General features: G+C 72.5%; 47 protein-coding genes and 3 pseudogenes (1 of these 50 cut by a window edge). 22 read left to right on the top strand and 28 right to left on the bottom strand.

The genetic code is table 11. The features are described from left to right. On the bottom strand, positions 1 to 201 hold the 5' end (the start) of the coding sequence (gene purD / locus ACGFWJ_RS13920; protein ID WP_392948821.1) for a phosphoribosylamine--glycine ligase. 1044 nt of this gene lie to the left of the window's left edge; 201 of the gene's 1245 nt are visible here — the first part of the coding sequence; the start codon lies at positions 199 to 201; its stop codon lies off the left edge, out of view. A 429-nt stretch (positions 202 to 630) separates the two neighbouring features. Between purD and ACGFWJ_RS13915 the strand changes: the two genes are divergently transcribed. Continuing rightward, positions 631 to 1416, top strand: a complete 786-nt coding sequence (locus tag ACGFWJ_RS13915; RefSeq protein ID WP_387639709.1) for an SLATT domain-containing protein — start codon at positions 631 to 633, stop codon at positions 1414 to 1416. Positions 1417 to 1572: 156 nt separating this feature from the next. Here the strand turns inward: ACGFWJ_RS13915 and ACGFWJ_RS13910 are convergent, their stop codons facing one another. The 3 genes from ACGFWJ_RS13910 to ACGFWJ_RS13900 all read right to left on the bottom strand — a co-directional run bounded on the left by ACGFWJ_RS13910 (position 1573) and on the right by ACGFWJ_RS13900 (position 4079). Then, positions 1573 to 2223, bottom strand: a complete 651-nt coding sequence (locus ACGFWJ_RS13910; protein ID WP_387639712.1) for a hypothetical protein — start codon at positions 2221 to 2223, stop codon at positions 1573 to 1575. A gap of 43 nt (positions 2224 to 2266) precedes the next feature. Further along, a complete protein-coding gene (locus ACGFWJ_RS13905; RefSeq protein WP_392948818.1) occupies positions 2267 to 3163 on the bottom strand; it encodes a GntR family transcriptional regulator in 897 nt (298 codons plus the stop codon). 118 nt (positions 3164 to 3281) lie between these two features. Further along, positions 3282 to 4079, bottom strand: a complete 798-nt coding sequence (locus tag ACGFWJ_RS13900) for a carbon-nitrogen family hydrolase (RefSeq protein WP_392948815.1) — start codon at positions 4077 to 4079, stop codon at positions 3282 to 3284. 159 nt (positions 4080 to 4238) lie between these two features. Between ACGFWJ_RS13900 and ACGFWJ_RS13895 the strand changes: the two genes are divergently transcribed. Beyond that, on the top strand, positions 4239 to 5066 hold the full coding sequence (locus tag ACGFWJ_RS13895) for a maleylpyruvate isomerase family mycothiol-dependent enzyme (RefSeq protein ID WP_387639720.1): 828 nt from the start codon (positions 4239 to 4241) through the stop codon (positions 5064 to 5066). Between the two features lie 31 nt (positions 5067 to 5097). Here ACGFWJ_RS13895 and ACGFWJ_RS13890 read toward each other — a convergent pair whose 3' ends face one another. Both ACGFWJ_RS13890 and ACGFWJ_RS13885 read right to left on the bottom strand, forming a co-directional pair. Next, positions 5098 to 6441: a nitrate/nitrite transporter gene (locus tag ACGFWJ_RS13890; protein ID WP_392948812.1), complete on the bottom strand. Its 1344-nt coding sequence runs from the start codon at positions 6439 to 6441 to the stop codon at positions 5098 to 5100. A gap of 82 nt (positions 6442 to 6523) precedes the next feature. After that, positions 6524 to 7750 carry a M64 family metallopeptidase gene (locus tag ACGFWJ_RS13885; RefSeq protein WP_392948809.1) on the bottom strand — a complete coding sequence of 409 codons (1227 nt, stop codon included), beginning with the start codon at positions 7748 to 7750 and terminating at the stop codon, positions 6524 to 6526. Positions 7751 to 8011: 261 nt separating this feature from the next. Here ACGFWJ_RS13885 and ACGFWJ_RS13880 point away from each other — a divergent pair, with 261 nt between their 5' ends. Beyond that, on the top strand, positions 8012 to 8305 hold the full coding sequence (locus ACGFWJ_RS13880; protein WP_387639725.1) for a helix-turn-helix domain-containing protein: 294 nt from the start codon (positions 8012 to 8014) through the stop codon (positions 8303 to 8305). Between the two features lie 61 nt (positions 8306 to 8366). Here ACGFWJ_RS13880 and ACGFWJ_RS13875 read toward each other — a convergent pair whose 3' ends face one another. Genes ACGFWJ_RS13875 through pdhA form a run of 3 tightly spaced genes read right to left on the bottom strand, consistent with a single transcriptional unit; the run spans position 8367 to position 11930 of the window. Further along, on the bottom strand, positions 8367 to 9794 hold the full coding sequence (locus ACGFWJ_RS13875; protein WP_392948807.1) for a dihydrolipoamide acetyltransferase family protein: 1428 nt from the start codon (positions 9792 to 9794) through the stop codon (positions 8367 to 8369). 13 nt (positions 9795 to 9807) lie between these two features. Then, positions 9808 to 10782 (bottom strand): alpha-ketoacid dehydrogenase subunit beta, encoded by a 975-nt coding sequence (locus tag ACGFWJ_RS13870; protein WP_387639730.1) that lies wholly within the window; start codon positions 10780 to 10782, stop codon positions 9808 to 9810. Beyond that, positions 10782 to 11930 (bottom strand): pyruvate dehydrogenase (acetyl-transferring) E1 component subunit alpha, encoded by a 1149-nt coding sequence (pdhA, locus tag ACGFWJ_RS13865; protein WP_387639732.1) that lies wholly within the window; start codon positions 11928 to 11930, stop codon positions 10782 to 10784. Before pdhA ends, ACGFWJ_RS13870 begins: the two co-directional genes overlap by 1 nt. Positions 11931 to 12241: 311 nt before the next feature. On the opposite strand from pdhA, the gene ACGFWJ_RS13860 reads away from it, so the two are divergent. Together ACGFWJ_RS13860 and ACGFWJ_RS13855 are read left to right on the top strand one after the other, a co-directional pair. Continuing rightward, a complete protein-coding gene (locus tag ACGFWJ_RS13860; RefSeq protein ID WP_392948803.1) occupies positions 12242 to 12901 on the top strand; it encodes a response regulator in 660 nt (219 codons plus the stop codon). Positions 12902 to 12959: 58 nt separating this feature from the next. Beyond that, on the top strand, positions 12960 to 14048 hold the full coding sequence (locus ACGFWJ_RS13855; RefSeq protein ID WP_392948800.1) for a phosphotransferase enzyme family protein: 1089 nt from the start codon (positions 12960 to 12962) through the stop codon (positions 14046 to 14048). A 22-nt stretch (positions 14049 to 14070) separates the two neighbouring features. Here the strand turns inward: ACGFWJ_RS13855 and ACGFWJ_RS13850 are convergent, their stop codons facing one another. From ACGFWJ_RS13850 to ACGFWJ_RS13830, 5 genes and pseudogenes are all read right to left on the bottom strand, one after another. Next, entirely contained in the window at positions 14071 to 15741 is a 1671-nt protein-coding gene (locus tag ACGFWJ_RS13850) for a protein kinase (RefSeq protein ID WP_392948798.1), read from the bottom strand. A 201-nt stretch (positions 15742 to 15942) separates the two neighbouring features. Beyond that, positions 15943 to 17280: pseudogene (locus tag ACGFWJ_RS13845) on the bottom strand (protein kinase); the annotation flags it as partial. A gap of 89 nt (positions 17281 to 17369) precedes the next feature. Continuing rightward, positions 17370 to 17981, bottom strand: coding sequence for a bacterial proteasome activator family protein (locus ACGFWJ_RS13840; protein WP_387639740.1), 612 nt, complete (start codon positions 17979 to 17981; stop codon positions 17370 to 17372). A gap of 88 nt (positions 17982 to 18069) precedes the next feature. Continuing rightward, a complete protein-coding gene (locus ACGFWJ_RS13835; RefSeq protein WP_392948796.1) occupies positions 18070 to 19104 on the bottom strand; it encodes a hypothetical protein in 1035 nt (344 codons plus the stop codon). Between the two features lie 118 nt (positions 19105 to 19222). Next, a complete protein-coding gene (locus tag ACGFWJ_RS13830) occupies positions 19223 to 20191 on the bottom strand; it encodes an NAD(P)H-quinone oxidoreductase (protein WP_392948794.1) in 969 nt (322 codons plus the stop codon). A 151-nt stretch (positions 20192 to 20342) separates the two neighbouring features. Between ACGFWJ_RS13830 and ACGFWJ_RS13825 the strand changes: the two genes are divergently transcribed. Beyond that, on the top strand, positions 20343 to 21449 hold the full coding sequence (locus ACGFWJ_RS13825; protein ID WP_392948792.1) for a potassium channel family protein: 1107 nt from the start codon (positions 20343 to 20345) through the stop codon (positions 21447 to 21449). A 44-nt stretch (positions 21450 to 21493) separates the two neighbouring features. On the opposite strand, the gene ACGFWJ_RS13820 is transcribed toward ACGFWJ_RS13825, so the two are convergent. The 4 genes and pseudogenes from ACGFWJ_RS13820 to ACGFWJ_RS13805 all read right to left on the bottom strand — a co-directional run bounded on the left by ACGFWJ_RS13820 (position 21494) and on the right by ACGFWJ_RS13805 (position 24730). Further along, a complete protein-coding gene (locus ACGFWJ_RS13820; RefSeq protein WP_392949439.1) occupies positions 21494 to 22696 on the bottom strand; it encodes a molybdopterin molybdotransferase MoeA in 1203 nt (400 codons plus the stop codon). Between the two features lie 23 nt (positions 22697 to 22719). Beyond that, positions 22720 to 22977: pseudogene (locus ACGFWJ_RS13815) on the bottom strand (DUF6457 domain-containing protein); the annotation flags it as partial. 183 nt (positions 22978 to 23160) lie between these two features. Then, positions 23161 to 23790: pseudogene (locus ACGFWJ_RS13810) on the bottom strand (molybdenum cofactor guanylyltransferase); the annotation flags it as partial. Beyond that, positions 23750 to 24730, bottom strand: a complete 981-nt coding sequence (locus tag ACGFWJ_RS13805) for an MBL fold metallo-hydrolase (RefSeq protein ID WP_392948789.1) — start codon at positions 24728 to 24730, stop codon at positions 23750 to 23752. The pseudogene ACGFWJ_RS13810 and the gene ACGFWJ_RS13805, both read right to left, overlap by 41 nt. Positions 24731 to 24943: 213 nt before the next feature. On the opposite strand from ACGFWJ_RS13805, the gene manA reads away from it, so the two are divergent. Further along, a complete protein-coding gene (gene manA / locus ACGFWJ_RS13800; protein ID WP_392949436.1) occupies positions 24944 to 26137 on the top strand; it encodes a mannose-6-phosphate isomerase, class I in 1194 nt (397 codons plus the stop codon). On the opposite strand, the gene ACGFWJ_RS13795 is transcribed toward manA, so the two are convergent. Then, positions 26134 to 26694, bottom strand: coding sequence for an HD domain-containing protein (locus ACGFWJ_RS13795; RefSeq protein WP_392948786.1), 561 nt, complete (start codon positions 26692 to 26694; stop codon positions 26134 to 26136). The two genes, manA and ACGFWJ_RS13795, sit on opposite strands and share 4 nt — an antisense overlap. Positions 26695 to 26797: 103 nt before the next feature. Here ACGFWJ_RS13795 and ACGFWJ_RS13790 point away from each other — a divergent pair, with 103 nt between their 5' ends. Next, positions 26798 to 28009, top strand: a complete 1212-nt coding sequence (locus tag ACGFWJ_RS13790; protein WP_392948784.1) for a GNAT family N-acetyltransferase — start codon at positions 26798 to 26800, stop codon at positions 28007 to 28009. 34 nt (positions 28010 to 28043) lie between these two features. Here ACGFWJ_RS13790 and dnaB read toward each other — a convergent pair whose 3' ends face one another. Further along, positions 28044 to 29552, bottom strand: a complete 1509-nt coding sequence (gene dnaB / locus ACGFWJ_RS13785; protein ID WP_387861096.1) for a replicative DNA helicase — start codon at positions 29550 to 29552, stop codon at positions 28044 to 28046. A 584-nt stretch (positions 29553 to 30136) separates the two neighbouring features. On the opposite strand from dnaB, the gene ACGFWJ_RS13780 reads away from it, so the two are divergent. Continuing rightward, positions 30137 to 31483 carry an MATE family efflux transporter gene (locus ACGFWJ_RS13780; protein ID WP_392948781.1) on the top strand — a complete coding sequence of 449 codons (1347 nt, stop codon included), beginning with the start codon at positions 30137 to 30139 and terminating at the stop codon, positions 31481 to 31483. Between the two features lie 153 nt (positions 31484 to 31636). Here ACGFWJ_RS13780 and rplI read toward each other — a convergent pair whose 3' ends face one another. From rplI to rpsF, 4 genes are all read right to left on the bottom strand, one after another. Continuing rightward, positions 31637 to 32083: a 50S ribosomal protein L9 gene (rplI, locus tag ACGFWJ_RS13775; protein WP_387639760.1), complete on the bottom strand. Its 447-nt coding sequence runs from the start codon at positions 32081 to 32083 to the stop codon at positions 31637 to 31639. Between the two features lie 17 nt (positions 32084 to 32100). Next, positions 32101 to 32337 (bottom strand): 30S ribosomal protein S18, encoded by a 237-nt coding sequence (gene rpsR, locus ACGFWJ_RS13770; RefSeq protein ID WP_030457605.1) that lies wholly within the window; start codon positions 32335 to 32337, stop codon positions 32101 to 32103. Between the two features lie 67 nt (positions 32338 to 32404). Beyond that, complete coding sequence (locus ACGFWJ_RS13765; RefSeq protein ID WP_387860438.1) at positions 32405 to 33004, bottom strand: single-stranded DNA-binding protein; 600 nt, start codon at positions 33002 to 33004, stop codon at positions 32405 to 32407. 101 nt (positions 33005 to 33105) lie between these two features. Continuing rightward, positions 33106 to 33396 (bottom strand): 30S ribosomal protein S6, encoded by a 291-nt coding sequence (gene rpsF / locus ACGFWJ_RS13760; protein WP_387639765.1) that lies wholly within the window; start codon positions 33394 to 33396, stop codon positions 33106 to 33108. A gap of 234 nt (positions 33397 to 33630) precedes the next feature. On the opposite strand from rpsF, the gene ACGFWJ_RS13755 reads away from it, so the two are divergent. The 3 genes from ACGFWJ_RS13755 to ACGFWJ_RS13745 all read left to right on the top strand — a co-directional run bounded on the left by ACGFWJ_RS13755 (position 33631) and on the right by ACGFWJ_RS13745 (position 36308). After that, the gene (locus tag ACGFWJ_RS13755; protein ID WP_387639767.1) at positions 33631 to 33936 is read left to right on the top strand and encodes a hypothetical protein; all 306 of its coding nucleotides are present in this window, start codon (positions 33631 to 33633) and stop codon (positions 33934 to 33936) included. A gap of 189 nt (positions 33937 to 34125) precedes the next feature. Beyond that, entirely contained in the window at positions 34126 to 35244 is a 1119-nt protein-coding gene (locus tag ACGFWJ_RS13750; protein ID WP_392948775.1) for a lipid II:glycine glycyltransferase FemX, read from the top strand. A 32-nt stretch (positions 35245 to 35276) separates the two neighbouring features. Next, positions 35277 to 36308: an alanine racemase gene (locus tag ACGFWJ_RS13745; RefSeq protein WP_392948772.1), complete on the top strand. Its 1032-nt coding sequence runs from the start codon at positions 35277 to 35279 to the stop codon at positions 36306 to 36308. Positions 36309 to 36372: 64 nt separating this feature from the next. On the opposite strand, the gene ACGFWJ_RS13740 is transcribed toward ACGFWJ_RS13745, so the two are convergent. After that, entirely contained in the window at positions 36373 to 37911 is a 1539-nt protein-coding gene (locus ACGFWJ_RS13740) for a glycosyltransferase family 87 protein (RefSeq protein WP_392948769.1), read from the bottom strand. Between the two features lie 99 nt (positions 37912 to 38010). Then, entirely contained in the window at positions 38011 to 40629 is a 2619-nt protein-coding gene (locus ACGFWJ_RS13735) for a transglycosylase domain-containing protein (RefSeq protein WP_392948766.1), read from the bottom strand. Between the two features lie 297 nt (positions 40630 to 40926). On the opposite strand from ACGFWJ_RS13735, the gene ACGFWJ_RS13730 reads away from it, so the two are divergent. After that, positions 40927 to 41589: a helix-turn-helix transcriptional regulator gene (locus tag ACGFWJ_RS13730; RefSeq protein ID WP_387639781.1), complete on the top strand. Its 663-nt coding sequence runs from the start codon at positions 40927 to 40929 to the stop codon at positions 41587 to 41589. A 148-nt stretch (positions 41590 to 41737) separates the two neighbouring features. Further along, positions 41738 to 42820, top strand: a complete 1083-nt coding sequence (locus ACGFWJ_RS13725; RefSeq protein WP_043915344.1) for an inositol-3-phosphate synthase — start codon at positions 41738 to 41740, stop codon at positions 42818 to 42820. Between the two features lie 96 nt (positions 42821 to 42916). Here the strand turns inward: ACGFWJ_RS13725 and ACGFWJ_RS13720 are convergent, their stop codons facing one another. Further along, positions 42917 to 43675: a peptidoglycan-binding protein gene (locus ACGFWJ_RS13720; RefSeq protein ID WP_387639783.1), complete on the bottom strand. Its 759-nt coding sequence runs from the start codon at positions 43673 to 43675 to the stop codon at positions 42917 to 42919. Between the two features lie 163 nt (positions 43676 to 43838). On the opposite strand from ACGFWJ_RS13720, the gene ACGFWJ_RS13715 reads away from it, so the two are divergent. Beyond that, positions 43839 to 45131, top strand: coding sequence for an MFS transporter (locus ACGFWJ_RS13715; RefSeq protein ID WP_392948760.1), 1293 nt, complete (start codon positions 43839 to 43841; stop codon positions 45129 to 45131). 63 nt (positions 45132 to 45194) lie between these two features. Then, positions 45195 to 45911 (top strand): hypothetical protein, encoded by a 717-nt coding sequence (locus tag ACGFWJ_RS13710; RefSeq protein WP_392948757.1) that lies wholly within the window; start codon positions 45195 to 45197, stop codon positions 45909 to 45911. A gap of 7 nt (positions 45912 to 45918) precedes the next feature. Here the strand turns inward: ACGFWJ_RS13710 and ACGFWJ_RS13705 are convergent, their stop codons facing one another. Next, positions 45919 to 47361, bottom strand: coding sequence for a CCA tRNA nucleotidyltransferase (locus ACGFWJ_RS13705; RefSeq protein ID WP_392949433.1), 1443 nt, complete (start codon positions 47359 to 47361; stop codon positions 45919 to 45921). A 260-nt stretch (positions 47362 to 47621) separates the two neighbouring features. On the opposite strand from ACGFWJ_RS13705, the gene ACGFWJ_RS13700 reads away from it, so the two are divergent. From ACGFWJ_RS13700 to ACGFWJ_RS13675, 6 genes are all read left to right on the top strand, one after another. Further along, positions 47622 to 50045 (top strand): DUF6049 family protein, encoded by a 2424-nt coding sequence (locus tag ACGFWJ_RS13700; protein ID WP_392948754.1) that lies wholly within the window; start codon positions 47622 to 47624, stop codon positions 50043 to 50045. A gap of 50 nt (positions 50046 to 50095) precedes the next feature. Then, a complete protein-coding gene (murJ, locus tag ACGFWJ_RS13695) occupies positions 50096 to 52447 on the top strand; it encodes a murein biosynthesis integral membrane protein MurJ (RefSeq protein WP_392948751.1) in 2352 nt (783 codons plus the stop codon). 291 nt (positions 52448 to 52738) lie between these two features. Next, the gene (locus ACGFWJ_RS13690; RefSeq protein ID WP_392948749.1) at positions 52739 to 54802 is read left to right on the top strand and encodes a serine/threonine protein kinase; all 2064 of its coding nucleotides are present in this window, start codon (positions 52739 to 52741) and stop codon (positions 54800 to 54802) included. A 110-nt stretch (positions 54803 to 54912) separates the two neighbouring features. Then, positions 54913 to 55722, top strand: coding sequence for an RNA polymerase sigma factor SigM (sigM, locus tag ACGFWJ_RS13685; protein ID WP_392948746.1), 810 nt, complete (start codon positions 54913 to 54915; stop codon positions 55720 to 55722). Then, positions 55719 to 56624 (top strand): anti-sigma factor family protein, encoded by a 906-nt coding sequence (locus ACGFWJ_RS13680; RefSeq protein ID WP_392948743.1) that lies wholly within the window; start codon positions 55719 to 55721, stop codon positions 56622 to 56624. The genes sigM and ACGFWJ_RS13680 overlap by 4 nt, the downstream gene beginning before the upstream one ends. A 153-nt stretch (positions 56625 to 56777) precedes the next feature. Continuing rightward, the coding region (locus ACGFWJ_RS13675; RefSeq protein WP_392949430.1) for an NAD(P)-binding protein at positions 56778 to 56911 on the top strand (134 nt) is incomplete at its 3' end.

Here is a 56911-nt window from a genome sequence, read left to right as displayed (position 1 = left end):
CACCACCAGGTCGGCGCCCAGCTCACGGGCCAGCGCGGTGACCGCGGCGCCGTCCAGCTGGTCGACCGGGTGCAGGGTGGCCACCCGCGCGATCCCGGCGTTGCCCGGGGCACAGTGCAGCTCGGTGACGGCGGGATCTTGGGACAGGGAGCGGCACAGGGCGTGTTCGCGGGCGCCGCCGCCGATGACGAGGACCTTCACGAGTCGAGAGCCTAGTCGGTGGCCGGTTCCGCACCGTCGGCGGCACCGTCCGCGGCCCCGAATCCGGTGTGCCCGCCCACCAAAAGCAGCTGGCCTGTTCGAACAACCGCGCAGTCACACCGACCGCCCCCGTTCACCTCGCTCGGACGGGTGAAATCCGGCCGGGCAGCACAACCCTCCGACCTCGGCTTCCGGAGGTGAAATCACATAACGATCACTGCGGAAGCGCCCACACGGTCAGCCATTTGGCGGTAAGAAGTGCTGTTGGACAAGAACCCGGCCGCAGACCGGGCACGGCACCATGGGCGGCTCCGCCGAACTCGAGGTCCGCGCCGAAAACCCGATGTCCACGCCACTTCGATGTTCCGAACCGTCAGTCCCGGTACCCGCCGGGCCTCCGCAGTCACCCCGCCACAGGGAGCGCCACAGGTGAGCCAGCCGGAAATGCAGCCCGAGGAGAGTCCTTGGGGCAAAGAGGTCGCCGACGACGACCAGAGCGCCCCCGGCTCCGGCGGACGGATCCCCACCCGCCGCCGCACCGACCTGAGCGCCCGTCAATTCCCGCTCGGCGACTGGGGCGAACCGGCCGAACGCCTCGAAGAGCTCTACCGCTGGTCGGAAGAACGCGCCGTCGAGGCCATCGAGTGGTACCGCCGCGACCGGGTCTGGAAGCGCCGCTGGGCCAGGCTGCTCCGCAAGGCCGCCGGCCTGTTCACCGTCGCCGGCGTCACCGCCCCGATCGTCTCCCTCACCGGCGTCCTCCCGCACGCCCTCGAATGGGGCTACGTCGGCCTCGCGCTCGCCGCCGCCTCGCTGGCCGCCGACCGCGCGTTCGGACTCACCTCCGGCTGGATGCGCGACGTCTCCACCTCGCAGGCACTCCAACGCCGCCTGGAAGCCTTCCAGTTCGACTGGGCCTCGGAATGCGTCCGGGAAGTCCTCGGCCCCACCGAAGGCACCGCCGGCGAGGCCGCCGAACGCTGCCTCGGCGTGCTGCGGCGCTTCTGCGAGGACGTCTCAGAGATGGTCCGCACCGAGACCTCCGAGTGGATGCTCGAATTCCGCGCCGGCATGACCCAGCTGCCCACCCAGACCCCGGGCAGCTGGGGCGGCCGCAACGAGGTTGGCACCGGCGCACAGGTCCGCGTCCTGCCGCCGCCGGGCACCAGGCCAACCATGCCGCGACAGCGTCCCCCGGAGGGGCCCCTGCGCTGACCTTCGCGACAAGCGCGGGCCGATCCGCAAGGTCGCGAACACGTGCAAGTCATTGTCCTGCGGCGCGATCTTGCGGTCGTGTGCGTTCCCCTTCGCGCAGTTCCGCCCCCTCGCTTCGCTGGGGGTACCCCCAGCGCCCCCCGATGGCTATCCCCTTTAGGCGAAGACGATCATCGAGGACTGGGAGACGCTGCGGGCCGCCGCCGAGTACAGGCCGGCCCAGGCGTGGCGCTCTCTTGCGAAGGGGTGCTGGAAGTCGTCGATCGGGGGGCCGAAGGGCTGTTCCAGTTGGGTGGGGCCCAGGGGGCGGGTGGGGGCCGGGGGGTTGAGCGGGTCGATGCCCAGCAGGGGGGCGACGGCCTGGAGTTCGCGGAGCAGGCCGTACGAGGAGCCCAACGGGCCGCCTGCGGCGAGGAGTTCGTCGGCGACCAGCGGGACGGCGAAGTCCACCGGGACGTATGCCCCGGCGTGGTCGAAGTGCCAGACCAGGTGCGACTGTTCGGCGGTGGCCTCGAACATCTCCAGGAGCTGTTCGTAGTCGCTGCCGAGTGCGTCCACCGGCGCCACCTCGAAGCCGGTGAGCCCCAACAGGTAGGCGCGGCGCAGGAAGTGCAGCGAGTCGTAGTCGAACGCGGCTATCGTCTCGACGTCTCCGGAGAAGCCCGGTACGTAGGGGTTGACCGGGACGGGCGGCAGCCCGTGCTGGGCCAGCACTCCGTTGTAGCGGTCGAGGTCGTCCCGGAAGGGGTTTTCGGGGCTGTACGTGAGCACGTCCACGAGCGGGACGAGCCAGAGGTCGCAGGCCATGGGCCGGCTCATCCTCTCGGTGGCGGGGCAATGGGCCCCAACCCTACCGGCCCGTGGCGGGCTCGCCGCGCCCCGGGCGGAAGGACCGGGTGAACCGGCCGGGCTGGACGACCCGGGGCAGTGGGACCCGGCCCAATACGACGGCGCCGTGGGGCGATTGGGGGGCGTCCTCGCCCTTCTCGGGGGCGGCTGACGGCGCGTCGGCCGGGTCCGGTTCGCGCAGCAGTCGCATGACGGAGAAACCGTCGAGGGTCCGGTCGAGCAGCCCGGCGAGCAGTTCGATGGTGAACAGGTTGTAGTGGTTGACGAGCCGTCGGGCGCCGTCGTGGTCGCGGTCCTCGATCCGGTCGACGAGGTCGCCGTGCCGGTCCCAGCAGACGCCGGCCAGTTCGCCGGCGGCGCGCAGGTGGGGAGCGGCGAACATCCAGGACTGGACGCGCAGCCAGCCGAGGTAGTCGGCGATCCGCTCGTTGCACAGGATGGCCGCGGCCTCCTGCCAGAACCGCAGGTCGCAGCCGACCAGGACGTCGAGGTGGCCGGCCCGGGCGGCGCGGGTGGCGGCGTCGGCGCGGCGGCGCAGCGAGACGGTCCGGGTCCAGTCGTAGGGGTGTTCCCGGTTGCCGAGGTGGCGCAGCGCGTTGTCGGTGAGCAGCGCCCGGGCTTCGAGGATCTCCAGGTAGTCGTCCCAGTCGAACTCGGGGACGGTGAAGCCGCGGTTGGGTTCGCTGACCAGCAGTCCCTGGGCGGAGAGGTCGACCAGGGCTTCCCGGGCGGGGGTGGCGGAGACGCCGTAGATTTCGGCGATCTCCTTGACGGTGAAGTTGCGGCCGGCGGGCAGCCGGCCGCACATCATCTCGTCGCGCAGGGCGTCGGCGATCTGTTCGCGGAGACTGTTGCGCCGGATCAGGGCGCGGCCGCTCCCGGCTCCCGCAGCGTTCATCGCCGCTCCCCCCTATCCGGGCCGTGCCGATCGCGGCCGGGCCCAGCTCCCCAAAACGGGCACAGATTACCCCGGAATGGTCAATCCGGACCAAGGTACGGCGATGTGCGGCGAAATGTCAGCGTTGTACGGGTGCCGGAATTCCGAGCAGCCGGTCCCGGTGGACGGGGAACTCGGCGCGGCTCCTGGCGACTTCGGCGGGGTCGAATTCGACGGTGAGCACCTGCTCGTCCGGTCCGGCCTCGGCGAGCACCCGGCCCCACGGGTCGACGACCAGGCTGCGGCCGGCCTGTTCGACGCCGCCGTGGGTGCCGGCGGTGTTGCAGGCCAGCACGTAGGCCTGTTCCTCGACGGCGCGGGCGCGGGCCAGCAGGTTCCAGTGCTCGGCACGCCGGGCGGGCCAGGCGGCGGGGATCACCAGCAGTTCGGCGTCGGCGTCCAGCAGCGCCCGGAACAGTTCGGGGAAGCGCAGGTCGTAGCAGGTGGCCAGGCCCAGGGTGGCGAAGCCGGCGTCCGCGGTGACGATCTCCTGGCCGGCGCCCATCACGACGGCCTCGCCGGCGTCGAAGCCGAAGCGGTGGATCTTGCGGTAGGTGCGGACCAGTTCGCCGTCGGGGGCGAACAGCAGCGAGGTGTTGTAGATCGGCCCGTCGGGGTCGCGTTCGACGATCGAGCCGGCGTGCAGCCAGCAGCCGACCGCCCGGGCGGCGGCGGACATCGTCTCGGCGGTGGGCCCGTCGAGCGGTTCGGCGCCGTCCGACCAGGCGTCGTAGGCGAAGCCGCCGACCGGCCACAATTCGGGCAGCACGACCAGGTCGGCGCCGTCCTGGGCGCGGACCAGCGCCGCGGCCCTGGCCCGCCGCTCGGCGGCCGGCTCGGCGTCCGAGACCGCGAGTTGGATCAATGAAGCGCGCACAGTACCACCGTCCACGACAAGAGTCCTACGATCGTCACCCGAAAGCGCTGCCCTGCTCTCACCCGGCAGCGTAACGTGCCGTATGCGCGTCCGTGCGGAGGTCTCGGCAGCCCGGGCGACGTGGGACGACGCAAGCCGACGGAGGGGCCGGAGATACCCGTGACGGACAACCAGACCGTGCAGGCGTACACCGATGCGTGGACGCAGTCGATCGAGTCCATATCCGAGCTGCTCGCCCCGTTGCCGACCGACGCGTGGAACCGGGCCACCGAGTGCCCGGGCTGGTCGGTGCGCGACGTGGTGTCGCACATCATCGGCGTCGAGTCGGAGATGCTCGGCGACCCGCGGCCGATCCACGCGCTGCCGCGCGACCTGCCGCACGTCCGCAACGATTTCACCCGCTACATGGAGCTGCCGGTCGACAAGCGCCGCTGCTGGACCGCCGTGGAGATCACCAGCGAGCTGGAGTACACGGTGATCCGCCGCTCCCGGGCGCTGCGCAACTCCCGCCACGGCGCGGAGGACCTGGTGCGCTGGCCGGCCGGCCCGCTGGCCCGGGAGCTCCCGTACGCGACGGTGCTGCGGCTGCGCGCCTTCGACGTCTGGGTGCACGAGCAGGACCTGCGCCGGGCGCTGCAGGAGCCCGGCAACCTGGACTCCCCGGCGGCCCTGGTGACGCGCGACCTGCTGATCGACTCGCTGCCGAAGCAGGTGGCCAAGGAGGCGGGCGCGCCGATCGGCAGCACCGTGGTGTTCGACGTGGCGGGCGCGATGCCGTTCCAGCGCACCGTACGGGTCGGTGCGCACGGCCGGGGCACCGTGGACGAGTCGGTGGAGCCGGCCCCGGACGTGCGGCTGGCGATGGACTGGCAGACCTTCGTCCGGCTGTGCTGCGGCCGGGTCCGCGCGGAGACGGCGCTGGTGAACGTGATCGGCGACCAGGAGCTGGGCATGCGGGTGCTCGCCCATCTGACGAGCACCCCCTGACCCGTACGACCCTGCCGGGCGGACAGGCCCCTCAGGCTGCGGCCAGCTTGCGCCGCAGCCGCAGGATCATCGCCGTCCCGAGCAGCAGCGGCACCAGCTGGAAGCAGAACGCCAGCTGGTAGGCGTGCGCGCCGTAGCTGTCGCTGCCCGGGTCGGCCAGCGCGTCCAGCAGGACGCCGATGCCCAGCAGGGTGATCATCGAGCCGATGAAGCCGCCCATGTTGGCGATGCCGGACGCGGTGCCCATCCGCTCCGGCGGGTTGTGCGCGCGGGCGTAGTCGAGGCCGATCAGCGAGGCCGGGCCGTTGCTGCCCATCACCAGCACCAGCACCACCAGCAGCCAGAGCGGCGGGTGGCCGTGCGGCCAGGCGAGGGTGACGGTCCAGCAGAGCGCGGTGGCGCCCAGCACCGTGAAGGTGACGGGCAGCCGCAGCGCGGCCGAGCGGGAGAGCAGCCGGCCGAACAGCAGGCCGAACGCCATGCTGCTGAGCACCAGCAGGCTGAGCAGGCCGCCCGCGCCGGCCCGGGACATGCCCTGGCCCTCGACCAGGTAGGGCAGCCCCCACAGCAGGCCGAACGCGTTCGCCGGGAACGCCGTGGTGAAGTGCACCCACAGGCCGAGCCGGGTGCCGGGCTCGGACCAGGCGGCCCGGATCAGCCGCCCGACCGGCAGCCGGCCGCCCTCCCGCGGCACTGGGGCGGACGCCCCGGGCGGAGCCTCCCGCAGCAGGGCCAGCACGGCGACGAAGACCAGCACGCCGGTCACCGCGATGGCGCCGAAGGTGGTGCGCCAGCCGGCCGTGTGCAGGGCCTGCGCGAGCACCACGGTGGTGAACAGGTTGCCGCCCATGCCGGCCAGGCCGGTGAGCTGGGCGACGAACGGGTTGCGGGCGGCCGGGAACCAGCGGATGGCGAGCCGCAGCACGCTGATGAAGGTCATCGCGTCGCCGCAGCCGATCACCGCGCGGGAGGCCAGCGCGGGCCCGAACGCGGTGGAGAAGGCGAACGCCAACTGGCCGGCGCTCATCAGCGCCACGCCCAGCAGCAGCACCCGGCGCGGGCCGATCCGGTCGACCAGCAGGCCGACCGGGATCTGCATCCCGGCGTACACCAGGACCTGAAGGATCGAGAAGGTGGACAGGACGGAGGCGCCGATGCCGAACCGGGCGGCGGCGTCCAGGCCGGCCACGCCGAGGCTGGTGCGGTGCACCACGGCGAGGACGTAGACGCTGACGCCGACCGACCAGGCGAACCAGGCGGCGCGGCCGCCGGGCGGGTGCGGGAACGCGGACCGGGGGGCCGCTCGGGGGTCGGTGGCGGGACGGGGAGCGGGTACGGACAGGGACGGTGCGGTGGGGGCGGGGTCCACGCTCATAGTGGAACCAGGCTAGTCATCCCATCACCTGACCTTTTGGTCAGGGTACGAACCTGGCGGGAACCCGCCGCCGCGGCTCCGCTCAGTCGGTGATCGTCCAGTTCACCGTCCGGGTCATGTACTGGGCGCGGAACGCCTCGTCGCGCACCCAGTCGGTGGTGTCCTGGACGGTCGCGGTGACGGTGTGCCGGTGACCGGGCGTCAGCGCGAGCGCGCCGGTGTCCAGCCAGGTGCCGTCCGCGGTGCCGGCGTCCACCGGCTTCCCGTCCAGCGACCAGGTGATCTGCAACTGGCGCGGGCCGGTCAGGGCCAGCGGCCGCACGTGCAGTTTGGGCCGGCCGGTCACCTGCCCGGCGGCCGGTTCGGGGTCGTCGGTGGGCTTCACCCGGCGGTACAGCTGCTCGATGATCGCCTCCCGGGACGGCAGGTTGTACGTCCCGCCGAGGGTGCGCATCACCGAGTCCTCGGTCGGCCGGTACAGCCCGTTCGCGCTGCGGAAGGCGCCCACCGGGCCGCCGCCGTCCGGGGAGACCGCGCCCAGCCAGCGCCACCACTTGACCTTCTCGCGCGCCATCTCCTCGGCGTCCACCTGGGAGAGGTTCGGGTAGTCCGGGTCGCTCGGGGCGGTGTCGTACTCGTCGCCCAGCAGGCCGACGGTGTGGCCGATCTCGTGCTGGATGATCCGCCCGGCGTCCGGGCTGCCGCCGGCCAGCGTGGTCACCCCGGTGCCGCCGGCCCCGCCGTACTCGGTCGAGTTGGCCAGCGCTATCAGGTACTGCGGGCCCTCGCCCTGCCCGGCCCAGCGTGCGGTGGCGTCCTCGTCCGCGCACAGCAGGCGGGCGGTGCCCTCGCACCAGAAGTGCATGCCCAGCGGGGTGACGGGCGACTTCCCGGCGCTCTCGCTCTCGGCTATCCCCGACACCGGGGACACCACGTCCACCCGCCGTATGTTGAACAACCCCTGGTAGGTGCGGAACGGCTCGATGTCCAGCAGCGCGTGCCAGGCCCGGTCCGCCTGCTCGTGGAACAGCTGCAGCTGGGCCTCCGTGTAGCCGTCGCCCAGCAGCACCAGGGTGATCCGGTTGGCCGGATCGCCGGAGGTCCGCAGGTCCACGGCCGGCGCGCCGGGGGCCCGCAGGTCGGGACGGGCCGCGGGCGGGGCGGCCCGGTCCGGGCCCGGCAGCGGCGGGCCGATGACGGTGGACGGCGAGGGTGAGGCCAGCTCCACCACGACGGGCAGCACGGCGGCGGCGGCCAGCACCAGAGCGGCCGCGGAACGCATCACGGGGCCGGGAGCACCAGGCGGCATACGCGGGAATCCTCGCTGCGACGACACCCGGCCTGACTGCGCGGGTGGCTGGTCGCACAGACGTACCCATCGCGGTCCCCGGCCCGGCGCGGGCGGCGCGAAACTCCCTCGGGCGGCGTAATGCACGGCGCGCCCCGGGAGGGCCTCGAAAATCACCGGAGAATCACCGGAGGAGAACGATCGGGGCAGTCAATTCCATATGCCCGCAGCGGAGTTGGAAACCGCGAACGATCCGCCGCCGGGCGGGATACCCTGCCGAACGTGAACCACCTGGGGGGAAAGGCGACGGACATGGAGATCGGGCCGGACACGGACCCACGCGGGGCATTCGGACAGGCCCTGCGGACACTTCGGCAGGGGGCCCGGCTCACCCAGCAGGAGCTGGCCGTCAAGGCGGGCCTGGGCATCCGCACGCTGTCCGACCTGGAACGCGGCACCGCCGGCCCGCGCCCGGCCACCGCCGCGCTGCTGTCCGCCGCGCTCGGCCTGGACCGGCCGGGCACCGAGGCCTTCCACACCCTGGCGCACGCCGCCTGGCGGACCGCCCGAGGGTAGGGTCCCTGAAAAACCGCCGGCCCCGCTCCGCGAACGGAACGGGGCCGGCGGCCGGGGCGGATCAGCCCCAGGTGATCAGGCGCTTCGGGTACTCCAGGATCGCGGCGACGTCCGCCAGCACCTTGGAGCCGAGCTCGCCGTCCACCATCCGGTGGTCGAAGGACAGCGCCAGCGTGGTGACCTGGCGCGGCACCACCTTGCCCTTGTGCACCCACGGCAGATCCCGCACCGCGCCGAAGGCCAGGATGGCGGCCTCGCCGGGGTTGAGGATCGGGGTGCCGGTGTCGACGCCGAACACGCCGACGTTGGTGATGGTGACGCTGCCGCCGGACATGTCCGCCGGGGAGGTCTTGCCCTGCCGCGCGGTCTCCACCAGCTCGCCGAGCGAGACGGCCAGCTGGGAGAGGGTCTTGGCGCCGGCGTCCTTGATGTTCGGGACGATCAGCCCGCGCGGGGTGGCCGCGGCGATGCCGAGGTTCACCGCGCCCCTGATCACGATCTCCTGGGCGGCCTCGTCCCAGCTGGCGTTGATCTCCGGGTGCCGCTTGATCGCGGTGAGCAGCGCCTTGGCGACCAGCAGCAGCGGGCTGACCCGCACCCCGGCGCCGAGTTCGCCGCTCTCCTTGAGCTTGCGCACCAGCTTCATCGTCCGGGTCACGTCGACCTGGACGAACTCGGTGACGTGCGGCGCGGTGAACGCCGAGGCCACCATCGCCTGCGCGGTGGCCTTGCGGACGCCCTTGACCGGGACCCGGACGTCCCCGGCGGCGATCGCCACTGGGAGGGCCGCCTGCTCGGCGACCGGCTCGGTCACCGGCTCGGCGGCCGGCTCGACGACCGTCTGGGCGGCGGTGGCGGCGGCGTGCACGTCCTCGCGGGTGACCACGCCGTTCGGGCCGGTGGGCCGCACGGTGCGCAGGTCGATGCCGAGGTCCTTGGCGAGCTTGCGCACCGGCGGCTTGGCCAGCGGGCGCTCGCCCTCCGCCACGACGACCGCCGGAGCGACCGGGGCGGCCGGAGCGACGGGCGCGGGGGCCGCGACCGGAGCGGGGGCCGCGACCGGAGCCGCCGGGGCGGCGGCAGGCGCCGCGCCGTTGGTGCGGCGGGCCCGGCGCTGCACCGAACCGGTGCGCGGGCCGTAGCCGACCAGCACCTCGCGGCGCTCGGGCTCGGTCTCCGCGGCGGGCGCGGCAGCGGCGGCCGGAGCGGGAGCGGCCTCGGCCGGGGCGGCCCCGGCGACGGCCACCGCGATGATCGCGGTGCCGACGTCGACGGTGGCGCCCGCCGGGAAGTGCAGCGCCTCGACCACGCCGGTGAACGGGATCGGCAGCTCGACCGCGGCCTTGGCGGTCTCCACCTCGCAGACGACCTGCCCGTCGGTGACGGTGTCGCCCGGCTTGACGTACCAGGTGAGGATCTCGGCCTCGGTGAGTCCCTCGCCCACGTCGGGCATCTTGAACTCGCGGAGCGCGGTGGTTCCGTTGGTCATCTTCGTTCCCCGCTCAGTACGCGAGCGCGCGGTCGACGGCGTCGAGCACACGGTCGAGGTCGGGCAGGTAGGTCTCCTCGACCCGCGACGGCGGGTACGGGGCGTGGTAGCCGCCGACCCGCAGGATCGGCGCCTCCAGGTGGTAGAAGCAGCGCTCGGTGAGCCGGGCGGCGAGCTCCGCGCCCAGGCCGAGGAAGACCGGGGCCTCGTGCACGACGATGCCGCGGCCGGTGCGCTTGAGGGACTCCTCCAGGGTGGGGAAGTCGATCGGCGACAGCGAGCGCAGGTCGACGACCTCCAGCTGGCGGCCGTCCTCCTCGGCGGCCTTCGCGGCCTCCTGGCAGACCTTCACCATCGGCCCGTAGGCGATCAGCGTGGCGTCGGTGCCGGGCCGGACGATGCGCGCCGAGTGCAGCGGCAGCATCGGGTCCTCGCCGACCTCGCCCTTGTCCCAGTAGCGGCGCTTGGGCTCCAGGAAGATCACCGGGTCGTCCGACTCGATGGCCTGGCGCAGCATCCAGTGCGCGTCGTGCGCGTTGGACGGGCTGACCACCCGCAGGCCGGCGGTGTGCGCGAAGTACGCCTCGTGCGACTCGCTGTGGTGCTCCACCGCGCCGATGCCGCCGCCGAACGGGATGCGGACGGTGACCGGCATCTTGACGTGGCCGAGCGCGCGGGCGTGCATCTTGGCGAGCTGGGAGACGATCTGGTCGAAGGCCGGGTACACGAAGCCGTCGAACTGGATCTCCACCACCGGGCGGTAGCCGCGCAGCGCGAGGCCGATGGCGGTGCCCACGATGCCGGACTCGGCGAGCGGGGTGTCGATCACCCGGTCGTCGCCGAAGTCCTTCTGCAGGCCGTCGGTAATTCGGAAGACGCCGCCGAGCTTTCCGATGTCCTCGCCCATCAGGACGGTCTTCGGGTCGCTCTCCAGCGACTTGCGGAGCGCGTCGTTGAGCGCCTTGGCAATGCTGAGCTGACCGGCCATCAGTGGTGCTCCCCACCCTCGAAGGAGGCGGCGTACGCCTCGTACTCGGCGCGTTCCTCGTCCACCAGCGGGTGCTGCTCGGTGTAGACGTGGTCGAAGATCAGGGTCGGGTCCGGATCCGGCATCGAGCGGACGCCCTCACGGACGCGCAGGCCCAGCTTCTCGCTCTCGGCCTCGACCTCGGCGAAGAACGCCTCGTCGGCGAGGCCCTCCTTCTCCAGGTGGGCCTTCAGCCGCAGGATCGGGTCCTTGGCCTTCCAGGACTCGGTCTCCTCGGTCTGCCGGTAGCGGGTCGGGTCGTCGGAGGTGGTGTGCGCGCCCATCCGGTAGGTGAACGCCTCGACCAGCACCGGGCCCTGGCCGGTACGGGCGTGGTCCAGCGCCCAGCGGGTGACCGCGAGGCAGGCCAGCACGTCGTTGCCGTCGACCCGGACGCCGGGGAAGCCGAAGCCGGAGGCGCGGCGGTACAGCGGGATGCGGGTCTGCACGGTGGTGGGCTCGGAGATCGCCCACTGGTTGTTCTGGCAGAAGAACACCACCGGCGAGTTGTAGACCGAGGCGAAGGTGAAGGCCTCGTTGACGTCGCCCTGGCTGGAGGCGCCGTCGCCGAAGTAGGCGATCACCGCGTCGTCCGCGCCGTCCTTGGTGATGCCCATCGCGTAGCCGGTGGCGTGCAGGGTCTGCGCGCCGATCACGATGGTGTAGAGGTGGAAGTTCTTCTCGTTCGGGTCCCAGCCGCCGTTGTTCACGCCGCGGAACATGCCGAGCAGGTTCAGCGGGTCGACGTCGCGGCACCAGGCCACGCCGTGCTCACGGTAGGTGGGGAAGGCGTAGTCGCCGGGGCGCATCGCCCGGCCGGAGCCGACCTGGGCGGCTTCCTGGCCCAGCAGCGAGGCCCACAGGCCGAGTTCGCCCTGCCGCTGGAGTGAGGTGGCCTCGGCGTCGAAACGCCGCACCAGTACCAGGTCCCGGTAGAGCGCCCGCAGCTCCTCGGGTGTCACGGTGAGCGGGAAGTCCGGGTGCTCGACCCGGTCGCCCTCCGGGGTGAGCAGCTGGACGAGCTCCGGTGCTGCGGAGCCGGCACTGGCTTTGTCAGGGACGCCGGGGGCGGCCTTCTTGCGCGCCCTCGCCGTGCTTTTGACGGTCACGTTCACTCCCTCGGTCTGTCCGGCCGCCCGGGGTCGCCAGGTGGCCGGTCCGGTCGCCCTCCCGGCTCGCGCGCGTGGGTGTGCGCGCGGTACGGGCAGGCGGTGTTCCCTTTCCGACGGCGTCCCTCACGAGAACGTTACCCAGCGGCACCCCTTGGCGCTCTTGCGCTAGGACGTCCTAGTTGTTCTCCGGTGGGGAAACCGCCGCTGTGACGCGGCTAACCTCCCGGTCAGGACACCAGCGCACGGTATCCGGGCGCGGCCCGCTGCGAAAGGGGGTAACGCCCATCGATTTGTGCGAGGCTTTGCAAATGACTGATAACGGACATATCAGGGTGTTTCTCCTCGATGATCACGAAGTGGTCCGTCGAGGCGTGCACGAGCTCCTCTCGATCGAGGGCGACATCGAGGTGGTCGGCGAGGCCGGCACGGCCGCCGAGGCGCTCAACCGGATTCCGGTGGTCCACCCCGATGTGGCGGTGCTGGATGTCCGACTTCCCGACGGAAACGGGGTCGAGGTGTGCCGGGAGATCCGCTCCCGGTACCCGTCGGTGAAATGCCTGATGCTCACCTCCTTCTCCGACGACGAGGCGCTGTTCGACTCGATCATGGCGGGGGCCTCCGGATATGTCCTGAAAGCGATCCGCGGCACCGACCTGCTCTCCGCGGTCCGCGACGTCGCGGCCGGCAAATCCCTGCTCGACCCGGTCGCCACCAGCCGGGTGCTGGCGCGGCTGCGCGACGGTGGCGAGAAGGAGGACGAACGAATCGCGCAGTTGACGAAACAGGAGCGCCGCATCCTCGATCTGATCGGCGAGGGGATGACGAATCGGCAGATCGGCAATGAGCTGCACCTGGCCGAGAAAACCGTAAAAAACTACGTCAGCAGCCTGCTGGCGAAGATGGGCATGGAGCGCCGGACCCAGGTCGCCGCGTACGTCGCGCGCCGCCGGACGGACCCGCAGCACTGAGATCACGCCGAACACGGTGTGTCAAGTCGCTATCACGCCGAGTAATACGCTCTGCTCCGTGACGTACGGTCAGACCATCTCCCTCGCGCCGGCCCGCCCGGACGCCACCGCCCCTCCCATCGGCACTCTCAGCCCCCCGGTGGCGCACGCCGCCGTGGCCGGGGTCCTGCGCTCCTACCGCACCGCGCCGCCCGGCGCGGTGGTGCCGGTGGCGGAAGGACTGCTCAACCGCGGCTACCGGATCGCTGCCGCCGACGGCGCCGAATACTTCCTGAAGTGCTACGTCGACCGGGCCACCGCCCACAAGCCCGCGATCCTCCGCCAGCACCGCGCCACCGCCGGCCTGGCCGCGCTCGGCCTCCCGGTACCGCCGCCGCTCACCAACCGGGACGGCCGGACCGTCACCGCGTACGGCGGCCGGCTGTTCGCGCTCTACCCGTGGGTGCCCGGCAACCACCGGCACGGCACCGAACTCGAACCCGCCCGGTGCGGCGAACTCGGCACCCTGCTGGGAGCACTGCACGGCGCACTCCGCGAGGTCTGCGCCCCCCTGCGGCAGCCGGACCGGGTGCTCAGCGCCGAGGTCCAGGAGACCGAGCGGATCGTCCTCGAGCTGCGCGACCAGGCCCGCGCCCACCGCCCCTACGGGCCGTTCGACCGGCTCGCCGAGCAGCGCCTGACCGAGCGGCTGGACCTGCTCGCCACGCACCGGCACCGCCGCCCCGGCCCGACCGCCGCACCGCCCACCGGCTGGACCCACGGCGACTTCCACGGCCTGAACCTGCTCCACCGGGGCGACGCCGTCAGCGCCGTCCTGGACTGGGACAAGCTCGCCCCGCACCCGGTCGCCGAGGAGGCGGTACGGGCCGCCACGCTGCTGTTCAACGACCGCACCACCGGCGTCCTCGACCTGGTCCGGGTCCGGCACTGGGCCCGCGCCTACCGGGCCACCGGCGCCGCGGACGCCGAACAGGTCGCCGCCGCGGTCCACCGGGTCTGGTGGGAGCGGCTGAACGACCTGTGGATGCTGCAGTGGCACTACCAGCGCCGCGACCACCGGGCCGACCCGCTCTTCCCGGCCTCCGCCGGGCAGCTCACCTGGTGGTGCCAGGACTACGAGCAGGTCATGGACGCGTTCGCCAACTGACCTGCCGCGCCCCGTCCTCCGCTCAGCCCGTCAGCTGCGCCCCGGCGCCCGGGCTGGTGCTCGGCTTGGGCACCGACGGGGCGCTGGAGCTCGGGCTGGCCGGCGGCGAGCTCTTGTCGCCGGACGCACTCGCCGAGGGCGACGGCTTCGTCGAGTGCGAGGGGCTGGCCGAGGCGGACGCGGACGCGCTGGCGGAGGCGGAGGCGCTGGCCGACGGCGACCAGCTCGGCTGCTCGGTCTGGCGGCCGGTGCCCTGGCTGCGGGTCGGCGGGGCGCTGGTGGGGTGCTCCGACTGCTCGCCGGGGGACGGGGTGCTGGTGGAGTGCACCGGCGTCTTCGAGTCCTGGTCCGTGGAATTGTGGTTGCCCCCGTTCGCGGTCAGCGCCAGCGCCACCCCGATGGTGGCGGCCAGCACCAGGGCGACCGCGCCCAGTACCAGGCCCCACGGGTTGCGGCGGCGCCGCTCCTCCACGTCCTCGCCGCCGTGGTCCCCGCCGCCGACGGCCGGGTACGCGCGGGCGGGCGTCTGGTAGCCCGAGGCCATCGGGTACGGCAGCGCCTCGGTCCGGGCGGCAGGGTCGCCGAGGGCGCCGAGCACCGTGGTCGGCGCGGACGAGCCGCCCGGTGGGGTGCTGTCCCAGCCGTCGGCCCCGAGGACCGCCGTCTCGGCCGGGTAGCCCCCGGCCGCCGCGCCGTGCAGCTGCCGCAGCGCGTGCTGCACGTGGGCGCGGAACTCGTCGGCGCTCTGGAACCGGTCGTCCGGGTTCTTCTCCAGCGCCCGCAGCACCAGCGCGTCCAGCTGCGGCGGCACCCGGTCGTTCACCCGGGACGGCGGCACCGGCGCGTCCTGGACGTGCTGGTACACCACCGACAGCGGGGTCTCGCCGACGAACGGCGGCCGCAGGGTGAGCAGTTCGTACAGCATGCAGCCGGCCGCGTACAGGTCGGAGCGGTGGTCGACGGCCTTGCCGAGGGCCTGCTCCGGCGACAGGTACTGCGGAGTGCCCATCACCATGCCGGTCTGCGTCATGGTGGTGGCCGCGCCGGTCAGCGCGCGGGCGATGCCGAAGTCCATCACCTTGACGGCGCCGCCGTTGGTGATGATGACGTTGGCGGGCTTGATGTCCCGGTGCACGATCCCGTGCTGGTGGCTGTACGCCAGCGCCTCCAGCACTCCGGCGGTGATGATCAGCGCCTGGTCGACCGGCGGCGCCTCCTCGTCCACCAGCAGCTCGCGCACCGTGCGGCCCTCGACCAGCTCCATCACGATGTACGGGGTGGACTCCCCGCCGTGGTGCTCCTCGCCGGTGTCGTAGACCGCCACGATCGAGTGGTGGTTGAGCGCGGCCACCGAGTGTGCCTCACGGGTGAAGCGCAGCCGGGCGGTGTCGTCCTCGGCGAGTTCGGAGCGCAGCAGCTTGACCGCCACGGTGCGGCCCAGCCGGAGGTCCTGGGCGGCGAGCACCTCGGCCATGCCGCCGCGGCCCAGCCGGCCGGTCAGCCGGTAGCGGCCGTCACCGACGGTGGAGAGGGGAAGCGCGCCGCCCCGCCCGGAGGTGGCCGACCCGACCGGCAGTGCCTCGGTCGGTCCGGTGATCTCGGCGGCCCGGCCGTCGTCCTCGTCCCGCGCGTACTGCGCCGGAACGTCCCGCTGGTCCGCCCGGCCGTCGTCCGGTCGTTCGCTCTGACCCATCGCTCCTCGCCCCGGGCATTCGCTCGGCGCGCGTTCGCCCTGTCGGTTCCGTCCTCAGAACGCTACCGTCTCGCGCGCGCCGACGTGGCACGGGAGGGCCGGTGCGGGGCTCACAGCGAACTCTGCGAGCCTGCTTCGAAGGGGAGTTCGAGCACGGAGCAGGGCCCGGGATCAGTAGGTCGAGGTGCTCGCCCCGGCCGCCGCGATCGACACGATGATGATCGCAAGGATGATCACACCGACAATCACACCGACCACGATCAGCGCGGTCGAACAGCCGTTGCTGTTGTTCGCCGGCGGCGGGTACGCCATCGGCATCGGGCCTGTCATCGGGCCCGGCATCGGCTGCCCGGGCATCGGCGGCCCGGGCATCGGCTGCGGGAACGGCGGCGGCGTGGTCTGCGGGAAACCCTGCTGGAAGTGCGGTTGCGGGAACGGCTGCGGCGTCTGCGGCGCCTGCGGGAACGGCGGCGGGGTCTGCGGGAACGGCTGCGGCGTCTGCCCGTACGGCGGCGGCGTCTGCGGCCCGGGCACCGGCTGGTACGGCTGCGGCGGCGGAGTGCCACCGTTCACCGGCGGGAAGTTGGTCAGCGACGGCGCGGCATGCACCGACCGCGGCCCCTCGCCGATCACCAGCGGAGTCGACGCCTGCAACGGCGTACCGCCCTGCTCCCCCGCCGCGACCCGCTCGACCTCCTCGCGCATCGCCTCCGCCGACGGGAACCGGTGCGCCGGGTCCTTGCGCAGCGCCTGCGCCACCAGCCCGTCCACCGCGGGCGTGACCGCCCCGTTCAGCGTGGACGGCGCCGGCGGGGTCTCCTGCACGTGCTTGTACGCGATCGAGAACGCCGAATCGCCGTCGAACGGCAGCTGCCCGCTGAGCAGCTCGAACAGCATGCAGCCCACCGAGTACAGGTCGGACCGGGCGTCCACGCTCTTGCCGAGCGCCTGCTCCGGCGACAGGTACTGCGGGGTACCGACCACCATGCCGGTCTGCGTCATCGACGTCACCCCGGACTGCAGGGCGCGCGCGATGCCGAAGTCCATCACCTTGACGACGCCCTTGGTGGACACCATCACGTTCGCCGGCTTGATGTCGCGGTGCACCAGCCCCTGGTCGTGCGAGGCCTCCAGCGCCGACAGCACCGCCGCGGTGATCTTCAGCGCCTGCTCGGTCGGCATCGCGCCGCGGGTGGTCACCTGCTCGTCCAGCACGTCCTTCAGCGAACGGCCCTCGACGAACTCCATGACGATGTACGGCGTCGCCGTCCCGTCCGGACCGACGTCCTCACCGGAGTCGAACACCGAGACGATGTTGGTGTGCTGAAGCCGGGCCACCGCCTGCGCCTCGCGCCGGAACCGCTCCTTGAACGAGGCCTCCCGGCCCAGCTCGGTGTGCAGCGTCTTCACCGCGACCTGACGGTCCAGCACCGTGTCGTACGCCAGATGAACGGCCGCCATGCCGCCCTGCCCGAGCAACCGCTGCAGCACATACCGGCCGTGGCCGAGCGAGTGGCCCTCGGTGGTGCCCTCAGTCATGGTCCCAGCTCCCCCTCGGCGCGCCGTACTTCCGGACAGGGGCCAGGGTAGCGGTTCGGGGCCGCGCCGCAGCGCGGCCCCCGAGACCGCTACAGGTAGGGGCCGGAACGCATACCGCGGCCGGGGACCGGCTCGTCCAAGTCCCCCTCCGCACCGTGCAGTCCCGGCGGAAGCGCCCGCCGCATCTGCTCCAGCTGCGCCCGCGCCGCCATCTGCTGGGCGAACAACGCGGTCTGGATGCCGTGGAACAGGCCCTCCAACCAGCCCACCAACTGCGCCTGGGCAATGCGCAGTTCGGCCTCGGTCGGGATGACGTCGTCGGCGAACGGCAGCGACAGCCGCTCCAGCTCCTCGACCAACTCCGGCGCCAGGCCCAGCTCCAGCTCCTTGATCGAGCTGGCGTGAATGTCCTTCAGCCGGGCCCGGCTCGCCTCGTCCAGAGGCGCCGCCCGCACCTCCTCCAGCAGCTGCTTGATCATGCTGCCGATCCGCATCACCTTCGCCGGCTGCTCGACCATCTCGGTCACCGGCAGCTCACGCGGCTCGTCGTCGTCGTCGCTCCGGCCGAGCCCGCCGACCGGCGCGGTGCCCACCGCCATGCCGTCCGGTCCGACGATCAGCACCTTCGGACTGTCCTCCGACTTCCCGCTCGACGCCTGGTGAGGCTCCTGTTGCGACCGCTCGTTCATCGGGTTGGTCATAGCTCCTTCATATGCTTCGTCCACCGCGGAGGTCAACGCACCTGGTATCCGGATCGTCCCACCCGGCGGCTACCCGCGTCGCACGGCATCACCGCCGGCGCAGCTTCATTCCGACCAGGCCGAGGCCCAGTCCGATCATGCCCAGTCCGACGCCCAGCGGCAGCTGATTCGCGGACTGATCCCCCGACCCGAGCGGCCCCACCGGCACCACCGGGCCCACCGGCGGCGCCCCGCCCGCGACCACCGAACCGTCCGCGCCCGCCCCGGCGCCCGGCTCCGCCGGGGGCTCGAGCACGTCCTCATCGCGCCCCCCGGCCCCGTCCGCCCCGCCCTGCGCACCCGCCCCGGGGGCGGCCTGCTGCCCGCCGTCCCCGCCCGGCGGGTCCGTCGACGGGTCCGGCTGCTTCACGGCAGGGGTCGGGGCCTGGACCGGGGCCTGGACCGGGGCTTGGGTCGCGGCCTTGGGCGGTGCCGAAGCCGGGGCGTGGGCCGGGGCCGGGGCCGGGGGCATCACCGGCCGGTGGTGGTCCGCCCACCCGGGCCGGCCCGGCTCCGGACTGCTCGTCGGGGCGCCGGGAGGCTCCTCGCGCGACGGCGACGGGGGCTCGGCCGAAGGTTCCGCAGACGGCGACGGCTCTGCGGCGGCGGACGGCGCCGCGGCGGGCATCGGTGTGCGGGACGGCGCGGCCGGTCCAACGGGCATGGGGGCGCGGCTCGGGGTGGGGCTCGGCGAGGCGGCGATCCGGGTCGCGCTCGGGACGGCGGGCACCGGGACCGGAACCGGCACGGGGACGGCCGGGGCGGTCGCGGATATCGCGCCGTCGGTCGGCGCCGCCGGCCGCACGGACTGCCCGGCCGCGACGGCCCGGGCGATCCGCTCCGCCGCCTGCCCGCGCGCGGCGTCGAACTCCGCCCGCGCCTGCTCCCTCGCGGCGTCCAGCCGCGCCTGGGTCTGCTCACGGGCATCACGGGCATCGGCCGCCGGATCGACGGCGAAGACGGGGGCGGCCAGCAGCAGCGGCAGCGCCAGGCCGGTCAGCGCCGCTCTGCGGAGCAGCACGCCGGGGCGGGCGGTGGGGGTGCGGCGCGGGGCCGGGGGCACGAGGCGGCGGCGAGCGAGCATCGAAAGCAGGTCCTCCCGACGGCCGTCCGCACCGAGGTGCGGACGGAGGCGGAACAGCTTCCCACCAGACTCACACACCCGGACATTACGGGCATTTCCGCCGCCTCGGGCCCCGGGATCACACCTCCAGGACGACCTTTCCGACCTGGGTACCGGCCTCGACCACGCGGTGCGCCTCGGCGGCGTCGGTGATCGGCAGAACCCGGTCCACCACGGGCCGGACCACGCCCGCCTCGACCAGCGGCCAGACGTGCTCGCGCACCGCCGCGACGATCGCCGCCTTCTCCGCGAGCGGCCGCCCGCGCAGGTTGGTGGCGACCACGGCGGCGCGCTTGGACAGCAGGGTGGCCAGGTTGAGCTCGGCCTTGATGCCGCCCTGCATGCCGATCACCACCAGCCGGCCGTTGACCGCGAGGGCGTCCACGTTCCGCTGCAGGTACTTCGCGCCCATGATGTCGAGGATGACGTCGGCCCCGCCGAGCGCGGCGATCTCGGCGACGAAGTCCTGCTTGTTGTAGTCGATCAGCACATCCGCGCCGAGCTCGGCGCACCTGGCGAGCTTCTCGGGGCTGCCGGCGGTGACCGCGACCCGGGCACCGACCGCCTTGGCCAGCTGGATCGCCATGGTGCCGATGCCGCTCGCCCCGCCGTGCAGCAGCACCGTCTCGGCGGGGCGCAGGTGCGCGACCTGGAAGACGTTCGACCACACCGTGCAGGCCACCTCGGGCAGCGCGGCGGCCTCCACCAGCGTCAACCCCTTCGGAACCGGCAGCAGTTGACCGACCGGCACGGCAACCTGCCGGGCGTAACCGCCGCCGGCCAGCAGCGCGCACACCTCGTCGCCGACCGACCAGCCGGCCACGCCGGGGCCGAGCGCGGCGATCCGGCCCGCGCACTCCAGCCCCGGGTAGGGCGAACTGCCGGGCGGCGGATCGTAGAAGCCCTGACGCTGCAGCAGATCGGCCCGGTTGACCGCGGTGGCGGCAACCTCGACCAGCACTTCGCCGGCCGCCGGAACGGGATCGGGCACCTCGGCCCACACCAGCTGTTCGGGACCACCGGGCTCGGGAATCGTGATGGCTCGCATGGCCGCCACGCTACGCCTCCGCCTTTGGGGCACCCCTTCCCCCCGCCGTCAACCGGCAGTCCGTCAAGGGCCGGCACCGGCACTGGACAGGGTGGCGACACTCCGCCCCCGGGGTCGGTCGGTGACGTCCGCACCCCTCATTCTTGTGCCTGTGTCGAACTCCAACCCGCCCACCGACCCGGGTGCCCGGCCGTCCCGTCTGACGCTCAGTCGTTTCCGGGACCAGGGCGCCGAAGACACCGACCCCGCCCGCCGGATCGCCCTGCCCGCCCGCCGGACCCGCCCGCCGACGCGGCAGGTCGGCCTCCGCCTGCTGCTGGCCCTGGGCGTGCTGGTGGCGACCACGCTGATCGTCTACGCCGACCGCGGCGGCTACAACGACAACGCGAACAGCTCGGTCAGCTTCCTCGACGCGGCGTACTACGCCACCGTCACCCTCTCCACCACCGGCTACGGCGACATCACCCCGGTGAGCGACAGCGCCCGGCTGGTGAACATCTTCGTGATCACGCCGCTCCGCGTGGTCTTCCTGATCATCCTGGTCGGCACGACTCTCGAAGTGCTCACCGAACGCACCCGCCTGCAGTGGCGGATCGAACGCTGGAGGCACACCGTGCGGGACCACACCGTCGTCATCGGCTACGGCACCAAGGGCCGCAGCGCCGTGGACACCCTGCTCGGGCAGGGCGTCCCGAAGGACTCGATCGTGGTGGTCGACCCGCAGGCCCGGGCGATCGACCAGGCCACCCACGACGGCCTGGTCGGCGTGCTCGGCGACGCCACCCGCACTGCGACCCTGATGCGCGCCGAACTGCCCCGCGCCGCCCAGGTGGTGGTCGCCCCCGAACGCGACGACACCGCCGCGCTCATCACCCTGACCGCCCGCCAGCTCAACCGCGGCGCCACCGTGGTCGCCGCCGTCCGCGAGGACGAGAACGCCCCCCTCCTCCGCCAGAGCGGTGCCGACGTCGTGGTCACCTCCTCCAGCTCGGCCGGCCGCCTGCTCGGCATGTCGATGCTCAGCCCCAACGCGGGCGCCGTCATGGAGGACCTGCTCACCTACGGCAACGGCCTGGACGTCGCCGAACGCCCCGTCACCAAGGCCGAAGCCGGCCTGAGCCCCCGCGAACTCCCCGACCTGGTGGTGGCCGTGGTCCGCGGCCGCCGGGTCCTCAACTACACCGAACCGGAGGCGGCCGTCCTCCAGCTCACCGACCGCCTGATCGTCATCAAGCCGGGCGCCCCCGTCCCGTCCTGACCCACCCGGTTCCACGGTTCCACGTGAAACATCCGCCCGGCCGGTCAGGGCAGCGGCAGCACCTCGGCGCGCTCCCCCGCCGCCAGGCCGCCGGGCGGGACCACGGCCAGGGCTTCCGCCCGGGCCAGGCCGCGCAGCATCGCCGGGCCGTCGTGCGGCAGTGGGGCGAGGCCGGACGGGGTGTGCCGGACGGGGTGCAGGCGGGTGTCCGTCGGGTGTCCGGGGAGCGCGGCGGCCAGCGGGCCGGTCGAGACGGCGGCAGTTCGTCCGGACAGGGCGTGCAGCAGCGGCAGCGCGAGCGTGACGGTGCCCGCGACGGCCGCCAGCGGATTGCCCGGCAGGCCCACCAGGTGTCGACCGCCCGGCAGCGCCGCCAGCAGCATGGGATGCCCGGGCCGCACCGCCACCCCGTCCACCAGCAGGTGGCCGCCGGCGGCCTCGAGCGCGGCGTGCAGGAAGTCCACCGGCCCGGCGGCCGTCCCGCCGGTGGTGAGCACCAGGTCGGCCGGCGAGTGCCGGACCGCGTCCCGCAGCAGCCCGAAGTCGTCGCGGACGTGGCGGCTTCCCAGCAGTTCGGCCCCGGCGGCGGCCAGCCAGGGCGGCAGCAGCGGACCCAGCGCATCCCGCACCCGGCCCGGCACGGGCAGCCCGGCCGTCAGCAACTCGTCGCCCAGCACCAGCAGTTCGACGGTCGGACGGCGGCGCACTGCCAGCAGGTCGTGCCCGGACGCGGCCGCCAGGCCGAGCACCGCCGGCGTCACCGGCAGCCCGGCGGGCAGCAGTTCCTCGCCCCGCCGGCACTCCTGCCCGCGCGGCCGGACGTCCTGGCCCGGGCCGACCTCGCCGCGCAACTGGGCCGTGCCGTCCGGGAGTTCGGCCACCCGCCCGCGCTCGCGGCGGAGCACCCCGGTGGCGCCGGACGGCAGCTGGGCGCCGGTGGCGATCACCACCGCCGCGCCGTCCGCCAGTGGGGCGCAGTCCTGGCCCGCCAGCACCCGGCCGGACAGCCGCCACGGCCCCGGCCCGGCCACCGCCCAGCCGTCCATCGCCGACGTGTCGAACGCGGGCAGGTCGGTGAGCGCGGCCAGCGGCTCGGCGAGGGTCCGCCCGGCCGCGACCGCCAGCGGCACCCGCTCCACCGGCAGCGGACGCGCCGCCGCCCACGCGGTACGCCGGGCCACCGGCCACGGGCACCCGCGCAAGGTGGCCGCACCCGGCGACAGCACCGGTTCGCCGACCGGATCCACCGTCCCGCTGCCCGCCCCGCCGGTCACCGCTCCGCCGGACCGTCCGTCTCGGCGGCCCAGCGCTCCGCCAGGGCCGTCGCCTTCGCCGACGCCTCGGCCACCGCCGCCGCCCCACCACCGTTCAGCGCCGCCGCGTACCCCACCAGGAACGCCGTCAACGGCGCCGCCGGGCGCTCCACCCCGTGCGCCACCACCCGGGTCATGTCCAACAGGCCCCGGACGTCCACCGAAAGGTCCAGCCCCAGCTCGGCCGCGGCCGCGGCCATCCACTCGTCCAATGTGCGCTCCATGACGCCCATGCTGCCCGATCCCGGCTGCCGCAGGCCGCTTCCCCCGGCAGCGCCACGCAGCGCACCTCCCGCCGCACCGACGACACCCGGTGCGCTGCGGCGGGCACCCGCACCTCGCCCGGGACATGCCCCGGGTGCGCCGAGCGCCCGCCGGCCTCAGCGTTCCCCCGCCGCCCGCTGCCGGGCCGCCGCCAGCTCCTGCGGGGTGTCGCAGTCGAAGGACGCGCCCGCCGGGTCGGGCACCCGCACCAGGCGAAGGCCGCCGGTCAGGGCGCGCAGGGGGCGGCCGGCCGGGTCGGGCAGTGCGGCGAGCGTGCGCCGCAGCGCGGCGGTGCGGTAGGCGGCGGCCAGCGGCTGGTCGCGGCCCTCGGCGTCCACCAGCAGGGCCCCGTCGGCGTCACCGACGGCGGCCAGCAGCCGCTCCACCGTCGTGGTGTCCAGGAACGGCAGGTCGGCGGCCAGCAGCAGCACCAGTGGAGACGTCACCTCGGGCAGCGCGGTGGCCACCGCCGCCAGCGGGCCGCCGCCGGGCGGGTCCTCGCGCAGCCAGACCACGCCGGGGTGCTCGGTGGGCCGCGACGGGCCGACCACCAGAACGTGCCGGGCCCCCGCGCAGGCCGTCAGCACCCGGTCCAGCAACGGGCGGCCGCCGACCGTGAGGGCCGGCTTGTCCACGCCGCCGAGCCGCCGGCCCGCACCGCCTGCCGCCACCACCGCGTCGTACACCGCGTCGTCCTGCGTCACCCGGGCAGTATCGCCGCTGTCACCGCTCGTCGTCGCCCTCGGAGCCCGCGGCGCCCGCATCGTCCTCGTCGCTCTCCTCGACGATCTCCGCGTCGATGATGCCGTTCTCCTCCTGCCCGACCTCCGGCACCGCCGCGTCGACGCGGCCGACGTTCGCCGCCGCGCCGAGTTCCAGGATGGCCGGCAGGGTCAGGCCGCCGTAGCGCTCGTTCACCGCGTTGGCCAGTGCCTCCGCGTCCCGGGGGTGGTCGGCCAGGGCCTCGTCGAAGTCGCGCAGGTAGGTGGCGGTGAAGCCGAGTACCCGGTGTGCCGCGTCGTCCATGCCGGGGGCGCGGTGTCCGGCGATCACCCGGTCCACGGCCAGATCGGCGATCCGGTTGAGGTTGTGCGACCACTGGCCGCGTGCCGCCGGGTCGGTGTCGGCCGTCCACACGTGGGTGCCGTTGTAGACGAAGTCGCCCGCGATGACGGTGTGGATGCTCGGCAGGTAGACCGCCGTGGAGCCGGCGCAGTCGGCCTGACCGAGCGGCAGCACCCGGATCAGCTGACCGTCGATCATCAGCGGCTGCGGCAGCAACGGGGCGGGCAGCAGCGGCTGGTCGGGGATGTCGTCGCCGTAGACCGGCTTCCACTGCGCGACCTTCGCCGCGGCGGTCCGCGCGATGCCGTCCACCACCGAGGGCGCGGCCAGCAGCTGCGCGGCGGGGAACAGCCGGAGCACCTCGTCCGCGCCGAAGTAGTGGTCGGGGTGCTGGTGGGTGACGACGATCGCCAGCAGCTGCCGGCCCTTGCCGGCGATCCACTCCGCGAGTTGCCGGCCCGCGCTGCGGGTCAGCTGGGCGTCCACCAGGATCGCCGTGTGCTCGCCCATGATCAGGCTGGAGGTGGCGAAGAACGCGCTCTCCGGGCCGGTGAACACCTCGACCTCCAGCGGGCGGAAGGACGGCGCGGCACCCGCCCCACGGCCCTCGGCGTTCTCGTCGGGCGGTGACGCGGTCACGGTTGCTCCCCTGGTCGGTGTTCGGTGGCGGGCCCGATCGGCCCCGGTTACCGTCCACCCTCTCCCGGAACCCCCCTCCGACGCCGGGTAGGCACGCCCAGCAGAGTGATCACCTGGCACCATCGGACGCCCAACTGCGTCAGCTATTGTCGGTGGTCCTCGCGCACCGGCCACCGCAGCGCACGCATGTCCGCACGCATCTTGGAGTACTTGATGGACCGGCTCGACAACACCGTCCGCGACTACGCCTGGGGTTCGGCCACCGCCATCCCCGAACTGCTCGGCCGACCCGCCACCGGTGAGCCGCAGGCCGAACTGTGGATGGGCGCCCACCCCGGCGCACCCTCGGTGATCGACCGCGGCAACGGCCCGGTGCCGCTCGACCGGGTGATCGCCGCCGACCCGGCGGCCGAGCTGGGCGCCGCCGCCGTCGAGCAGTTCGGGCCGACGCTGCCGTTCCTGCTGAAGGTGCTGGCCGCCGCCACCCCGCTGTCCATCCAGGCCCACCCCACCCGCGCCGAGGCCCGGGCCGGCCACGCCGACGAGGAGCAGCGCGGCGTCCCCGCGAACGCGCCGCACCGCAACTACAAGGACGACAACCACAAGCCCGAACTGATCTGCGCGCTCAGCGAGTTCGAGGGCCTGTGCGGTTTCCGGGCGCCCGCCGACGCGGCCGACCTGATGGCCTCGCTGGAGGTGCCCGGGCTGGAGCCGCTGATCGACCTGCTGCGCACCAAGCCGGAGGCCGAGGCGCTGTCCGGCGCGCTCGCCGAGGCGCTCGCGCTGACGGACGAGCAGGGCCGGGCCACCGTGGACGCCGTGGCCCGCGCCGTCACCGCCGCCGCCCCGTCCGACCCGACGGGCGCGATGGCCGGCTACGCCTTCGCCGCCGCCGAGTACCCCGGCGACCGCGGCCTGGTCGCCGCCCTGCTGCTCAACTACGTCCGCCTGCAGCCCGGCGAGGCGCTCTACCTCGGCGCCGGCCTGCCGCACGCGTACCTGCGCGGTACCGGCGTGGAGATCATGGCCAACTCCGACAACGTGCTGCGCTGCGGGTTCACCCCGAAGCACGTGGACGTTCCCGAGCTGATGAAGGTGGTGGGCTTCGAGAGCGGCAGCCCCGAGATCCTCCGCCCCGAGCCCGGCGCGGACGGCGAGCGGCTCTACCCGGTGCCGATCGACGAGTTCCGGCTCTCCCGCTACGACCTCGCCGAGCAGCCCGCCGTGCTGCCCGGCGACGCCCCGCAGATCCTGCTCTGCACCGCCGGCACCGTCGAACTCGCCTCCGGCGCACAGACGTTGACGCTCCACCAGGGCGAGTCGGCGTTCCTGCCGGCGAACGGCGCCGAGACCACGCTGACCGGCCCGGGCGCGAGCGTCTTCCGCAGCACCGTCACGCTGGCCTAGGACGTCGGGAAGAGCGCCTGGTGGGCCAGGCGCTCTTCCGCACCGTCGCCGATCGCGGTGAGCAGTTCGTCCAGTGCGAGGAACTGCTCCCACCGCTCGCCACCGCCGGCCCGGACCAGGGCGGCGACCAGCAGGTCCTCCAGGTCCGGGACGCGCCTGTTCTTCCACACCTTGTCGGCCAGGGACACCAGCAGGTCCTCAACTCCGGTGTCCGGGCCCCACGTTGCGTGGCCGGCCGCGAAGCGGGCCAGCTCCGGGGCGACACCCGCCGCCAGCAGCAGCTCCCGTCCGGCCGGCTCGTGCGCCGATCCCGGGCCGGACAGCTCCGCGCGGTGCACGGCCTTCCCGATGTCGTGGGTGGCCGCGCCGAACAGCACCGCCGCCCGGTCGAACTCCAGCCCCGGGCAGTGCTCCGCCGCCCAGTCCACCAGCCGCACCGCCACGTCGTGCACCAGCCGCAGGTGCGCCACCAGCCGCGGCGGCGCGGCCAACTCGGCCAGCAGCAGCGACACTTCGTCCGGCAGCGGGCACAGTCGCAGGTCGTCGTCGTCACTCACGGCGGGCGAGGCTACCAGTCGCAAATTCGCTTGACCCAACGGCAGGCCGCCGCTTGCACTTGGGCGGGCATCTGGCCGACAAGTGCGGGGAGGCAGCGCAGCCATGGAGATTCGTTCCACCACCGAAAAGGACCTCGACGTCTTCGTCGACACCGTTTTCGCCGCGTTCGGGAAGCACCCGACCACACCGGCCGAGGACGGCACCGGCGTCTGGTGGTCGGCACTCGAACCCGAGCGCGGGCTGCTCGCCGTCACCGAGGAGGGGCGGCCGGTCGGCACCTCGTGTGCGTACTCCTTCGAGCTGACGCTGCCCGGCGGGGCGACCGTGCCGGTGGCCGGCATCAGCTGCGTCGGCGTGCTGCCCACGCACCGGAGGCAGGGCGTGCTCACCGCGATGAAGCGCCGTCAGCTCGCCGACCTGCGCGAACGCGGCGAGATCATGTCGGTGCTGCTGGCCTCCGAGGCGGTGATCTACCGGCGGTTCGGCTACGGCCCCGCGACCTACACCCGGCGGCTGACCGTGCCCCGGCACCGCGCCGAGCTCACCCCGCCGCGGGCCGGTCAGGAGCCCACCGGCACCGTCGAACTGCTCCGGCTCAGCGACTGCCGCGAGCTGGTGGAACAGATCTACGACCGCTACCGCCGCACCCAACCCGGCGCGATCTCCCGCCCGCCCCGCTGGTGGGCCCGGAAGGCGGGCCACGCCCCGACCGGCCCGGACCAGCGCTATATCGCCCTGCACCGGGACGCCGACGGCACCCCGGACGGGTACGCCAGCTACTCCCTCGACGACTCGCTCGCCATGCTGGTCGACGAGACCATCGCACTCGACGACGCCGCGTTCACCGCGCTGGCCCGCTGCCTGCTCGGCCACGACCTGGTCACCGACGTCGCCTTCCGGCACTTCCCGCCCGGCCACCCGCTGCGCTGGCAGCTGACCGACTTCAACGCCGGCACGATCAGCGGGGACACCGACTGGCTCTGGGTCCGGCTGCTCGACATCCCACGCGCCCTCACCGCCCGCGCATGGTCCGCCGACGGCGAACTCGTCCTCGACGTCGACGACCCGTTCCTCGGCGAACACACCCGCCACCTGCTGACCGTCCGCGACGGCCGCGCCGAATGCACCCCCACCGACCGCGAGCCCGACCTGTCGATGGACATCAGCGACCTCGGCTCGATCTACCTCGGCGGCACCACCCCGACCACCCTCGCCCGAGCCGGCCACATCCGCGCCCACCACCCGACCGCCGCCACCCGGGCCGACGCCATGTTCCGCGCCGAACGCGAACCGCACTGCCTGCACTGGTTCTGACGGCGCGCCGCCCTGGGCAGGCCCCGACCGCCCGTCAGGTCACGTCGCGGGTCATGTCCACGAAGCGCGAGTAGTGGCCCTGGAAGGCGACGGTGATGGTGGCGGTCGGGCCGTTACGGTGCTTGGCGACGATCAGGTCCGCCTCGCCGGCCCGCGGGGACTCCTTCTCGTAGGCGTCCTCGCGGTGCAGCAGGATGACCATGTCGGCGTCCTGCTCGATCGAGCCGGACTCACGCAGGTCGGAGACCATCGGCTTCTTGTCGGTGCGCTGCTCGGGGCCACGGTTCAGCTGGGACAGCGCGATCACCGGGATCTCCAGCTCCTTCGCCAGCAGCTTCAGGTTTCGGGACATGTCCGAGACCTCCTGCTGGCGGCTCTCGGCCCGCCGCGAGCCGCCGGCCTGCATCAGCTGGAGGTAGTCGATGACCACCAGCCGCAGGTCGTTGCGCTGCTTCAACCGGCGGCACTTGGCCCGGATCTCCATCATCGACAGGTTCGGCGAGTCGTCGATGTACAGCGGCGCCGCGCTGACCTCGGGCATCCGCCGCGCCACCCGCGTCCAGTCGTCGTCGGTCATGTTGCCGGAGCGCATGTGGTGCAGCGCGACCCGGGCCTCCGCCGACAGCAGACGCATGGCGATCTCGTTGCGGCCCATTTCGAGCGAGAAGATCACGCTCGGCAGGTTGTTGTGGATCGAGCAGGCGCGGGCGAAGTCCAGCGCGAGGGTGGACTTACCCATGGCGGGGCGGGCCGCGATGACGATCATCTGGCCGGGGTGGAGGCCGTTGGTGAGCTGGTCGAAGTCGGCGAAGCCGGTGGGGACGCCGGACATCTGGCCGGACCGGGAGCCGATCGCCTCGATCTCGTCGAGGGCGCCCTCCATGATGTCGGCGAGCGGGGCGTAGTCCTCGTTGGTGCGCTGCTCGGTGACGGCGTAGATCTCGGCCTGGGCCTGGTTGACGATGTCGTCGACGTCGCCCTCGGCGGCGTAGCCCATGCCGGCGATCCGGGTGCCGGCCTCGACCAGGCGACGCAGCACGGCGCGCTCGTGGACGATCTCGGCGTAGTACTCGGCGTTGGCCGCGGTCGGGACGGAGTTGACCAGGGTGTGCAGGTAGGACGCGCCACCGACGCGGACCAGCTCGCCGCGCTTGGTGAGCTCGCCGGCCACGGTGATCGGGTCGGCGGGCTCGCCGCGGGCGTAGAGGTCGAGGATCGCGCCGTGGATCAGCTCGTGGGCGGGCCGGTAGTAGTCGGCGGGCTTGAGCACCTCGACGACGTCGGCGATGGCGTCCTTGGAGAGCAGCATGCCGCCGAGCACGGACTGCTCCGCCGCCAGGTCCTGCGGGGGGACGCGCTCGAAGCCCTCGGCGCCGCCGAGGCCGGCCTCGCCGTCGCGGTCGCGCCGCTCGCCCTTCCCGGGGAAGCGGTCGCCCTTGCCGCCGCCGTCCCGGCGCTGGAACCCCCCGCCGCCGCCCTGCCCGCCGGAGCCGCCGCCGGCGTTGTTCGAACGGCGGGTGGCGGGCAGGCGGTCGCCCGGCATGTCGGGGAAGGCGTCGAGCGGGAAGGCGTCGTCGGACGGCTGCCAGTCGTCCTCCGGGGGCGGAGGGGCGTCGTGGTCGTCGTACTGGGGGCCGGTCACGCGTGTTCCCCGATCAGCGGTTGGTGCGAGTTGGTGCGGGCCTGTCCGGTGCTGGCGCCCTGTCCTTCATACGCCACCGAGCGTCTTTCATACGCCACCGAGCCGACAGTTCCGGCTGTGTGCGGGGCGGCGTCGCGCGGCCACCGGGGTCTGGTCCGGAGCCACGGTACGGGGGGCCGGGCGGTTCCTCCAAGACGGTTATCCACAGGGCATGTGGACAACTCTCCGCAGCCTGTGGAGAACCCCCGGAAAGCTGTGCACAACCCTGTGGACACCGCTGTGGATAACCACACGATCGCCCCGGTGTCAACTCGCTGACCTGCGATTACCTCGTCCACTGCCTGTGCATGAGAAATTCTTCACACAGCCGGGGACAAGACCGCCCAGCTGTTCGATCTGCCGTTCGATCCGCCGTCCGTCCACAGGTCTGGTAAGAGACAAAACCCACTAGCGATCATTACCTGTGGATGAGTAGGGTGGACACCATGCCAGCGACGCCCACCCGTCCCGCTCCTGCGGCCGAACCCCGCCGCCACGACCGCGAGATACTCGCCCTCGCCGTCCCGGCGTTCGGCGCGCTGGTCGCCGAACCGCTCTTCCTGATGGCCGACTCGGCGATCGTCGGCCACCTCGGCACCGCCCAGCTGGCCGGCCTCGGCATCGCCTCCGCCGCGCTCACCACCGCCGCCGGAATCTTCGTCTTCCTGGCCTACGCCACCACCGCCGCGGTCGCCCGCCGGATCGGCGCCGGCGACCGCCGGGCCGCCGTCCAGCAGGGCATCGACGGGATCTGGCTGGCCCTGATCCTCTCCGCCGGCATGGTCGTGCTCACGCTGGCCCTCGCCCCGCAGGCCGCCCAACTGCTCGGGGCCTCCCCCACCGCCCTCCCGTACGCCGTCACCTACCTGCGGATCAGCGCCCTCGGCGTGCCCGCGATGCTGCTGGTGCTGGCCGCCACCGGCGTGCTGCGCGGCTTCCAGGACACCCGCACCCCGCTGCTGGTGGCGATCGGCGGGTTCGGCGCCAACCTGCTGCTCAACCTGGTCCTGGTGTACGGCGCCGGCCTCGGGGTGGCCGGCTCCGCCTGGGGCACCGTGATCGCGCAGAACGCGATGGCCGCCGTGTACGTGGCCGTGGTGGTCCGCGGTGCCCGCCGGGAGGGTGCCGGGCTGCGGCCCGACCTGGCCGGCATCAAGGCCTCCGCCCGGGCCGGCGGCCCGCTGATGGTGCGCACCCTGAGCCTGCGCGCCGCCCTGCTGCTGGCCACCGCGGTGGCCGCGCGCCTGGGCGACGGCGAGATCGCGGCCCACCAGATCACCATGACCATCTGGTCGTTCATGGCATTCGCGCTGGACGCCGTGGCGATCGCCGGGCAGGCCATCATCGGCCGCTACCTGGGCGCCGGCGACCTGCCGGGCACCCGGGCGGCGACCCGCCGGATGATCGAGTGGGGCGTCGGCGCGGGCCTGGTGCTGGGCCTGCTGATGGTGCTGGCCCGGCCGCTGTACATCCCGCTGTTCACCGACGACCCGACGGTCCGGGCGCAGCTGTCCACCGTGCTGCTGCTGGCGGCGCTGACCCAGCCGATCGGCGGCGTGGTGTTCGTGCTCGACGGCGTGCTGATGGGCGCCGGCGACGGCCGCTTCCTGGCCTGGGGGATGCTGGCCGCCCTGCTGCTGTTCGCCCCCGCCGCCCTCGCGGTACCGGCGCTGGGCCTGGGCCTGGCCGGGCTGTGGTGGGCGATGAACCTGTTCATGCTGGCCCGGGCCGCCGTCCTGACCGGCCGGCTCCGCACCGGCCGCTGGATGGTGACCGGCGCCGTCCGGGCGTGAACCCACGCAGGCACGGCGAAGGCGCAGGCCTTCACGCGCACGGCGAAGGGGCAGGCCTTCACGCGCACGGCGAAGGGGCAGGCCTTCACGCGCACGGCGAAGGGGCCGGACTCCGAGTGGAGTCCGGCCCCTTCGTCAGCTGTGCAGCCGAGATCAGGCAGCGACGACGGCGACGTCGAGGTTGGCCTGAACGTCCGAGTGCAGCTTGACCGAGACCTTGTGGGTGCCCACGGTCTTGATCGGCGAGCCGATCGCGACGGCGCGCTTGTCCACGGCCGGGCCGTTGGCGGCCTTGATGGCCTCCACGACGTCAGCCTGGGTCACCGAGCCGAACAGGCGGCCGGCCTCGCCGGAGCGAACGGCCAGCTTGACCTGCAGGCCCTCGAGCTTGGCCTTGACCTCGTTGGCGGCCTCGAGGGTCTGGATGGCGTGGATCTTCCGGGCGCGACGGATGGCGTCGACGTCCTTCTGACCGCCCTTGGTCCAGCGGATGGCAAAGCCACGCGGGACCAGGAAGTTGCGGGCGTAGCCGTCCTTGACCTCGACGACCTCGCCGGCGCTGCCGAGGCCGGGGACCTCGTGAGTGAGGATGATCTTCATTGTTCGGTCACCCTCTCTTAGCGCGTGGTGGAGGTGTAGGGCAGCAGGGCCATCTCACGGCTGTTCTTCACGGCCGTGGCGACGTCACGCTGGTGCTGGGTGCAGTTGCCGGTGACCCGGCGGGCACGGATCTTGCCGCGGTCGGAAATGAACTTCCGCAGCAGGTTCGTGTCCTTGTAGTCCACGTAAGTGGCCTTGTCCTTGCAGAAGACGCAAACCTTCTTCTTCGGCTTGCGAGCAGGCGGCTTCGCCATTGTGTGCTCCGTTAAGTACGAGATCTGTCAGCGTTTGCGGACCCGCGAGGGGTCCGGCCCGCACCGCTTAGAACGGGGGCTCTTCCGAGTAGCCGCCGCCGGAGTTTCCACCCCAGCTGCCGCCACCCTGGTTGGGCGAGGAGGGCGCGCTGGACGCCCACGGGTCGTCGGACGGACCCTGGTTGCCGCCGCCGGGGTTTCCACCCCAGCTGCCGCCACCCTGGTTGCCGCCGCCGTACCCGCCGCCGCCCTGCTGGCCGCCGCCACCACCGAAGCCACCGCCGCCGCCGGGACCGCCGGAGCGGTTGGCGCGGGTGACCTTGGCGGTCGCCGAGCGCAGGCTCGGGCCGACCTCATCGACCTCGACCTCGAAGACCGTCCGCTTCTCGCCTTCCTTGGTCTCGTAAGACCGCTGGCGCAGTCGGCCCTGCACGATCACGCGCATGCCGCGCTGCAGCGACTCGGCCACGTTCTCCGCCGGCTGACGCCAGACGTTGCACGTGAGGAAGAGGCTTTCGCCGTCCTTCCACTCGTTCGTCTGACGGTCGAAGGTCCGCGGAGTCGACGCGATGCGGAACTTGGCCACCGCGGCGCCCGAAGGAGTGAAACGCAGCTCGGGGTCGTCGACGAGGTTGCCGACGAGGGTGATGACGGTCTCGCCTGCCATGTGGTGATGACCTCTCGGAAAGAAGTTCTGCGGTGCTCGTCAGCGGTGTTCCACGTGGAACACCGGACGCGAGCCCTCCGGCGCGAACGCCGAAAGTGGGCTCAGTGGGTGTCCGGGCGCAGGACCTTGGTCCGCAGAACCGACTCGCTCAGGCTGAGCTGGCGGTCGAGCTCCTTGACGACCTCGGGCGTGGCCGAGAGGTCGATGACCGAGTAGATGCCCTCGGACTGCTTGTTGATCTCGTACGCCAGGCGACGACGGCCCCAGGTGTCGATCTTCTCAACCTTGCCGCCGCCGGTGCGGACGACGTTGAGGAAGTTCTCGATCAGGGGGGAGACAGCGCGCTCCTCGACCGACGGGTCGAGGATGACCATCACCTCGTAGTGACGCATGTGTAACCCACCTCCTTTGGACTCAACGGCCACGGTCTCTCCGTGGCAGGAGGGTTGTGCGCGTCGGCACTGCCGCTGGGCATGCAGGCACGCCCTACACCAGTGCAGAGGGGCAAGCCTACCGGGTGAGCCGACCGACGGACAAAACGCCTGGTGTCCGCAGTTGTCATTTCGCCCATATCGGTATCAATCTGGACAGAACGAACGTTCCCTCCACCACAGGAGGTGGGTCCTATGGCGCAGAACGTCCACCGGCCGCAGTTCACCCTGAACACCGACGGGAACCCGCATCCGCGGGAGAACGCCCTGGTAGGGGTGACGCTGCTGCTCGGCGCGGTCGCCTTCGTCACCTCGTTCTTCCACAACCTGCACCTGCTCAGCTCGTGGGCCGGACTGGTCGGCGTCATCACCGGAATGATCGGCCTGTTCGTCTCCGTCACCACCGCCGAGCGCTTCGTGGTGGTGATCGGCACCGGCGCCGCCGCGTTCGGCCTGTTCCTGGGCGTCGCGCACGGCGGACTCTTCGGGGGCGTGTGGTGACGCCCGCGCGCGGCAGAGCAGGGTGAACCTGGCAAAAAGCGCGCAACCCCCAAGGCCCTCCCGGAGTAGTACCTGTGCCAGCAGGTGCGAACGGGGGGGCACCCCCATGTCGGACCGCGTCCCACCCGAATCGGACCATTCGGGCGATAGGGTCACCTTCGGAAAGCCTGACGAGGAGGAGCACGGAGCATGAGCCTGCGTCTGCGGACGATCACGCGTGAGGAACACCTGGCTTTTGTGCAGAGCCGGTCCTCTGCCAGCCACATGCAGGTGCCCTCCTGGGCGGACGTCAAGGCGGAGTGGCGCGCCGAGAGCCTCGGCTGGTTCGACACCTCCGGCGAGCTGGTCGGCGCCGGCCTGGTGCTCTACCGCCAGCTGCCCAAGGTGAAGCGCTACCTGGCCTACCTGCCCGAGGGCCCGATCATCGATTGGTTCGACCCGGACCTGGACCGCTGGCTGAAGCCGATGCTGGCGCACCTGAAGGCCCAGGGCGCGTTCACGGTGAAGATGGGCCCGCCGGTGGTGGTCCGCCGCTGGGAGGCCGCCACCATCAAGGAGGCGATCGCCTCCAAGGAGGCCAAGCGGCTGCGCGACGTCGAACCGGACTGGTCCGAGCCACGCGCCCTGGAGGCCGCCGAACGCCTGCGCCGCTCCGGCTGGCTGCAGGGCGAGGACGGCGGCGCCGGCTTCGGCGACGTCCAGCCCCGCTACGTGTTCCAGGTGCCGCTCGGCGGCCGCTCGCTGGACGACGTCCAGCGCGGCTTCAACCAGCTGTGGCGGCGCAACATCAAGAAGGCCGAGAAGACCGGCGTCGAGGTGGTCCAGGGCGGCTACGAGGACCTCGCGGTCTTCCACAAGCTGTACGTGATCACCGCCGAACGCGACCACTTCACCCCCCGCCCGCTGTCCTACTTCCAGCGGATGTGGAAGGCGCTCACCGCCGAGGACCCCAACCGGATGCGGCTCTACATCGCCTACCACGAGGGCGAGGCGCTGGCCGCCACCACCATGCTCACCGTCGGCGAGCACGTCTGGTACTCCTACGGCGCCTCGGCGAACCACAAGCGCGAGGTGAAGCCGTCCAACGCCATCCAGTGGCGGATGATCCGCGACTCGTACGCGCTCGGCGCGAGCGTCTACGACCTGCGCGGCATCAGCGACACCCTGGACGAGGACGACCACCTGTTCGGGCTGATCCAGTTCAAGGTCGGCACCGGCGGACAGGCCGCGGAGTACCTCGGGGAATGGGACTACCCGCTCAACAAGCTGCTGCACAAGGCGCTCGACCTCTACATGTCGCGCCGCTGAGCACAACGTCGGACCTTTACGAGGGAAACGCGATGACCTTGACGATGTACGTGGACGGCGGCCGCTGGCGGGCGCACCAGCGCGGGCTGCTGGCCGAGTTCCCCGGGCTGGTCCCGGTCGCCAAGGGCAACGGCTACGGCTTCGGCAACCGACGGCTCGCCGAGGAGGCCGCCCGGCTGGGCAGCCCCCTGCTGGCCGTCGGCACCGCGGACGAGGCGGCGGCGATGGCCGACGCCTTCCCCGGTGACCTGCTGGTGCTCACCCCGTACCGGGTCGGCGAGCCCGAAGTGGACCTGCCCGCCGAGCGGGTGGTGCGGACGGTCGCGCACGCCGAGGCGCTGGCCGCACTGCCCGCCTGCACCCGCGTGGTGGTCGAGTGCATGACCGGCATGCGGCGGCACGGCATCTCGCTCCGCGACCTGGCCGAACTGCCGGTCGACCACCTGGAGCTGGAGGGCTTCGCGCTGCACCTGCCGCTGGACCGGCCGGACGGCTCCGACCCGGTGGACGAGGTCGCCGGCTGGGTCAGGGCGATCGGTGCGGCCGGGCTCCCCGACCGCACCGTCTACCTGAGCCACCTGGCCGCCAAGGACGTGCTGCGGCTGGCCGAGCGCCACCCCGACACCGAGTTCCGCTCCCGGATCGGCACCCGGCTGTGGCTCGGCGACGTACAGGCGATGTCCTCCCGGGCCACCGTCCTGGACGTCACCCCGATCGGCCGCGGCGAGCGCTACGGCTACCGGCAGCACAAGGCCCCGTCCGACGGCCACCTGCTGGTGGCCAGCGGCGGCACCGCGCACGGCGTCGGCCTGGAGGCGCCCAAGTACGTGAACGGGATCCTGCCCCGTGCCAAGGGCCTGGCCCGGGCCGGCCTGGCCACCATGAACCGGACGCTCTCCCCGTACAGCTGGCAGGGCAAGCAGCTGTGGTTCGCCGAACCGCCGCACATGCAGGTGTCGATCCTGTTCCTGCCCGGCGAGCTCAAGCCGCCGGCGATCGGCGACGAACTGTCGCTGGCGGTCCGGCACACCACCACCCACTTCGACCGGGTGGTCGAACGCTGAGGCTCCGCCGGAACGCCGGAAGCCCGCCCGCCTTCACGGCGGACGGGCTTCCTGCGTTCACGGGCTACTTGGGGCCCGGCTCGGCCTCGACCAGCCAGTCGACCTCGTGCTGCGGCGCGTAGTCGGAGTAGCTCTCCTCCTCGCGCAGGCCGCGGGCACTGCCGAGCACGAACCGGTCCGGGGCGCCGTCCAGCACACCGCCCGACGGGTCGTCGCTCCCGTCCCAGCGCACCGGGTCGCGGTCCGGGTAGAGGATGTCGCGGACCACCAGGTAGCAGATGTACAGGGTGCCGATCAGGTGCAGGGCGATCGCGAAGTGGTACCACTGCAGGTCGATGCCGTGGTGCTTGTTGTCGCCGTTGTAGGCCAGGTACGACCAGATGCCGAGGAAGTACAGCACCTCGCAGGCCTGCCAGATCAGGAAGTCCCGCCAGCGCGGCCGGGCCAGCACCGCCAGCGGAATCAGCCAGAGCACGTACTGCGGCGAGTACACCTTGTTGGTCAGCACGAACGCGGCGACCACCAGGAAGGCCAGCTGGGCGAAGCGCGGGCGGCGCGGCGCGCTGATCGCCAGCCAGCCGACCGCCAGGCAGCAGAGCACCAGCAGGACGGCGATCCAGGTGTTCAGGGTCTCCAGGTGCTGCCCGTTCCGGACGGCCTGCATCAGGATCAGCCAGAACGAGCCGTAGTCCTCGGTGCGGACCTGGCTGAAGCTGTAGAAGGTCAGCCAGCCCTTCCAGTTGGCCAGCATGATCGGCACGTTGACGACCAGCCAGGCGCCGGCCGTACCGCCGAACACCAACCCGAAGTCCCGCCACTTTCCGGTCCGCAGACACAGCACCAGCAGCGGACCGAGCAGCAGCAGCGGATAGAGCTTGGCGGCCGTCGCCAGACCGATGAACACACCGGCCAGCACCGGCCGGGCCCCCGCCCAGTACGCCATCGCCACCGCGGCCAGCGCCACCGCGAGCAGGTCCCAGTTGATGGTGGAGTCAAGCGCCAGGCAGGGCGCGAGGGCGAACAGCAGCGCGTCCCACGGGCGACGGCGGTGGGTGCGGGAGACCGCGACCACGGCGATCACCGCGCAGATCATCAGCATTCCGGCGTTGACCAGCCAGAACCACTGCTCGCGGCTCATCACGTCGCCGTTGTGGGTGGTCAGCCAGGCCGCGATCTGCATGAACAGACCGGTCAGCACCGGGTACTCCAGGTACTGCATGTCCGCCGAGGGCTGCGGGATCGGGTCCAGGTACGGACGGGACCCCTCGGCGAAACCGCGGGCCGAGAACAGGTGCGGGATGTCGCTGTAACAGGCGTGCGTGTACTGGCTGGTGGCGCCGAAGAACCAGCCGTCCTGGAAGCAGGACGCCTTCTGGAACAGACCCAGCACGAAGACCACGATCACGGTCACCGCCAGGAACCTCGCCGGCGTCCACCAGGACACCCCGAGCAGCGCCCGACGTCCGGGCGGACCGCCCAGCACCTCGCTGCCGGCCTCCGCCACCGGGTCCTCGTCCGCGGGCACCACCACGGTGTTCGGCAGCGGCCCCTCGGCCGGAGCCGGTCCGGGCGCTGAGGTCTCGTCACGCAGGCTGGACGTCATGGCGCGCATTCTGCCGCACCCTCGCCCGCAACCGAAGAGGGGCACGGGATCGCCGTTCGCGATCCGGTGCCCCTCTGTCCGGGTATCGGGTGGTGCGCCCTACTGGCCCATCATTCCCAGCAGGTTGCCCGCTCCTCCTCCACCGCCACCGCCGCCGGGCGGCGCGCTCGGGCTGCCGCTGGCGCTCTCGCTCGGGCTCTTGCTCGGCTTCGGCGAGCGGGAAGGACCGCAGTTGTTGCCGTTGCCCTGGCAGGTCGAGCTGTTGCTCGGCGACGGCGAGAGCGGCCCCTCCGGGGACTTCGACGTGCTCGGCTCGGTCGGCCCGGTCGACTGCTCCGCCGGAGCGGAGGCCGAGGTCGAGGCCGGGGCGGACGGGCTGATCGGGGCACCCGAGGAGTCGACCTCCTGGCCCCACGGCGCCGGGTTCGGGAAGTCCAGCACCGGCTTGCCCTTCATGATGATCTTCATGTAGCGGGCGAAGATCTCGGTCGGGAAGTCACCACCGTGCACGGAGTCGTGGCCGGCGGTGCCGTTCAGCGACAGCAGCTTGGGGTTGCCGGCCTCCTCGCGCCACATGCCGACCGCGGTGGACAGGTCCGGGGTGTACCCCGCCCACCAGGCCGAGGTACCGGCGTCGGTGGTACCGGTCTTGCCGGCCACCGGCCGTCCGATCGATTCGGTCCCCTTCTTACCGGTGCCGTTCTTGGCCACGTTCTCCAGCACGTCGGTGATGTTGTCGGCGACCGCCTGCTCCAGCACCTTCTTCGGCTGGGGCTTGCCGAAGTTCGGCAGCTCCTCGGTGCCGTGCATCACCTTCGACACCGAGTACGGGTCGGTCTGCTGACCGCGGGCCGCGAACACCGAGTAGGCCGAGGCCATCCGGATCGAGCTCGGGTGCGAGGTGCCCAGCGGGAAGGTGAGGGTCGAGGACGGCTCCAGGCTGCCGGGCAGGATCCCCAGCTCGGTGACCATCTTCTCCACGGTCTTGCCGCCCACGTCCTGGCCGAGCTGCACGAACGGGACGTTGTACGAGTACTGCATGGCCTTCTTCAGCGAGACGTAGCCGGGGGTGACCGGGCTGTCGTTGCGCTGCTTGTAGGGCTTGCCGTCGTCGCCGATCAGCGGCTTGCCGTCCCGGTAGATCGGCGAGAGGTTGTCCGCCAGGTACAGCGAGTCCGGGTTGAGCTGGGTCGTACCGCTCTTGGTCTGCACGCCGTACTGCATCGCGGCGGCCAGCACGAACGGCTTGAAGGTCGAGCCGACCGGGACCCTGGAGTCCGCGTTGTTGCTGTAGTGGCCCTTCTCGATGCCGTCGCCGCCGTAGATCGCCACGATCGCACCGTCGTTGGGCCGCACCGAGGCGGCGCCGACCTGGACGAACTTGTCCGCCTCACGCTTGCTCTCGTCCAGGACCTCGCCCTTGACCTGGTCCACGGCCGTCTTCAGGGCGTCCACCTTGTCCTTCTCGAAGGTGGTGTAGATCTGGTAGCCGCCGCGGGCCAGCTTGGCCTCGGTGATGGTCTTGTCCTTGGCCATGATGAACTGGTTGGCGGTGTCCACCAGGTAGGAGACCTCGCCGTTCAAACTGGCCGGGGCCTTCACCGCGATCGGCTCGGGGAACTTCTGCCCGCACTTGGCGCGGTCCTCGGCCGTGATGGCCTTGGTCGCCTGCATCCGGTCCAGGACGTAGTTCCAGCGCTCCTGCATGCGGTCGTGGTTGGCCTGGTTCAGGGTCGGGTCGTACAGCGCCGCACCCTTCAGCAGGCCGGCCAGCATCGCGCCCTGACAGATGTCCACCTTGTTGGCGTCCACGCCGTAGTAGGCCTGCGAAGCGGCCTGGATACCGGTCGCACCGCGGCCGTACCAGCTGGTGTTCAGGTAGCCGGTGAGGATGCCGTCCTTGTCGTCCGCGATCTTCAGCGTGATGATGAATTCTTTGGCCTTGCGGCTGAGCGTCTGCTCCTGGGACAGGTAGACGTTCTTCACGTACTGCTGAGTGATGGTCGAACCGCCCTGGGTCTCGCCGCCGGTCGCCATCTTGTAGACGGCGCGGGCGATGCCCTTGGGGTCGATGCCGCTGTCGGTGCGGAAGGTCTCGTTCTCGGCCGCGATCACCGCGTCCTGGGCCGGGCGGCTGATCTCCGAGAGTTCCACCCACTGCTTGTTGGTGTCGCCCTTGCGGGCCATCTCGGTGTTGTCGGCCCAGTAGTAGATGTTGTTCTGGAGCTTGATGGAGTCCTTGGCGCTCGGCACCGGGATCACGGCGTACGCCACGCCTATCGCGGCCACGCCACCACCGAAGAAGATCAGGAACAGGCTCAGCACCTGCTTCCAGGACGGCATCCACCGCTTGAAGCCGGACTTGCCGAAGCGCGGGTAGTCGATCAGCCGCTTCTTGCCCGGCTTGCCGTTGCGGCCGGCGTTCCGACCGTTCGGCGGGCCTTCCGATCCGCCGTCACCGCCGCCCTTGCGGCCCTGCTTGCGCATCTCCGCCCGGGTCATCCGGGGCTGCTGGGCAGTCTCCCTCGCCGGGCGGCGGCCACCGGGGCCGGCCCCAGGACCGGGGCGTCCGCCGGACGCCGGCCCGCCCTGCTCGCCCGCGTAGTCGGGTGCGCCCTCGACGGGGCTGCCGTAGGCATACGGACGCCCGGCGGACGCCCGCCTGGAGGGCGGCTCCTCGCCCCCGGGGTTGGCCGACCTGCGCCGGTGTTCGCTCATTCTCTCCGCAGCCTCTCGGTCAGGGTGCACCAGGCGACAGAGTACGGGTCCCTGACAGGTCGCCAATCGGGCATTGGCAGCCAACCAGGACGAACCGGCCTCGATTCATTACATGCCCGTTGCCCAAAGGCCTTGTGATCGCGGTTACGCGTGCCCCTCTTGCTCCTTCCGTGACCCAGGGTTACTGTTGCCGATATATCGAGCCGATACATCGGCGCGACACATCGGTTCGGCATACCTTGCGGGCCGGACCGGCATCCGAAGAGCAGGACCCCGTTACGGAAGGAGGAAGGCGGTATGAGCCGACGCTCCGGCGTCCTCGAATTCGCCGTCCTCGGCCTGCTCCACGACGCCCCGATGCACGGCTACGAACTGCGCAAGCGGCTCAACGTCCTGCTGGGCTCGTTCCGGGCCTTCTCCTACGGAACGCTCTACCCCTGCCTGAAGAGCCTGGTCGCCCAGGGCTTCCTGGTCGAGGACAACCCGGACGTCGAGTACGTCCCGGCCACCGCGCTCAACGGCAAGCGGTCGAAGATCGTCTACCGACTCTCCGCCGAGGGCAAGCAGCGCTTCGAGGAGCTGCTCGCCGAATCCGGACCGGACGCCTGGGAGGACGAGCACTTCGGCGTGCGCTTCGCCTTCTTCGGCCAGACCGACCGGGCCGTCCGAATGCGCGTGCTGGAAGGCCGCCGCAGCCGGCTCGAGGAACGGCTGGAGCGGATGCGCAGCTCGATCGCCCGCACCCGCGAGCGGTTCGACGACTACACCCTCGAACTCCAGCGCCACGGCCTGGAGTCCGTGGAGCGCGAGGTCCGCTGGCTCAACGAGCTGATCGAGACCGAGCGCGCCACCAGAAACGGACGCAACTCCGCGTCCCCGCAATCTTCGGACGGCCATGGTCCGGCCGCCGGGTCCTCGGACCCGCCCGGGCCACCGTACGACCGCCCGGGGCGCTCCTGACCGGAGCGCTGAGCAGCACCGCGCCGGCCTTGCCGCCGCTCGCGGCGAGGCGTGGGCGCCCCGCGCGCCCGTCAGACAGTCAGAACAGATGTGGAACGAGGTGCCGCCACACCACGGCGACCCTCATGAGATTCAGGGAGCAACCGGAATGGGTTCGGTTCGCGTAGCCATCGTCGGCGTGGGCAACTGCGCCGCCTCGCTGGTGCAGGGTGTCGAGTACTACAAGGACGCCGACCCGGCCGGTAAGGTCCCCGGCCTGATGCACGTCCAGTTCGGCGACTACCACGTGAAGGACGTCGACTTCGTCGCCGCCTTCGACGTGGACGCCAAGAAGGTCGGCTTCGACCTGGCCGACGCCATCGGCAACAGCGAGAACAACACCATCAAGATCTGCGACGTGCCGCCGACCGGCGTCACCGTCCAGCGCGGCCACACCCTCGACGGCCTGGGCAAGTACTACCGGGAGACCATCGAGGAGTCCGACGAGGCCCCGGTCGACGTCGTCCAGATCCTCAAGGACCGCCAGGTCGACGTCCTCGTCTGCTACCTGCCGGTGGGCTCCGAGAACGCCGCCAAGTTCTACGCCCAGTGCGCCATCGACGCCAAGGTCGCCTTCGTGAACGCCCTCCCGGTGTTCATCGCCGGCACCAAGGAGTGGGCCGACAAGTTCACCGAGGCCGGTGTCCCGATCGTCGGCGACGACATCAAGTCCCAGGTCGGCGCGACCATCACGCACCGCGTGATGGCGAAGCTGTTCGAGGACCGCGGTGTCATCCTCGAGCGCACCATGCAGCTGAACGTCGGCGGCAACATGGACTTCAAGAACATGCTCGAGCGCGAGCGCCTGGAGTCCAAGAAGATCTCCAAGACCCAGGCCGTCACCTCGCAGATCCGCGACCGTGAGCTGGGTGCCAAGAACGTCCACATCGGCCCGTCCGACTACGTCGCGTGGCTCGACGACCGCAAGTGGGCGTACGTCCGCCTCGAGGGCCGCGCGTTCGGCGACGTCCCGCTGAACCTCGAGTACAAGCTCGAGGTCTGGGACTCCCCGAACTCGGCCGGTGTCATCATCGACGCCGTCCGCGCCGCGAAGATCGCCAAGGACCGCGGCATCGGCGGCCCGATCCTCTCCGCGTCCTCCTACTTCATGAAGTCCCCGCCGGTTCAGTACTTCGACGACGAGGCCAAGGAGAACGTCGAGAAGTTCATCCGCGGCGAGGTCGAGCGCTGAGCGCTGAGCGCTGAGCTTTGAGCTCCTTGCATTGACGTTTCGTCAGGCTTGACCGGAGGGCCGTCCCGCATCTCGCGGGGCGGCCCTCCGGCGTGTTCAGTTCCAGGCCTCGTGCCAGGTGACCGGCCCGACGATGCCGTCCACCGTCAGTCCGTGGCGCTGCTGGAAGGCCCGGCAGATCTGGGCCGAGGCGGGCCCGTACCAGCCGTCCGCCGTGATCGCCCAGGTCCGCCAGGCCAGCCGCCGCTGCCACGTCAGCACGTCGTCCCCGTGCATCATCGGCGACTGGAGCTTCAGGTACCGCCCCGGCCACGGCGGCGCCCCACCCGCCTGCCCGGACGTCCGCGCCGCCGGCGTCCCCCCGAGCGCCGGATCCGCCGACACCGTGCCCTCCGGATAGGCCGGCACCCCGTACCCGTACGGCGACCCGGGCCCGCGCCGCGCCCGGGACTTCCGGTAGACCCCGTCGCCCTCGGTGGACCCGGAGTCGTTCGTATTCCCCTCCACCGTGTAAATGGTGTCGGCGTCGTAGGCGTAGACGACTCCGGTGTGGTCGCCGCCGTCGGGGCCGAGGTAGAAGGGGCCGCCGAGGACGGGGTAGGGGGTCCAGCGGTTGTGGTCGCGCCACCAGGCGACGGCGGTCAAGCAGGAGGCCGTCATGGGCCAGAGGTTGTCCATGCCGGTGCGGTGGGCGGCCCAGGCTTCGAAGGTCGCGCACCAGGGCTGACCGTCGGACCATTCGAGGCCGGGGGTTTCCTCGCTGTAGCGCTGGCGGTTGTTCCAGGTCCCGTCGGGGTCGCGGCCTTCGTGGTGGCCGACCTGGCTGAGCAACAGGGTTGTGAACTCGTCTCGCATGGGAGCCTCCCGTCGTTCCGAGAGAGTTCTTCCCCGGTAAGTGCCCTACGACATCCGGGCGATGGCGCCAGCGGTGGTGCGGAGGTGTGCGGGGGGCGCGCGCCGCTCGAAGTTGGTGGAGGTTTCACGTGAAACACCGTCGGCCTCGTGGCACCCTTGGCGGGTGATCGTCGAACAGATCCCGCGAGAGGCCACCCTGCGCGGCCTGCTGCACGGCACCGGTTTTCGGCGCCTGCTGACGGTGCGCCTGCTCTCGCAGCTGTCGGACGGCGTCTTCCAGGTCTCGCTGGCCGCGTACGTGATCTTCTCCCCCGAGCACCAGTCCTCCCCCGCCGACATCGCCGCGGTGCTGGCGGTGATGCTGCTGCCGTTCTCGGTGATCGGCCCGTTCGCGGGGGTCCTGCTGGACCGCTGGCGGCGCCGGCAGGTACTACTGATGGGCAATCTGGCCCGCTTCGGCCTGGGGCTGGTGACGGCGGCGCTGCTGCTCGGGCGGGCCCCGGACTGGATGTTCTTCGCGGCGGCGCTGCTGGTGACGGCGCTCAACCGGTTCATCCTGGCGGGCCTGTCCGCCTCGCTGCCCCGGGTGGTGGCCACGTCCGAGCTGGTCACGGCGAACGCCCTCTCGCCCACCCTGGGCACGGTGGCGGCGGCCTCCGGCGGCGTCGTCGGCTTCCTGGTGCACCAGGTGATGCCGCCCGGCCGGCACGCGGACGCCGTTCTGGTGACGCTGGCGGCGCTGCTCTACCTGTCGGCCGCGCTGGCCGCCCGGCGGATCGCCCCGGACGCGCTGGGCCCCGAGGTGAGCGACGAACTCCCGTCCCTGCGCCAGGCGTTGTCCACCTCCTGGCACGACCTGCTGGCGGGCCTGCGGCACCTGGTGCGGGACTGCCGGCCGGCCGTGCAGGCGCTGGGCGCGGTCACCCTGGCGCGGTTCTGCTACGGCGTGCTGATCGTGGTCGTGCTGATGCTCTCCCGGTACACCTTCAACAGCGCGGCGGACACCGAGGGCGGCCTGGCCAGCCTGGGCCGGGCGGTGATCCTCTCCGCGGTGGGCTTCTTCGTGGCCGCGCTGATCAGCCCGTGGTGCACCCGGCGACTCGGCCTGGTCGGGTGGATGACGACCTGCCTGGCGAGCGCGGCGGTGTTCGTCCCGGCGCTCGGACTGACCTTCGACGAAGTCCCGGCGATGGCCGCGGCGCTGCTGCTGGGCGTGGTCACCCAGGGCACCAAGATCTGCGCGGACACCCTGGTACAGGAGTCGGTGGAGGACGAGTACCGCGGCCGGGTGTTCGCGATCTACGACGTGCTGGTCAACGTCTCGTTCGTCGCGGCGGCCGGGGTGACCGCCCTGGTCCTGCCGCTGGACGGCCGCTCGGTGCCGGTGGTGCTGGGCCTCGCGGTGCTGTACGCGCTCGGCGCGCTGCTGTACTTCCGCGCCGCACGCCGGTCCTGACGGGGTCTCTGCCGCTAGGGTCGTGGGCGCACGGCACGCTCTCGTCGCCAGGGGGAAGAACAGATGAGCACTCCACCGCCACCCGGCCCGTACGGCCAGCCCGGACCGTACGGTCAGCCCGGACCGTACGGTCAGCAGCCCGGCCAGCAACCGCCCGGGTACGGCCAGCCTCCCGCATACGGACAGCCCCCCACGTACGGTCAGCCGCCGTCCTACGGCCAGCCCTCGGGCTACGCCCAGCCGCCGGCGTACGGCCAGCCGCCCGAGCCCGGTCCGCAGCCCGCGTACGGCCAGCCCTCCGGCTACGCCCAGCCGCCCGCGTACGGCCAGCAGCCCGAGCCCGGTCCGCAGCCCGCGTACGGCCAGCCGCCAGCCGGCGACGGGCAGATGCCGGCCTGGGGGCAGGCGCCGCCGCCCGCCAAGCCGCCGTCCCGGAAGGCCCGGATCCGCGGCGCGAGCATCGGCGTGGGCCTGATCGCCCTGGTCGTCGGCGGCCTGTGGTGGTTCGGCTCGCTGTTCGGTGCGGGCAGCAAGGGCGCGAGCGTCGGGGACTGCCTGACCGCCAAGCACGACGAGGTGGCCTGCACCGCGTCGGACGCCAACTGGAAGGTCGTGGGGCGCCACACCGGCACGATCAGCACCTACAACTGCGCCCAGGAGTACCCGGGATCGACGGCCTACGACAGCCAGTACCGGTCGAAGAAGAAGACGACCAAGTACCGGCTGTGCCTCAGCCCGCTGAATGCCGCGCCGCCCAAGCCCGCCGCCAGCAAGCACTGACGGGGCGTCAGTCCTTCGGCTGCGCCGCCCACCACTCGTGCAGCGCGGCGACCGCCGCCTCGTGCTCCATCGGGCCGTGCTCCAGGCGCAGTTCGAGCAGGTGCTTGTAGGCGCGGCCGACCGCGGGGCCGGGGCGCAGGCCGAGCAGCTGCATGATCTCGTTGCCGTCCAGCGCGGGCCGGATCGCGTCCAGCTCCTCCTGCTCCTTGAGGGCGGTGATCCGCTCCTCCAGCGAGTCGTAGGTGCGGGCCAGCGCGGCGGCCTTGCGCTTGTTGCGGGTGGTGCAGTCGGAGCGGGTCAGCTTGTGCAGTCGCTCCAGCAGCGGGCCGGCGTCGGTGACGTAGCGGCGCACCGCGGAGTCGGTCCACTCGCCGCCGCCGTAGCCGTGGAAGCGCAGGTGCAGCTCGACCAGCCGGGACACCTCGGCGATCAGCTCGTTCGAGTACTTGAGCTCGCGCATCCGCTTGCGGGTCATCTTCGCGCCGACCACCTCGTGGTGGTGAAAGGAGACCCCGCCGTCGGACTCGAAGCGGCGGGTGCGCGGCTTGCCGATGTCGTGCAGCAGCGCGGCGAGGCGCAGCACCAGGTCGGGGCCGTCGGTCTCCAGTGCGATGGCCTGCTCGAGGACGGTCAGCGAGTGTTCGTAGACGTCCTTGTGGCGGTGGTGCTCGTCGCTCTCCAGGCGCAGCGCCGGGAGCTCGGGCAGCACGAACTCGGCGAGGCCGGTGTCGACCAGCAGGCGCAGGCCCTTGACCGGGTGTTCGGCGAGCAGCAGCTTGTTGAGCTCGGCCTGGACGCGTTCGGCGGAGACGATGGTGATCCGCTCGGCCATCGCGGTCATCGCGGCGACCACCTCGGGCGCCGGTTCGAAGTCGAGCTGGGCGGCGAAGCGGGCGGCCCGCATCATCCGCAGCGGGTCGTCGGAGAAGGACTCCTCGGGGGTGGCGGGGGTGCGGAGCACCCGGGCCTCCAGGTCGTCCAGTCCGTGGTGCGGGTCGACGAAGCCGCGGCCGGGCAGGTCGACGGCCATCGCGTTGACGGTGAAGTCGCGGCGGACCAGGTCCTGCTCGATCGAGTCGCCGTAGCTGACCTCGGGCTTGCGGGAGCTGCGGTCGTAGGCCTCGCTGCGGTAGGTGGTGATCTCGATCAGGAACGAGCCGTCCGTGGTGTCCTTGCGCGCGCCGACGGTGCCGAACGCGATGCCGACGTCCCAGACCGCGTCGGCCCAGCCCTTGACCAGCTTGAGGATCTGCTGCGGGCGGGCGTCGGTGGTGAAGTCGAGGTCGTTGCCGAGCCGGCCGAGCAGGGCGTCCCGGACCGAGCCGCCGACCAGCGAGAGCCGGTGGCCGGCCTCCTCGAAGCGGCGGGCGATCTCGTCGGCGACCGGGGAGACCCGAAGCAGTTCCTGCAGGCCGAGGGTCTGCGCCTCGGTCAGGCCCGGCAGGGCGATCCGGTCGGCGGAGCTGGAATGATTGGTGCTGGACGCATTGGCAGTGGACACGGCTCACAAGGGTACGTGCCCGCCCTGCCCCGCCGCCCTCCTGTTTCCTCCGCCCCGCCGCTCCGGCCAGCTTCCGGCCCGCAACACTGCGTGCCGCAAAGCGTCGTTACCATGCCGGGTGAACGCTCCTTGTCGGAGACCGCCGGGGTCGGGCGGGGCCGCGTCGGTGCGTGGGTCGATCGAGACGATCAGGAACGGCGAGGACGCGCGTGGACGAGCGGACCGGGCGGGGCGCGGCAGGGGCCGGGCGCCGCGGACGGTGGACGGGCCGGCTGGCCAGGAGCACCGCCGCCCTGCTGGCAGGCGGGCTGGTCGGGGCCCTCGCGGCCGCCCCGGCGGCGGCCGGGCCGGGCACCCTGGTGACGGCGTCGGGCGAGTACCCGGCGGCGGTGCAGATCGACACGGTGCAGGTCGGCACCGGGGCGCCGCAGATCGTGCACGAGAACGACACCGTGACGATCACCGGCAAGGTCACCAACTCCGGTTCGGAGAAGCTGAAGTCGTCGAAGGTCATGGTCCGGGTGCCGAACCCGGGCAAGCCGATGCTGGCGACCCGCAGCGACATCGACATGATGGGCTCCTGGGGCTCGCCGAGCGCCAAGGACGGCACCCCGCTGGAGAACCCGGCGCAGGACGTCGGCGACCTGGACCCGGGGCAGAGCAAGGACTTCTCCCTGCCGGTGCCGGTGTCCGCGCTGGGCGCCAAGGAGACCGGCAGCTACGAGCTGGCGGTGGACCTCTGGGGCCGGACCGGCGACGACAAGGCGCACTCGCTGGGCATCGCCCGCACCTACCTGCCGGTCCAGGGCCGGACCACCGCCAAGCCCTCGCCGGTCGCGGTGGTGTGGCCGCTGACCCACGCCCCGGTGCTGGTCGCGCAGACCATGCCGGACCAGGACCAGACGCCGGTGCTCCGGGACGACAGCCTGGTGGGCGAGCTGACCGGTGACGGGCGGCTGAACCAGCTGGTCGAGATCGGCGCGAACATGCCGAACCTGACCTGGGCGATCGACCCGGACCTGCTGGACACCGTGCTCGCGATGACCAAGACGTACCGGGTGCAGAAGCCCGGCACCTCCGGCGAGTCCGCGCGCGACGACAACACCGTGCCGGGCACCGGGCGCGACGCGGCGACGGCCTGGCTGGCGAAGCTGAAAACGGCGGTGTCGAAGCAGGGCTCCGAGGTGGTGTCGCTGCCGTACGCCGACCCGGACCTGGCGTCGATCGCGCACAACGGCGCCAAGCTGAACGGCATGGACAACGCGCTGCGCAAGGCCATGACGGCCGGGCAGGTCACCACCGAGGGCCGCCTCCAGGTGAACGCCCAGTCGGACGTGGCCTGGCCGTACCGGGGTCTGCTGGACCAGCGCACGGCGGCGGTGGCGAACGCGGCGGGCGGCCGGCTGGTGCTGGTCAACGGCGCGTCGATGCCGGAGTCCGACAAGCTGACGTACACGCCGGGCGCGGCGCGTCCGATCGGCAACGGGCAGACCGCGGTGGTCTCCGACGCCGTGCTGGCCTCGCTGTTCCAGGGCGACCTGGGCACCGTGCACGACCGCACCGCGGCCCAGCAGCGGTTCCTGGCCGAGACCCTGGCGATCGCCCACCAGGAGCCGGAGCACCCGCGCGGCGTCCTGGTGCTGCCGTCCCGCTCGCTGACCGTCGGCACCGCGCTGGCGCTGCGCGACTCGATGCAGGCGGCGTCCGGCAGCGGCGGCTGGGTGACCCCGGCCACCCTGCAGAAGGTCTCCGAGCTGCCCGCGGACCCGGGCGTCAACACCGACGTCCCGAACGACTACCCGGGCGACGCGACCGGCGCCGAGCTGTCCTCCGCCGAGCTGACCGCCACCATGGGCATCCAGGACGGTGTGGACCAGCTGATGATGATCCTCACCCAGCCGGAGCGGGTCCGCGGCCCGTTCAGCGCGGCCATGGTGCGGTCGATGTCCACCAGCTGGCGCGACCAGCAGAAGGCCGGCGTCGACTACCGGGCCGGCGTGCAGCGCTACCTGGACAACCTGAAGTCCGCGGTCCGGGTGCCGAAGAAGAGCACCGTGACGCTGCCGGGCGACAACGCGACGCTGCTGATCAGCGTGAAGAACGACCTCACCCAGGCGGTCGGCAACCTGGAGCTGCGGCTCTACTCGAGCCAGCAGAACCGCCTTCTCGTGGGCGACAACCAGCCCGTGGTGCTGGACGCCACCACCAGCCGCACCTTCCGCTTCCCCGCCGAGGCGCAGGTCAACGGCCAGGTCAAGGTGAACGCCGAGCTGTGGACCACCGGCCCCAACCCGCGGCGCTACGGCGAACCGGTGGAGTTCGTCGTCGACGTCACCTCGGTGGCCAGTGGTGTGACGTACGTGATCGCCAGCGGCACCGCGCTGATGATCCTCGCCGGGCTGCGGTTCTACCTGCAGCGCAAGAAGCGCAAGGCGGCCGGCGAGATCGACGAGGACCCGGAGCGGCTGCTGTCGGACGCCGAGGGCGGTGACGACGGCGACGCGCAGGCCGACGCCGACGGGAAGCCGACCGACGCGCGGGCCGACGCCGGTAGGAAGCCGACCGACGCGGAGCCCTCGTCCGACCGGGATGACAGCGATCGGGTCTCCGGTGATGAGAAGGTGGATCACTAGGCGCTTCACCCCCGGGCGCCAGTCCCCCCTCTCTGACGTGGATTGGTGGCATGAACGAGCGGAGCGAGCGAGCAACCCAGGACCAGGGCGGAGGTGGGCCCGAGGACCGCGCGGGCGGTCCACGGTCCGCCGCCGCCCCCGCCGACCCCACCGCCGACTGGTACGTCGCCGACACCTACGCCCGTGACCCGTACGCCGCCGAGGCGTACGGGGGCACGGACCCGTACGGCGAGGTCGACCTGCCGGACGCCGCGGGCGCCCAGGACGCCCCGGAGGCCACGGCGGCGGTGCCCGGCCAGCCGAGCCGCGAGTCCGAGGCCACCCTGCAGCTGACCGCGCCGGCGCCGCGCTGGGCGTCGATCGCCGCCGAGGTGGCCGCGGAGGCCGCCGAACCGGCCAGGTCGCGCCGGGACACCGGGACCGCCGAGTACGTCGGCGTGGAGACCCTGCTGTCCGCGCCCGAAGAGGCACCGGCGCCGGCACCGGAACCCGCGCAGGCCGTGACAATGGCCACGGACGTCGACACGCCGGACGACCCCGAGCCCGCCCCGGCGGCCCCCGAGCCGGGCCCCGCGGGGGGCGAGCGCCACCCGTACGTGCCGCCGATCGAGTTCGACCCGCCGCTGTCCGAGGAGGAGGCGGTGATGCGGGCCGATGCGGCCGTGCTGGAGGCCAACGCCGCCGCTGCCGCGCCGCCCGAGCCCACCGCCCCGCCGGCCCCGACCGCCCCGACCGAGCCGCTCGTCGACGGTGCCGGCAGCAAGGTCGCCGGGCTGCTGAACTCCAGCGCCATCATGGCGGCCGGCACCCTGGTCTCCCGCGGCACCGGCTTCCTGCGCACCATGGTGATCGCCGCCGCGATCGGCGTGGCCTCGATGGGCGACTCGTACAACGCCGCCAACACCCTGCCCACCCTGCTGTACATCCTGATCGGCGGCGGCGCGCTGAACGCGGTGTTCGTCCCGCAGCTGGTGCGCAGCATGAAGAACGACGAGGACGGCGGCACCGCCTACGCGAACCGGCTGCTCACCCTGGTGGTGACCGGCCTGGCGGGCGTGGTGTTCGTGGCAGTGCTGGCCGCGCCGGTGCTGGTGCAGCTGATCTCGCACGCGCTGATGCGCGACCAGCAGAGCGCCGACACCACGGTCGCGCTGGCCCGGTACTGCCTGCCGACCATCTTCTTCATGGGCGTGCACGTGGTGATGGGCCAGATCCTCAACGCCCGCGGCCGGTTCGGCGCGATGATGTGGACGCCGGTCCTGAACAACCTCGTGGTGATCTTCACCTTCGCGATGTACATCGGCGTGTACGGCACCTTCCAGCACACCGGGGTCACCCCGCAGGCCATCTCTCCCGAGGGCGTCCGGCTGCTCGGCATCGGCACCATGCTCGGCCTGGCCGTGCAGGCGCTGTCGATGATCCCGTACCTGCGCTCGGCGGGCTTCTCGTTCCGGCCGCGCTTCGACTGGCGCGGGCACGGCCTGGGCAAGGCGGCCCGGCTGGCCAAGTGGACCTTCCTGTTCGTGCTGGCCAACCAGGCGGGCTTCCTGGTGGTGACGCAGCTGGCCACCGCGTCCGGCAAGGCCGCCGAGCACGACGGCCACCTCGGCGTCGGCCTGGCCGCGTACTCCAACGCGCTGCTGATCTGGCAGCTGCCGATGGCCGTGATCACCGTGTCGGTGATGAGCGCGGTGCTCCCCCGGCTGTCCCGGGCGGCCGCCGACCAGGACGCCGGGGCGGTCCGCGACGACCTCTCCTACGGCCTGCGCACCTCGGCGGTGGCGATCGTCCCGGCGGCGTTCCTGTTCCTGTCGCTGGGCCCGGTGATCGGCTCCTCGATCTACGGCCTGGGCAACGGCGGCGCGGCCGCGCAGGGCACCACCGCGGTCGGCTACATGCTCTCCGCGTTCGCCCTCGGCCTGATCCCGTACTCGGTGCAGTACGTGCTGTTGCGCGGCTTCTACGCGTACGAGGACACCCGCACCCCGTTCTCCAACACCGTCTGGGTGGCGCTCACCCAGGCCGGCACCGCGGTGCTGTGCTGGCTGGTGCTGCCCGCGCAGTGGGCGGTGACCGGCATGGCGCTGGGCTACGGCCTGTCCTACGCGGTGGGCGTGTTCGTCGCGGTGCCGAAGCTGAAGGCGCGGATCGGCGGCCTGGACACCGCCCGGATCACCAAGACCTACGTCCGGCTGGCGATCGCCTCGCTGCCCGCCGCCGTGGTCGGCCTGGCGATCGAGCTGTTCGCGCTGCGGGTGCTGGACGGCTGGCTCGGCAACGTGCTGACGCTGCTGGCGGCGGCCGTCGTCCAGGTCGCGGTGTTCCTGCTGCTGGCCCGCCGGATGCGCATCGAGGAGCTCAACGCGCTCACCGGAATGGTCCGCCGGCGGCTCGGCCGCTGACCCGGAACACCGGTCACAGGTTGACGGCACGTCACCCGGAGTGCTGACGATCCGTCGACGACCCAGTCCGCCTACGGTGGGCCGGAGTCGGGGCACGCCCCCGATTCCGGCCCATTCGTCTGCCGTTCGCACGGAAGTGGGCGAGTGGGCAACCTCCAGGCACTCTCAGCGGTCGTACAGGGGGGCCGGGAGTGGGCACAATTGACCTTGCAGCACGGACGTCCACTCCGGCAGCGGCTCGTCGACCGTCCCGGCTTGGCCCGGGACGACACAAGGGGAGGCAGGACCACGGTGGCTGACGGCACCAAGGCGATCGTCGACACGTCCGAGACGGACGGGGCGGCGACCGAGGCCGCGCCCGGAACCTCGCAGCGCGACACCGGATCCGACCGCGGCCCCACCGCGAAAGGCTCCGCCGCCCGCGCGGTGAAGAGCACCGCGAACGGCTCCCCGAAGGACGCCGCGAAGAGCACCCCCCAGGACGCGTCGAAGGACGGGGCGAACGGCTCGGCGAAGTCCCGGGTGAAGGACACCGCGGCCACCCCCCTGCGGCCCGCCCCCACCGCAGCCGCCGCCGAGGCCGGAAGCGACGAACCGCAGCAGCCGCTCGCCGAGGCCACCGCCCCGCTCTCCGCGCAGGAGATCGACGCCGAGCTGGCCGCCCAGGGCGCCGCCCGCACCGAACGCCCCTCCCGCAGCCGCGGCGTGCGCCGCCCGCTGCCCCCGGTCGAGCCGTCCGAGCCCGCCCCGGCCACCAGCACCGAGACCCTGGACGCCGACACCGCCACCCTGCCCACCGTGCTGCCCGCCCCGCAGCGACACAGCGGCGACAAGATCGGCGGCCGCTACCGGCTGGAGGAGTGCATCTCCGAGTCGGACACCTTCACCAGCTGGCGCGCCGTCGACGAGAAGCTCCGCCGCGCCGTCGGCGTCCACCTGCTCTCGGCCGGCCACCGCCGCGCCAAGTCGGTGCTCACCGCCGCCCGCAGCGCCGCCCTGCTCGGCGACCCGCGCTTCGTCCAGGTGCTGGACGCGGTGCAGGAGGGCGAGCTGGTGTACGTGGTCCGCGAGTGGCTGCCCGGCGCCCGCGACCTGGCCGAACTGCTGGCCGACGGCCCCCTCGAGCCCTACGACGCCTACCAGATGGTCCGCCAGGTCACCGACGCCATCGCCGCCGCCCACCAGCGCGGCCAGGCGCACCTGCGGCTCACCCCCAAGTGCGTGCTGCGCACCGACGGCGGCCAGTACCGGATCAACGGCATCGCGGTGGACGCCGCCCTGCGAGGCCTGCCCACCGAGGACGCCGAACTGACCGACGTCCGTGCGATCGGCGCACTGCTGTACGCCGCGCTCACCCACCGCTGGCCCTACCCGGAGGACCGCTACGACCTCCAGGGGCTCCCCAAGGACCTCGGCTGCGTGCCCCCGGACCAGGTCCGGGCCGGCGTCCACAAGGGCCTGGCGGAGCTCGCCGCCCGGATCCTGTGCGAGCAGCCGCCGCAGCACAAGACGCCGATCACCACCCCCGCCGAACTGGCCGCGGCCATCGCCGAGCTGCCCAAGATCCGCCCGCCGGAGCAGCCCGCCCCGCCCGCGCTGCGCGCCCTGCCCACCTCCCGGCCGCGCTACTCCCCCGCCGCGCCCACCCAGGCGATCCCCACCACCGCACCCGCCCCCGCACCGGCCCCCGCTCCGGCCCCGGTCGCCCCCCGGCCCGCTCCGCGCCGCCGTCGCGGCCTGCGCCGGGTACTCAAGTGGACCGCCTCGCTGCTGGCCCTGTCCGCCGTCACGGTCGGCTCCTGGCAGGCCGTGGAGTACGTCAACAAGAAGGACAACGACACCACCAGCCACAGTTCGCCCGCGCCCACCCCGAGCGGCAGCGCCCCCGCCGCCACTGGCGCGAAGCTCGCCATCAGCTCGATCGTCCCGTTCAACGCGTACGGCGACAACAAGGACGAGCACACCAGCGAGGTCCCGAACGCCACCGACGGCAACCCGTCGACCGCCTGGACCACCCAGCGCTACAACGACCAGCTCGGCGACTGGCGGCCCGGCACCGGCCTGCTGATCGACCTCGGCTCGCCCCACCCCGTCAGCTCGGTGGACGTCCAGTTCATCGGCTCCACCAAGGTCGAACTGCGGGCCGCCCCGACCGGCGCCACCACCGCGCCGACCGCCGACGACAACGGCTTCAAGACCCTCAGCCAGATCGCCACCGGCTCCGGCAGCAAGGTCAGCCTGAAGCCCACCGCCCCGGTCAACACCCGGTACCTGCTGGTCTGGCTCACCAACCTGCCCACCGGCGACGACGGCGGCTACCGCGGCAAGATCGCCGAGATCCAGGTCAACGGATAGCCCCGACCGGCAGCCGGAACCCCGGCACCTCTTGATCCGCCCCGCCGGATCCCCAACGATGGTGACCCACGGCCGCCGGAGCGGACGGCCGGACCGCGAGGAGGGGGCGGATGGCCGAGGAGCCCACCGACGCCGAACTGCTCGCCCGGCACACGGCGGGCGATCCGGACGCCTTCGGGGTACTGGTACACCGCCACCGCGACCGGCTGTGGGCCGTCGCGGTGCGCACCCTCGGCGACCGCGAGGAGGCCGCGGACGCACTCCAGGACGCCCTGGTCTCCGCGTTCCGCGCCGCGGCCGGCTTCCAGGGCCGCTCGGCGGTCACCACCTGGCTGCACCGGATCGTGGTCAACGCCTGCCTGGACCGCGCCCGCCGCGGCGCCGTCCGCCGGGCCGAGTCGCTCGACCAGCACCCCGGCGGCCCGCCGGAGGCCGCGCTCGGCACCAGCGAGGGCGCCGAGAGCCACGCGGTGCGCTCCGAGACCCGGCGCGAGGTGGCCGACGCGCTGGCCGCGCTGCCCGCCGACCAGCGGGCCGCCCTGGTGCTGGTCGACATGCAGGGCTACCCGGTCGCCGAGGCCGCCGAGGTGCTCGGCGTCCCGGTCGGCACCGTCAAGAGCCGCTGCGCCCGCGGCCGGGCCCGGCTGCTGCCGCTGCTGCGCCACCTCGGCCCGGGTGGTGTTCCACGTGAAACCGATGCTGCCCAGGTTCCACGTGGAACCGCCGCCGCCCGCGTTCCGCAGGAGACCGATCCGGCCCGTGTTCCACGTGGAACAGGCCTCGCCCCAGGCCCCCGGGAGGCCCCCGGTGTTCCACGTGGAACACCGCCCGCGCCCCGAGCCGGGAACCCGAACCGGCCCGCCCCCGTCCCACCAACGGATCCCGCCACCGCGCTGGAAGGAGATGCGACCCCGCGATGACGCCGCACCCGCCTTCCGAGCACCCCGATCTGGACGTGCTGGCCGACCTGGCCGAGGAGCTGCTCCCGCCCGAGCAGGCCGAGCCGCTCCACCACCACCTGGCCGGCTGCCCGTCCTGCGCCGAGGACTACGCCGCGCTCCGCGGTCTCCCGGAGCTGCTGGCGGACACCCCCGCCCCGCCGATGCCGCAGGACGTCGCCGACCGGCTGACCGCGGCGCTGGCCGCCGAGTCCGCCGCGCGCACCGAGACCCACCCCGAGGACCGGACCGAGACCCGCACCGACGACCGTCCGGAGCGCCCCGCCGCAGGCCCGTCCGGCCCGCCCCGCACCGGGGGGCCCGCTGGGTCCCCGCGCGCCGCGAGCGGCCCCGGCCGCCGCGAGCGCCGCCGCCGTCGCACCCTGAGCCTGCTGCTCGCCACCGCCGCCGTGGCCGTGGTGGCCACCGTGGGCGGCGTGCTGCTCAGCCGGAACGCACCGAGCAGCACGGTGGCCACGGCCACCGACGGCAAGGCCGTGCCCCAGCCGACGACCGCCGATGCCTCGCACCCCAAGCCGAACGTCGCCGGCAGCGACGGCCCGAACCTCACCGCAGGCAGCGGCGGCCCGGACTTCACCGCCGACCAGCTCCCGGCCCAGATCCACGCACTGCTGGCCACCAAACCCGCCGCGGGCCTCTCCCCGGCCGACGCCGGCAACGGCCCCGCGGCCTGCGCCCTGAGCGCCGCCGGGCACCCGGGCGAACCGCCGCTGACCGCCGGAACGGGCAGCTACCAGGGCCGGCCGGTGCTGGCCCTGGTATTCCGCCCGCCGGGCGGCAGCGGGCCGCTGGACGTCTACCTGGCCACCCCGGACTGCCCCGGTTCGACGATCCTGCTGCACAGCACCGTCCCGGCCCCCTGATTCCTCACCGTTCCACGCCGCCCACTCCCGGACCGTGGGTGGTTGGTGCGGTCGGGCCTGGGAATGCGGGAGACTGGTAAGTCGTTGTCCGGGGCGGCGGAGCGACCGCCCTCCCCCGCGCAAGCGGGACGCCCATGCGAACCAGGAGATGCAGTGAGCGACGTCCGTAACGTGATCATCATCGGTTCCGGCCCGTCCGGATACACCGCTGCGCTGTACACCGCGCGTGCCTCCCTCCAGCCGCTGGTGTTCGAGGGCGCGGTCACGGCCGGCGGCGCGCTGATGAA

Source organism: Kitasatospora sp. NPDC048407 (genome assembly GCF_043200475.1).
Classification (GTDB): Bacteria; Actinomycetota; Actinomycetes; order Streptomycetales; family Streptomycetaceae; genus Kitasatospora.
Note: the sequence above shows the minus strand (reverse complement) of the source record. Positions and strands in the feature narration are given on the sequence as shown.

Excerpts from the sequence above, each read along its gene's own strand:
- ACGFWJ_RS13835 (WP_392948796.1), bottom strand. The coding sequence starts at position 19,104 with ATGCTCGCTCGCCGCCGCCTCGTGCCCCCGGCCCCGCGCCGCACCCCC.
- ACGFWJ_RS13885 (WP_392948809.1), bottom strand. The coding sequence starts at position 7,750 with ATGCCGCCTGGTGCTCCCGGCCCCGTGATGCGTTCCGCGGCCGCTCTG.
- murJ (WP_392948751.1), top strand. The coding sequence starts at position 50,096 with ATGAACGAGCGGAGCGAGCGAGCAACCCAGGACCAGGGCGGAGGTGGG.
- ACGFWJ_RS13875 (WP_392948807.1), bottom strand. The coding sequence starts at position 9,794 with ATGACCAACGGAACCACCGCGCTCCGCGAGTTCAAGATGCCCGACGTG.
- ACGFWJ_RS13750 (WP_392948775.1), top strand. The coding sequence starts at position 34,126 with ATGAGCCTGCGTCTGCGGACGATCACGCGTGAGGAACACCTGGCTTTT.
- ACGFWJ_RS13745 (WP_392948772.1), top strand. The coding sequence starts at position 35,277 with ATGACCTTGACGATGTACGTGGACGGCGGCCGCTGGCGGGCGCACCAG.
- ACGFWJ_RS13730 (WP_387639781.1), top strand. The coding sequence starts at position 40,927 with ATGAGCCGACGCTCCGGCGTCCTCGAATTCGCCGTCCTCGGCCTGCTC.
- ACGFWJ_RS13790 (WP_392948784.1), top strand. The coding sequence starts at position 26,798 with ATGGAGATTCGTTCCACCACCGAAAAGGACCTCGACGTCTTCGTCGAC.
- ACGFWJ_RS13740 (WP_392948769.1), bottom strand. The coding sequence starts at position 37,911 with ATGACGTCCAGCCTGCGTGACGAGACCTCAGCGCCCGGACCGGCTCCG.
- sigM (WP_392948746.1), top strand. The coding sequence starts at position 54,913 with ATGGCCGAGGAGCCCACCGACGCCGAACTGCTCGCCCGGCACACGGCG.
- ACGFWJ_RS13850 (WP_392948798.1), bottom strand. The coding sequence starts at position 15,741 with ATGGGTCAGAGCGAACGACCGGACGACGGCCGGGCGGACCAGCGGGAC.
- rplI (WP_387639760.1), bottom strand. The coding sequence starts at position 32,083 with ATGAAGATCATCCTCACTCACGAGGTCCCCGGCCTCGGCAGCGCCGGC.
- ACGFWJ_RS13720 (WP_387639783.1), bottom strand. The coding sequence starts at position 43,675 with ATGCGAGACGAGTTCACAACCCTGTTGCTCAGCCAGGTCGGCCACCAC.
- ACGFWJ_RS13870 (WP_387639730.1), bottom strand. The coding sequence starts at position 10,782 with ATGGCCGGTCAGCTCAGCATTGCCAAGGCGCTCAACGACGCGCTCCGC.
- ACGFWJ_RS13765 (WP_387860438.1), bottom strand. The coding sequence starts at position 33,004 with ATGGCAGGCGAGACCGTCATCACCCTCGTCGGCAACCTCGTCGACGAC.
- ACGFWJ_RS13910 (WP_387639712.1), bottom strand. The coding sequence starts at position 2,223 with ATGGCCTGCGACCTCTGGCTCGTCCCGCTCGTGGACGTGCTCACGTAC.
- manA (WP_392949436.1), top strand. The coding sequence starts at position 24,944 with ATGGACCGGCTCGACAACACCGTCCGCGACTACGCCTGGGGTTCGGCC.
- ACGFWJ_RS13890 (WP_392948812.1), bottom strand. The coding sequence starts at position 6,441 with ATGAGCGTGGACCCCGCCCCCACCGCACCGTCCCTGTCCGTACCCGCT.
- ACGFWJ_RS13780 (WP_392948781.1), top strand. The coding sequence starts at position 30,137 with ATGCCAGCGACGCCCACCCGTCCCGCTCCTGCGGCCGAACCCCGCCGC.
- ACGFWJ_RS13840 (WP_387639740.1), bottom strand. The coding sequence starts at position 17,981 with ATGACCAACCCGATGAACGAGCGGTCGCAACAGGAGCCTCACCAGGCG.
- rpsR (WP_030457605.1), bottom strand. The coding sequence starts at position 32,337 with ATGGCGAAGCCGCCTGCTCGCAAGCCGAAGAAGAAGGTTTGCGTCTTC.
- ACGFWJ_RS13710 (WP_392948757.1), top strand. The coding sequence starts at position 45,195 with ATGAGCACTCCACCGCCACCCGGCCCGTACGGCCAGCCCGGACCGTAC.
- dnaB (WP_387861096.1), bottom strand. The coding sequence starts at position 29,552 with ATGCCGGGCGACCGCCTGCCCGCCACCCGCCGTTCGAACAACGCCGGC.
- ACGFWJ_RS13905 (WP_392948818.1), bottom strand. The coding sequence starts at position 3,163 with ATGAACGCTGCGGGAGCCGGGAGCGGCCGCGCCCTGATCCGGCGCAAC.
- ACGFWJ_RS13725 (WP_043915344.1), top strand. The coding sequence starts at position 41,738 with ATGGGTTCGGTTCGCGTAGCCATCGTCGGCGTGGGCAACTGCGCCGCC.
- ACGFWJ_RS13680 (WP_392948743.1), top strand. The coding sequence starts at position 55,719 with ATGACGCCGCACCCGCCTTCCGAGCACCCCGATCTGGACGTGCTGGCC.
- ACGFWJ_RS13735 (WP_392948766.1), bottom strand. The coding sequence starts at position 40,629 with ATGAGCGAACACCGGCGCAGGTCGGCCAACCCCGGGGGCGAGGAGCCG.
- rpsF (WP_387639765.1), bottom strand. The coding sequence starts at position 33,396 with ATGCGTCACTACGAGGTGATGGTCATCCTCGACCCGTCGGTCGAGGAG.
- ACGFWJ_RS13860 (WP_392948803.1), top strand. The coding sequence starts at position 12,242 with ATGACTGATAACGGACATATCAGGGTGTTTCTCCTCGATGATCACGAA.
- ACGFWJ_RS13830 (WP_392948794.1), bottom strand. The coding sequence starts at position 20,191 with ATGCGAGCCATCACGATTCCCGAGCCCGGTGGTCCCGAACAGCTGGTG.
- ACGFWJ_RS13755 (WP_387639767.1), top strand. The coding sequence starts at position 33,631 with ATGGCGCAGAACGTCCACCGGCCGCAGTTCACCCTGAACACCGACGGG.